This window comes from Kitasatospora sp. NPDC088742 (assembly GCF_055584905.1).
Genome location: NZ_JBVJLD010000022.1, coordinates 57,672 through 112,136 on the forward strand (window position 1 = coordinate 57,672; position 54,465 = coordinate 112,136).

A 54,465-nucleotide genomic window follows, 5' to 3' on the forward strand; every position below is an offset into this window, starting at 1 on the left:
CCGAGATCGCCGACCAGGCGCTGGGCGAGCTGCTGGAGTCGATCCTGGTCGGGCGGACCGAGCGCCACCTGGCGATGGAGCTGGAGCGCCGGATGATCGACCACGGCGCGGACCGGGCCGCGTTCCCGGTCTCGGTCGGCACCGGCAGCCACTCCGGCCAGGAGGCCCACCTGCCCACCGACCGCCGGGTGGAGGAGGGCGACTTCCTCACCGTGGTGCTCGGCGCCCAGTACCGGGGCTACCGCGTCTCCACCGCCCGCACCTTCGTGATCGGTGCCGCCCCCGCCCCCTGGCAGGTGGACCTGCACCGGCTGGTCTTCCGCGCCCAGCGGGCCGGCCGGGAGGCGCTCGGGCCGGGCGTTCTTCAGCACGCGCCGGACCTCGCGGCCCGCGAGATCCTCCGGTCCGGGGGCCACGTCGGCAACGCCGCGCACCCGCTCGGTCACGGCATCGGGCTCGAGATCAGGGAGGCGCCGCGTCTCGGGCCCGCGGACATGGGTAAACTGGACAATCGCGTGCCGGTCACCGTCGGCCCCGGGGTGCACATCCCCGGAAAGGGCGGAGTCCGGATCGAGGACACGCTCGTGGTGCGCCCCCTCGAAGAGGGCGGGCCCGAGCTGCTCACCATCACCACCAAGGAGCTCCTCGCGCTGTAGCCGCCCCGGCGGCCGCGGCACGCGCAATCCCTTGGTTCCTTGACAGCTATATCCAGGAGTTAGTGCGCCCGTGGCTTCCACGAACGATCTCAAGAACGGCATGGTCCTCAACATCGACGGCAAGCTGTGGTCCGTCGTCGAGTTCCAGCACGTGAAGCCCGGTAAGGGCCCGGCCTTCGTGCGCACCAAGCTCAAGGAGGTCCTGAGCGGCAAGGTCGTCGACAAGACCTTCAACGCCGGCGTGAAGGTGGAGACCGCCAACGTCGACAAGCGCACGATGCAGTTCTCGTACAAGGACGGGGACAACTTCGTGTTCATGGACATGGACACCTACGACCAGCTCACCATCGAGCCGTCGGTCGTCGGCGACGCCGCCAAGTACCTGCTCGAGGGCTTCGAGGCCCTGGTCGCGCAGAACAACGGCTCCCCGCTGTACGTCGAGCTCCCGACCTCCGTCGAGCTCGTGATCGCCGAGACCGAGCCGGGCCTGCAGGGCGACCGCTCGACCGGTGGCACCAAGCCGGCCACCCTGGAGACCGGCGCCGAGATCCAGGTGCCGCTCTTCGTCACCACCGGTGAGAAGGTCAAGGTCGACACCCGCGACGGCAGCTACCTGGGCCGGGTCAAGTAACCGTGTCCGCTGCGCGCACCAAGGCCCGCACCCGGGCTTTCCAGATCCTCTTCGAGGCCGACCACCGCGGGGTCGACCCCCAGCGGGTGCTCGCCGACTGGATCGCGCGGGCGCGCGACCCCAAGCCGGACGAGGGCATTCCGCAGGTCGCCGAGTACACCATGCAGTTGATCGAGGGGTACGTCCAGTACGCCCGCAAGATCGACGAGCTGATCTCGACCTACGCCGTGGGCTGGACCCTCGACCGGATGCCGATCGCGGACCGCAACGTCCTGCGCCTCGGTGCCTACGAGCTGATCTGGGAGGACGGCGTCCCGGACGCGGTCGTCCTGGACGAGGCCGTCGAGATCGCCAAGGAGTACTCCACGGACGACTCCCCGGCCTTCGTCAACGGCCTGCTCGCCCGCTTCCTGGAGCTCAAGCCGACCATCCGTCGCGACTGAGCCCGCACCGGAGCCGCCGGACCCCCTCGGGGGTCCGGCGGCTCTGTCGTTCCCCGGGGTGGCTGGCCTATGGTGGCTACTGACGGGTAACTGCTCTGTGAAGGCGGCTCCACCGATGACCACCGCGACCCTCAGCGAGTTCGACCAGGGCATCGCCCTCAGTTCCGACGGCCCGGGGGCGTACCGGGCGGAGCTCGGGGAGGGCTGGCAGATCGGCGGCGGGGTGAACGGCGGGCTGCTGCTGGCGGTGGCCGGGCACGCGCTCTCGCTGGAGCACCCCGAGCACCCGGATCCGGTGTCGATCAGCGGGTACTACCTGTCGGCCTCGGTGCCCGGGCCGGCCGAGGTGCGGACGGAGTCGGTGCGGCGGGGGCGTTCGCTCTCCACCGCGACGGCCTCGCTGAGCCAGGGCGGGGAGGAGCGGCTGCGGGTGCTCGCCACCTACGGGGACCTGAGCACCCATCAGGGGGAGGTGCGGACCACCGCGGTGGCGCCGCAGCTGCCGCCGGTGGAGCAGTGCGTCGGGGTGGAGCACGCGCCGCCGCAGCTGATCTCGCAGGCCGCGCTGCTGGAGCGGTTCGACCTGCGGCTGGACCCGGCGAGCGTCGGCTGGGCGCTCGGGCAGCCGTCGGGGCGGGGGCTGATCCAGGGCTGGTTCAAGCTGGCCGACGGGCGGGAGCCGGACCCGCTCTCGCTGCTGCTGGTGGCCGACGCGCTGCCGCCGGTCACCTTCGACCTCGGTATGCCCGGCTGGGCGCCGACCATCGAACTGACGGTCCATCTGCGGGCCCGGCCGGTGCCCGGCTGGCTGCGCGTGGTGCACTCCACCAAGAACCTGGCGGCGGGTCAGTTCGAGGAGGACTGCGAGATCTGGGACGCCTCGGGGCGGCTGGTCGCGCAGTCCCGGCAGCTGGCCCGGGCGCCGCGTCAGCCGAAGTAGGAGGCGTCGCGCACCGCGAGGCTGGCGGCCATCGCGGCCAGGGTGTCGTCGGTGACCTCGCGGCCCTCGCTGGTGAGGGTGACCACGGACCCGCCGGACCGGATGAAGTACACGACCGTGTCCGTCTGCGCGGTGGCCCGCCAGGTCGATGCGGTGAGCTGGTAACAGGCCAGGTCGAGGGCACCGGTGGGGAGGGCCACCCGCCAGGACGGGCGGACGCCGAGCAGGTGCAGGGCGGTCCAGCCGAGGGCGAAGACCACCGCCCCGGCGGCCAGCACGCCGAAGAAGAGCGATCCCAGGCAGTTCCAGCCCGTGCACGGGATCAGGGCGGCCAGATGGGCCGATCCGATCAGCAGCAGACCGCTCACCAGGCCTACCAGGGCCGCCCGCGGCACACGTGATCCCGGCATCCCGCTTCCCCCCGCAGAGCAGTGTGCGGGGGCGCGGGGGAGGGGCGCATGAGTACCCGTACTCATGCGCTCCCGGTGTCGGCTGTGTCACGGACGGTTACAGGCTTGTGACGTGCGGTGCGTGTGCGATGGCCGGGGAGGGGGAGGTAGGAGGTCAGCGGCACCCCGCCGCTGACGAACCATCAGGAGCCTCCGATGAGCCGTAACGGTCGCCCGGCCCGCCCCGCCCGCTGCACCTCCAACCAGGACCGCCACGAGGAGCAGGCGTTCGTGACGGGGATCCTGGCCGGCCCGGAGGACTTCGACCGGGTGCGGGAGTGGCGGCTGACGGACGCTCCGGACTACGACGCCTACCTGCTGGACACGGCGGTGCTGCTGGAGGAGGCCCGGCGCAGCTTCGGGACGGTGCAGGCGCGGGTGTTCCACCCGCAGGACTTCGCGGAGTTCTGCCTGCTGCACGGGCTGGACCCGGCCGAGCCGGTCTCCCGGGACCGCTACCTGGTCAACCCGCCGCTGCAGACCCAGCTGCTGCCGTACCAGGGTGAGGAGCTGAGCGGCGACTTCCTGCCGCGGCTGCTCCGGGCGCGGGAGAACGGGCTGACGCTGCGGCACGCGGACCTGCTGCTGGACGGGGGACTGTACGCGGCCGAGGGGGACGCCGACCCGGCGGTGCGGCGGGCCTACCAGGCGGGGGCGGAGGTGTTCCGCCGGATGCTGGTGGGGGCCGGGCCGGGGACGTACGAGTTCCGCTGCGTGGTGGAGGCGCCCGGCGGGCGGCTGACGGCGGAGGCCCGGATCCTGCACTGGGAGGACGGGGTGGTGCGGATCAACGACGAGGACCTGGACCTGGTCTGCGCGGTGCTCTGCGCCGGGCTGTACCGGGAGCTGCCGGGGGCGGCGCTGCTGCACGGCACCCAGGGCTCGGGCTGCGGGGAGTACCGGCCGGTGGCCTGGGCCTGGCAGGGCGGCGGGTACGGGTACGTGCCGGCGGCGGTGGAGCTGGACGGGGTGGTGGCCGCGCCGGGGTTCGCCCTGGGGACGGTGTGCTGACCGGGGCCGGTACGCGCGAACGGCGGAGCGGGCCCGTGAGGGCCTACTCCGCCGTGACGTTTCTGCATGTGACGTCAGGTCAGCTGACGTCCTCCTCCCGCACCGCGCGGCGCGCGTCCGGGTTGAGCACGCCCCAGCTGATCAGCTGCTCGGTGAGGATCGAGGGGGACTGGTCGTAGATCACGGCCAGGGTGCGCAGGTCGTCCTGACGGATCGACAGCACCTTCCCGTTGTAGTCGCCGCGTTGGCTCTGGATGGTGGCCGCGTAGCGCTGCAGCGGGCCGGCCTTCTCGGACGGCACCTGGGTCAGTCTCTCCAGGTCGAGCACCAGGCGCGGCGGCGGCTCGGCAGCGCCGCCCGGGGTGCCGCCGGGCAGCAGCTCCTGGACCGGGACGCCGTAGAACTCCGCCAGCTCCGCGAGACGCTGCACCGTGACCGCGCGGTCGCCACGCTCGTACGAGCCGACCACCACGGCCTTCCAGCGCCCCTGGGACTTCTCCTCGACGCCGTGCAGGGAGAGCCCCTGCTGAGTGCGGATCGCCCGGAGCTTGGCCCCGAGCTGCTTCGCGTAGTCGCTGGACATTGGTCTCCCCGGACGAGATTGCTTCGCGTTGAAGGGTGAGCACGAGCGGGCTGGTGGTTCGGCCGCCTGACCCGGCTGCGTTACCGGTGGGTTCGGCGGCCGTCTCGTAACTCACTGTGAGGTTACGTAGAGTGAGGTAGTTGCGTCAAGCCGAATGGTGCACTCGTGCGATTGGCAGCCCGGTGGGGCCCTGACCAGGCAGACATGATCGCCCTGTTACGATGGCCGCGGCTTCCGGCGCAGCCCGGAGTCGTTCCACGGACATCCTTTAAAGCCCGTCCTGTGAGGCGGGGAAGGAGGTCGGCTTCGGCATGACCGCACGTACTGACACAGCGCGTCCACCGCACCAGGTGCTGGACGCCACCGACGTGGCCCGGGTGATCACCCGGATCGCGCACGAGATCGTCGAGCGCGCCAAGGGCGCGGAGGACGTCGTGCTGCTCGGCATCCACACCCGCGGGGTGCACCTCGCCCGCCGGCTGCAGGCCAAGCTGGCCCAGATCACCGGCCGCGAGATACCCATGGGCACCCTGGACATCACCATGTACCGGGACGACCTGCGGCTGAAGCCCGCCCGGGCCGCCGAGCACACCGAGATCCCGGCCGACGGGATCGAGGGCAAGCTGGTCGTCCTGGTCGACGACGTCCTGTTCTCCGGCCGCACCATCCGCGCCGCGCTCGACGCGCTGAGCGACATCGGCCGCCCGCGCGCCGTGCAGCTCGCCGTGCTGGTCGACCGCGGCCACCGCGAACTGCCGATCCGGGCCGACTACGTGGGCAAGAACCTGCCGACCTCGCTGCGCGAGGCGGTCCAGGTCCGGCTCGCCGACGTGGACGGCCGGGACGCCGTGCTGGTCGGGGACCGCGACTACGCGGCCCGCTCCTCCCAGGCCTTCGCCGCCGACCCCTCCGGGGAGTAGCGGCCGGACGGTGCCCCGCGCCCGTCCCGCCGCGCTGCCTCGTACCCCCGTACCGACACACCCCCGGTCGAACACCCCCGGAGCCACAGCCATGACCACGTACCTGATCCGCAACGCCCAGATCCTGGGCGGCGCCCCGCAGGACCTGCACCTCGCCGAGGGCGTCATCCAGGCCATCGGCACCGACCTGGCCGTCGAGGCCGACGTCGAGATCGACGCCCGCGGCCTGCTGGTGCTGCCCGGCCTGGTGGACCTGCACACCCACCTGCGCCAGCCCGGCAAGGAGGAGGCCGAGACCGTCCTGACGGGCACTCAGGCCGCCGCCATGGGCGGCTTCACCGCCGTGCACGCGATGGCCAACACCACCCCGACCGCCGACACCGCCGAGGTGGTCGAGCAGGTCCACCGCCTCGCGCTGGAGGCCGGCTACTGCGACGTGCACCCCGTCGGCGCCGTCACCGTCGGCCTGGAGGGCAAGGAGGCGGCCGACTGGGACGGCATGCACCGCTCCGCCGCCGCCGTCCGGGTCTTCTCCGACGACGGCAAGTGCGTGGACGACGCCGTGATGATGCGCGCCGCGCTGGAGTACGCCAAGAGCGTCGACGGCGTGGTCGCCCAGCACGCCCAGGAGCCCCGCCTCACCGAGGGCGCCCAGATGAACGAGGGCAGCGTCTCGGCCGAGCTCGGCCTGCCGGGCTGGCCCGCCGTCGCGGAGGAGGCGGTCATCGCCCGCGACGTCGCGCTGGCCGCGGCCACCGGCGGCCGGCTGCACGTCTGCCACCTCTCCACCAAGGGCTCGGTGGAGATCGTCCGCTGGGCCAAGGCCCAGGGCTGGGACGTGACCGCCGAGGTGACGCCGCACCACCTGCTGCTCACCGACGAGCTGGTCCGCACCGGCGACGCGGTCTACAAGGTGAACCCGCCGCTGCGCACCGAGGAGGACGTGCTCGCGCTGCGCGCCGCGCTGGCCGACGGCACCATCGACGCGGTCGGCACCGACCACGCGCCGCACCCCGAGGCGGACAAGACCTGCGCCTGGGCGGTGGCCGCGATGGGCATGGTCGGCCTGGAGACCGCGCTCTCGGTGGTCCAGCAGACCATGGTGGACACCGGTCTGATGAACTGGCAGGGCGTCGCGGACCGGATGTCGCACCGCCCGGCCCGGATCGGCCGGCTCACCGGCCAGGGCCGCCCGGTCTCGGTCGGTGAGCCCGCCAACCTGGTGCTGTTCGATCCCGCGTACCGTGGGACCGTGACCCCCGACGCCTTCGCCACCCGCAGCCGCAACACCCCCTTCAAGGGGCTTGACCTGCCCGGGAAGGTGCACGCCACCTTCCTGCGCGGCACCGCCACGGTGCTGGCCGGGGCCCTGACCGAGCTGGGCGGTGCCTCGTGACGATCGTTCAACTCGCGCAGGAGAAGGCGAAGATCACCGACTGGACCCCGTACCTGGGGTGGATGGCCGGCCTGGCGATCCTGGTCGGCCTCGTCTACTGGCTGATGCGGCAGGGCTGGAACTGGCGCCGCACGCTCCAGTCCGACCTGCCCCCGCTGCCGGAGGTGCCCGCCGACCCGGGCAGCCCGCTGCTGGAGGCGAAGGGCCGCTACCACGGCTCGACCACCGCCGGGAACTGGCTGGACCGGGTCGTCGCGCACGGCCTCGGCACCCGCAGCCTGGCCGAACTCACGCTCACCGAGCGGGGCCTGCTGGTCCGCCGGCCCGGTGACGTGGACCTCTGGATCCCGGCCGGCAGCCTGACGGCCGCCCGGACGGACTCCGGGATCGCGGGCAAGGTCGTGCCCGCCGGACTCCTCGTCGTCACCTGGGACAACCAGGGTGTCGCGCTGGATTCCGGCTTCCGGGCCGACCACCCTGAGGAGCACACCGCCTGGGTCGAGGCGGTCGAGGCTCTGGTGACACGACGTACGACGAAGAAGACGGAAGAAGAGGCCGCCAAATGACCGCACCTGCCCCCACCACCACGCGCCACAGGCGGGAGCGCATCCCCGCCGTGCTCGTCCTGGAGGACGGCCGGGTGTTCCGCGGCCAGGCCTACGGCGCGGTCGGCGAGACCTTCGGCGAGGCGGTCTTCAACACCGGCATGTCCGGCTACCAGGAGACCCTGACCGACCCGTCCTACCACCGCCAGGTGGTCGTCATGACGGCCCCTCAGATCGGCAACACCGGCTGGAACGACGAGGACGACGAGTCCTCGCAGATCTGGGTCTCCGGCTACGTGGTCCGCGACCCCTCCCGGGTCACCTCCAACTGGCGCTCCGAGCGCTCGCTGGACGAGGAGCTGGTCCGTCAGAACATCGTCGGCATCAGCGGAGTGGACACCCGCGCGCTCACCCGCCACCTGCGCGAGCGCGGTGCGATGCGGGTCGGCATCTTCTCCGGCGAGGCGCTGGCCGACGAGGCCGAGCTGCTGGCCCGGGTCGGCCGCGCGCCCGAGATGAAGGGCGCCGACCTGTGCGCCGAGGTCGCCACCAAGGAGACCTACGTCGTCCCGGCGATCGGTGAGAAGAAGTACACCGTCGCCGCGCTGGACCTCGGCATCAAGGGCATGACCCCGCACCGGATGGCCGAGCGCGGCATCGAGGTGCACGTCTTCCCGGCCAACTCCACCGCCGAGGAGCTGTACGCGGTGAACCCGGACGGCGTGTTCTTCTCGAACGGCCCCGGTGACCCGGCCACCGCCGACCACCAGGTCGCGGTCGCCCGCGAGGTGCTGGCCAAGAAGACCCCGTTCTTCGGCATCTGCTTCGGCAACCAGATCCTCGGCCGCGCGCTCGGCTTCGGCACCTACAAGCTGAAGTACGGTCACCGCGGCATCAACCAGCCGGTGCAGGACCGCACCACCGGCAAGGTCGAGGTCACCGCGCACAACCACGGCTTCGCCGTGGAGGCTCCGCTGGACCGGGTCTCCGACACCCCGTTCGGCCGCGCCGAGGTCTCCCACGTCTGCCTGAACGACGACGTGGTCGAGGGCCTCCAGTGCCTGGACACCCCCGCCTTCTCGGTCCAGTACCACCCCGAGGCCGCGGCCGGTCCCCACGACGCCGCGTACCTCTTCGACCGCTTTGTCGACCTGATGGCCGGCGCCCCGGCCCGCACCACCGCAGGGAGCTGACCCGTGCCGAAGCGCACTGACATCAAGTCCGTCCTGGTGATCGGCTCCGGCCCGATCGTCATCGGCCAGGCCGCCGAGTTCGACTACTCCGGCACCCAGGCCTGCCGCGTGCTGCGGGCCGAGGGCCTGCGGGTCGTCCTGGTGAACTCCAACCCGGCCACGATCATGACCGACCCGGAGATCGCCGACGCCACCTACGTCGAGCCGATCACCCCGGAGTTCGTCGAGAAGATCATCGCCAAGGAGCGCCCCGACGTGCTCCTGCCGACCCTCGGCGGGCAGACCGCGCTGAACACCGCGATCTCGCTGCACGAGAACGGCACCCTCGCCAAGTACGGCGTCGAGCTGATCGGCGCCAACGTCGAGGCGATCCACAAGGGCGAGGACCGCCAGCTCTTCAAGGGCGTGGTCGAGGCGGTCAACGCCAAGATCGGCCACGGCGAGTCGGCCCGCTCGGTGATCTGCCACTCGATGGACGACGTCCTCAAGGGCGTGGACACGCTGGGCGGTTACCCCGTCGTCGTGCGTCCCTCCTTCACCATGGGCGGCGCCGGCTCCGGCTTCGCCCACGACGAGGAGGACCTGCGCCGCATCGCCGGCCAGGGCCTGGCCCTCTCGCCGACCACCGAGGTGCTCCTGGAGGAGTCCATCCTCGGCTGGAAGGAGTACGAGCTCGAGCTGATGCGCGACAAGAACGACAACGTCGTGGTGGTCTGCTCGATCGAGAACTTCGACCCGATGGGCGTGCACACCGGTGACTCGATCACCGTCGCCCCGGCGATGACCCTGACGGACCGTGAGTACCAGACGCTCCGTGACATCGGCATCGCGATCATCCGCGAGGTCGGCGTCGACACCGGCGGCTGCAACATCCAGTTCGCGATCGACCCGGTCGACGGCCGGATCATCGTGATCGAGATGAACCCGCGGGTCTCCCGCTCCTCGGCGCTGGCCTCCAAGGCCACCGGCTTCCCGATCGCCAAGATCGCGGCCAAGCTGGCGGTCGGCTACACCCTGGACGAGATCCCCAACGACATCACCGAGAAGACCCCGGCCTCCTTCGAGCCCTCGCTCGACTACGTCGTGGTCAAGGTGCCCCGGTTCGCGTTCGAGAAGTTCCCGAGCGCCGACGCCACGCTGACCACGACCATGAAGTCGGTCGGCGAGGCGATGGCGATGGGCCGCAACTTCCCCGAGGCGCTGAACAAGGCGCTGCGCTCGCTGGAGAAGAAGGGCTCCCAGTTCAGCTGGGTCGGCGAGCTCGGCGACAAGGCCGCGCTGCTGACGAAGGCTCAGGTCCCGACCGACGGCCGGATCAACACCGTCATGGACGCGATCCGGGCCGGCGCCACCCCGGAGGAGGTCTTCGACAACACGAAGATCGACCCGTGGTTCGTCGACCAGCTCTTCCTGATCAACGAGATCGCCGAGGAGCTCGCCGAGGCCGAGAAGCTCGACCCCGAGCTGCTCCGCCACGCCAAGCGGCACGGCTTCTCCGACCAGCAGATCGGTGAGATCCGTGGGCTGCGCACCGACGTGGTCCGCGAGGTCCGGTACGCGCTGGGCATCCGCCCGGTCTTCAAGACCGTGGACACCTGCGCCGCCGAGTTCGCCGCCAAGACCCCGTACTTCTACTCGTCCTACGACGAGGAGAGCGAGGTCGCCCCGCGCTCCAAGCCCGCCGTGATCATCCTGGGCTCCGGCCCGAACCGGATCGGCCAGGGCATCGAGTTCGACTACTCCTGCGTGCACGCCTCCTTCGCGCTCGCCGCGGCCGGGTACGAGACCGTCATGGTCAACTGCAACCCGGAGACCGTCTCCACCGACTACGACACCTCCGACCGGCTCTACTTCGAGCCGCTCACCCTGGAGGACGTGCTGGAGATCGTCCACGCCGAGCAGCAGGCCGGCCCGGTGGCCGGTGTCCTGGTCCAGCTCGGCGGGCAGACCCCGCTCGGCCTGGCCCAGGCGCTCAAGGACAACGGCGTGCCGATCGTCGGCACCCAGCCCGAGGCCATCGACCTGGCCGAGGAGCGCGGCGCCTTCGGCCGGGTGCTGCGCGACGCGGGCCTGCCGGCCCCCAAGCACGGCACCGCCTTCTCCTTCGCGGAGGCCAAGGCGATCGCCGACGAGATCGGCTACCCGGTGCTGGCGCGTCCCTCGTACGTGCTCGGCGGCCGCGGCATGGAGATCGTCTACGACGAGGCCTCGCTCGCCTCCTACCTGGAGCGGCACGCCGGTCTGATCTCCGAGCACCCGGTGCTGATCGACCGCTTCCTGGACGACGCGGTCGAGATCGACGTGGACGCCCTCTACGACGGCGAGGAGCTCTACCTCGGCGGCGTGATGGAGCACATCGAGGAGGCCGGCATCCACTCCGGCGACTCGGCCTGCGCGCTGCCCCCGATCACCCTCGGCGGCTACGACATCAAGCGGCTGCGGACCTCGACCGAGGCCATCGCCAAGGGCGTCGGCGTGCGCGGTCTGATCAACATTCAGTTCGCCCTGGCCGGGGACATCCTGTACGTCCTGGAGGCCAACCCGCGCGCCTCGCGCACCGTGCCGTTCACCTCCAAGGCCACGGCGGTGCCGCTGGCCAAGGCGGCGGCCCGGGTCTCGCTCGGCGCCACCATCGCCGAGCTGCGCGCCGAGGGCCTGCTCCCGGCCGAGGGCGACGGCGGCACCCTGCCGGCCGACTGCCCGATCTCGGTCAAGGAGGCCGTGATGCCGTGGAGCCGCTTCCGCGACATCCACGGCCGCGGTGTGGACACCGTGCTCGGCCCGGAGATGCGCTCGACCGGTGAGGTCATGGGCATCGACAAGGTGTTCGGCACCGCCTACGCCAAGGCCCAGGCCGGCGCGTACGGCGCCCTGCCGACCAAGGGCAAGGTCTTCGTCTCGGTCGCCAACCGCGACAAGCGCAACCTGGTCTTCCCGGCCCGCGCGCTGGTCGACCTCGGCTTCGAGGTGCTCGCCACCTCCGGCACCGCCGAGGTGCTGCAGCGCGGCGGCATCCCGTCCACCGTGGTGCGCAAGCACAGCGAGGGCGAGGGCCCGAACGGTGAGAAGACCATCGTCCAGCTGATCCACGACGGCGAGGTGGACCTCATCATCAACACCCCGTACGGCAACAGCGGCCGCCTCGACGGCTACGAGATCCGTACGGCCGCGGTGGCGCGCGGCGTCCCGTGCCTGACGACCGTTCAGGCGATGGGCGCGGCGGTGCAGGGCACCGACGCACTGCTGCGGGGCGACGTCGGTGTGATGTCGCTCCAGGAGCACGCGGCCCTGATCAACGCCGGCCGCAAGTAGCTCGTCTCCGTGGGGGGCACACCGCAGGTTGGGGTGCCCCCCACACCCATGTCCGAATCCGGCTCCGAGGAAGGGTGCACCCCGTCGTGTACAAGCTGCTGTTCGATCTGGTCTTCAAGAAGATGGACCCGGAGAAGGCGCACCACCTGGCCTTCTTCTGGATCCGGCTGGCCGCCTCGGTGCCCGGGCTGCGGCAGCTGGTGAGGCTGGTGCTGGCGCCGCGTCACGCCTCGCTGCGCACCACGGCGTTGGGCCTCGACCTGCCGGGCCCGTTCGGGCTGGGCGCCGGCTTCGACAAGAACGGGATCGGGATCGACGGGCTGTCGATGCTGGGCTTCGACTACGTCGAGATCGGCACGGTGACCGGTGAGCCGCAGCCCGGGAACCCGGCGCCGCGGCTGTTCCGGCTGGTCGAGGACCGGGCGCTGATCAACCGGATGGGGTTCAACAACCAGGGCTCGGCACGGGTCGCCGCGCGGCTGGCGGGGCGGGCCCGGACGGGACTCACGCCGGTGGTCGGCGTCAACATCGGCAAGACCAAGCTGGTGGAGGAGGCCGACGCCACCGAGGACTACGTGAAGAGCACGCAGTGGCTGGCGGAGCACGCCGACTACCTGGTGGTGAACGTCTCGTCGCCGAACACGCCGGGGCTGCGGAACCTGCAGACGGTGTCGGCGCTGGCTCCGCTGCTGGTCGACGTGCGGCGGGCGGCGGACCGGTCGGTGCCGCACCACGTGCCGCTGCTGGTGAAGATCGCGCCCGACCTGGCGGACGAGGACATCGACGCGATCGCCGACATGGCGATGGAGATCGGGCTGGACGGGATCATCGCGACCAACACCACGATCGGGCGGGAGGGGCTCCGGGAGCCTGCCGCCCGGGTGGAGGAGATCGGGATGGGCGGGCTGTCGGGGGCTCCGCTCAAGGCGCGGTCGCTGGAGGTGCTGCAGCGGCTGCGGGCGCGGACCCAGGGGCGGCTGGTGCTGGTCGCCGTGGGCGGCATCGAGACGGCGGACGACGCGTGGGAGCGGATCACGCACGGGGCGGATCTGGTGCAGGGGTACAGCGCGTTCATCTACGAGGGGCCGTTCTGGATGCGGCGGATGCACCGGGGGTTGGCGGCGCGGTTGAAGGCGAGCGGGTACGCGAGCATCGCTGAGGCTGTGGGGACGGCCAAGGCCTGACCGGGAGCGGGGGTGGGGGGACTGTGCGATGCGGAGTGCGGCAAGTGCCGTTCCCCTGCGCGCAGTTCCTCGCGCCCCTGGTTGCCGAATGGTCCGGTGCTCGTTCTTGGTTCGTAGCGGGACGTTCTACGAAGGTGAGATCTGATGGCCCATCCAGTGGTGGCCGAGGCGGAGTTGGTGGAGTCCGTGGCGGCCGGGGTGTACCGGCGGTTGGTGCTGCGGGCGCCGGAGGTGGCGCGGCGGGTGGGGCCGGGGCACTTCGCGACGCTCGGGGTGGGTGGGGCGATGCTGCTGCGGCGGGCGTTCTGGATTCACCGGGCCGACGTCGGGGGCGGGACGGTCGAGCTGGTGGTGGCTGAACGTGGCGCGGGGACACGGGAGTTGGTGCGCAGCAGGGTGGGGGAGCGGTTGAGTCTGATCGCTCCGCTCGGGACGCCGTTCCCGGTGCCGGAGGGGCCGGTGAGCGCGCTGCTGGTGGCCGGCGGGTACGGGAGCGCGGCGCTGTTCGGGCTGGCGGAGGAGATCCGGCGGCGGGGCGGGCAGGTCGGGTTCATCCTCGGGGCGGCGACCGAGGGGCGGCTGTTCGGGGTGGCGGCGGCCCGGGAGCTGACGCAGGACGTGCTGGTGGTGACGGAGGACGGTTCGGCGGGGCTGACCGGGGTGGTCACCGAGGTGGTGGCCCAGGCGATGAAGGCGATCGACGCCACGGTGGTGTACGCCTGCGGGCCGACGCCGATGCTGGCGGAGGTCTCCGGGACGGCCGGGGAGCTGGGCGCGAGGTGCTGGACGGCGGTGGAGGAGACGATGGCCTGCGGGACGGGGCTCTGCACGACCTGCGTCCTGCCGGTGGTCGGGGCCGACGGGGTGAGCCGCTCGGTGCGGTCCTGCACGGACGGGCCGGTGTTCGACGGGGCGCGGGTGCGCTGGGCCTCGGTGGGGGCGGCGGTCTGATGGACCCTCAGGAAGTCGACCTCACCGCGCCGTTGGGGCACCGTACGGTGCCGAACCCCCTGACCACCGCCTCGGGCTGCGCCGGGTACGGGCGGGAGCTGGCCAAGTTCGTGCCGCTGGACGCGCTGGGCACGGTCACCACCAAGACGGTGATGGCGGCGCCGCGGCCGGGCGGGGCCGCCCCGCGGATGGCGGAGACCCCGTCGGGGATGCTGAACGCGGTCGGGCTGCAGGGCGCCGGCCTGGCCGGGTTCGTCCGGGACGAGCTGCCCTGGCTGGCGGAGCGCGGTGCCCGGGTGGTGGTCTCGGTCGCGGGGGAGCGGCTGGAGGAGTTCGCCGAGGTCACCGCCGGGCTGCGCGGGCGGCCCGGAGTGGTCGGCATCGAGGTCAACCTGTCCTGCCCGAACGCCGCCGACCGCGGCCAGGTCTTCGCCTGCAACCCCGCCACCTCCTACGACGTGGTCCGGGCGGTCCGGCGGGAGGCCGACGCGGAGCTGCCGGTCTACGCCAAGCTCTCCCCGGACGTCACCTCGGTCACCCAGATCGCCGCCGCCTGCGTGCAGGCCGGTGCCGACGGACTGTCACTCATCAACACCCCGCTCGGGATGGCCATCGACCCGGTCACCATGCGCCCCGCCCCGGGCGGCGCGGCCGGCGGGCTGTCCGGCCCGGCGATCCGGCCGCTGGCCGTGCGCTGCGTGCACCAGGTGCACGCGGAGATGCTGGCCGGGCGCATCCCGAGGGTGCCGATCCTCGCCATGGGCGGGCTCCGGACCGGGCTGGACGCCCTGGAGTTCACCCTGGCCGGTGCCGCCGGGGTCGCCGTCGGCACCACGCTGTTCCACGACCCGACCGCCCCGCTGCGCATCCTCGACGAGCTGCGCACCGAGCTGGCGGCCCGGGGTTTCGCGAAGTACACGGACGCGGTGGGGTACGCCCACCGCGCGGATTCCACCTGAAAGGCCGTCATGACGCTCGCTCCCTTCGGTACCCGCCTCGCCGCCGCCCTGGAGACCCGCGGCCGGCTCTGCGTGGGCATCGACCCGCACGCCTCGCTGCTCGCCGCCTGGGGCCTGAACGACGACATCGCGGGCCTGGAGGCCTTCAGCCGCACCGTGGTCGAGGCGCTGGCCGGTGAGGTGGCGGTGCTCAAGCCGCAGGCCGCGTTCTTCGAGCGGTTCGGCTCGCGGGGCATCGCGGTGCTGGAGCGGACCGTCACCGAGGCCCGCGAGGCGGGCGCGCTGGTGCTGATGGACGCCAAGCGCGGTGACATCGGCTCCACCATGGCCGCCTACGCGGAGACCTTCCTGTCACCGGACCGGGCGCTGTTCTCGGACGCGCTGACCGTCTCGCCGTACCTGGGCTTCGGGTCGCTGCAGCCGGCCGTGGACCTGGCGAAGGCCAACGGCTGCGGCCTGTTCGCGCTGGCGCTCACCTCCAACCCGGAGGGCCACGAGGTCCAGCGGGCCGTCGGCGCCGACGGCCTGACGGTGGCCCAGGGCGTGCTGAACCGGCTGAAGGCGGAGAACGAGGGTGCCGAGCCGCTCGGCTCCTTCGGCGCGGTGGTCGGTGCCACCCTGGCCGAGGCCGGGGCGGACCTCGCGATCAACGGCGCGCTGCTGGCCCCCGGGGTCGGCGCCCAGGGGGCCACGGCGGCCGACCTGCCCCGGGTGTTCGGCGACTCGGTCGGGAACGTCCTGCCCAGCGTGAGCCGGGACGTGCTCAAGCACGGGCCCTCGGTGGCGGCCCTGCGGGCGGCCTCGGAGCGCTTCGTCGAGGAGATCGCGGCGGTGGTGAAGTAACGGAGGATGTGACGGGCGTCCTGTGAGGCGCGTCACAGCGGCCCGGCCGATGAGTCGTCAGGGCGGCTGATTTGCCCGGAAAAGTCCTGGTCGACCTTGGCTGACCAGGACTTTTCGTGTTCTTTTCCTGACGCGCGGCCTCAAGTTGGGTAGTGTCCGGCGAGAGGTCACCGAGGGGCGGCGGAACCGTTGCTCTCGCAGGTCAGAGCCGTGAGGTTCTGCATTTCGGTGCGCTTCGAAGGCACCACCCAGTCATAGCTCATTTCCTTCCATCTACACCTGAGGTGAACGGCGTGGCTCTTCCGCCCCTTACCCCTGAACAGCGCACCGCCGCGCTCGCGAAGGCTGCCGAAGCCCGTCGGAAGCGCGCCGATGTGAAGAACAAGCTGAAGCACTCCGGTGCCTCGCTGCACGACGTGATCAAGGCGGGCAAGGCCGATGACGAGGTCATCGGCAAGATGAAGGTCTCCGCACTGCTGGAGTCCATGCCCGGCGTCGGCAAGGTCCGCGCCAAGCAGATCATGGAGCGCCTGGGGATCTCCGAGAGCCGCCGCGTGCGCGGGCTCGGGACGAACCAGATCGCTTCGCTGGAGCGGGAGTTCGGTTCCACGGCCTCCTGACCACGGCTCTCTCGGTATCGGGAGCCACAGCCGGGTGCCGACCCGGTGGTCCCCGGAACGTCCGCGATCCGGGATAATCGGTGCATGAGTGAACGTCCGCGGCTGACCGTGCTCTCCGGCCCTTCGGGGGTCGGCAAGAGCACGGTCGTCGCTCATCTGAGGAAGCAGCACCCCGAGCTCTGGCTCTCGGTGTCGGTCACCACCCGGCATCCGAGGCCCGGCGAGAAGAACGGGGTCCACTACTACTTCGTCGACAACGACGAGTTCGAGAAGCTGGTCGCCAACGGCGAGCTGCTGGAGTGGGCCGTGTTCGCCGGGAACCGTTACGGCACCCCGCGCGCGGCCGTGCTGGAGAAGCTGGCGAACGGGAAGCCGGTCCTGCTGGAGATCGACCTCCAGGGGGCCCGGCAGGTCCGGGAGTCGATGCCCGAGGCCCAGCTGGTCTTCCTCGGTCCGCCGAGCTGGGAGGAGCTGGTCCGCCGGCTCACCGGCCGGGGCACCGAGCCGCAGGACGTGATCGACCGTCGGCTGGAGGCCGCCAAGGTCGAGCTCGCGGCCGAGCCGGAGTTCGACACCACGCTGGTCAACCACTCCGTCGAGCAGGTGTCCGCCGAACTGCTAAGGTTGCTCGGTGTAGCCTGAGCAGTTCTTTCTGCTCAGGATTTGTTTCTTCTTTCGGAAGGTTTTCGCGTGTCCTCTTCCATGACCGCGCCCGAGGGCATCATCAACCCGCCGATCGACGAGCTGCTCGAGGCGACCGACTCGAAGTACAGCCTGGTCATCTACGCCGCCAAGCGCGCGCGTCAGATCAACGCGTACTACTCGCAGCTCGGTGAGGGCCTCCTGGAGTACGTCGGCCCGCTGGTCGACACCCACGTGCACGAGAAGCCGCTGTCGATCGCGCTGCGCGAGATCAACGCGGGCATGCTGACGGCCGAGGCCGTCGAGGCCGCCTGAGTCTCCCGGTACGTCGCGGAGGGCCCGTCGGAGCAACTGCTCCGGCGGGCCCTCTCGTGTTGCCGCGGGTGTGTCGCGGGCCATGGTGCGACGGGCTTCTGATGGGTCGTAGGGTGGGGCTCGTCCCCGCCCGCCCGGCAGAGAGAGCCACCGCGATGAACGCCAGCCCGCCCAATGTCGTCCTCGGCGTGAGCGGCGGCATCGCCGCGTACAAGGCGTGCGAGCTGCTGCGCCGGTTCACCGAGTCCGGCCACGCCGTGACCGTGGTGCCGACCGCCGCCGCGCTGCACTTCGTCGGCGAGGCCACCTGGGCCGCCCTCTCGGGCCGCCCGGCCGCGACCGAGACCTGGGAGCGGGTGCACGAGGTCCCGCACGTGCGGATCGGCCAGCAGGCGGACCTGGTGGTGGTGGCCCCGGCCACCGCCGACCTGATGGCCAAGGCCGCCCACGGCCTGGCCGACGACCTGCTCACCAACACCCTGCTGACCGCCCGCTGTCCGGTGGTGCTGGCACCCGCCATGCACACCGAGATGTGGGAGCACCCGGCCACCCAGGAGAACGTGGCCACCCTGCGCCGCCGGGGCGTGATCGTGCTGGAGCCCGCCGTCGGCCGGCTCACCGGCAAGGACACCGGCAAGGGCCGGCTGCCCGAGCCCTCCGCGATCTTCGAGGCCTGCCGCCGGGTGCTGGAGCGCGGCGGCCTGGACGCCGACCTGACGGGCCGTCACGTGGTGGTCTCGGCCGGCGGCACCCGGGAGCCGCTGGACCCGGTCCGCTACCTGGGCAACCTCTCCTCCGGCAAGCAGGGCTACGCGCTGGCCACCACCGCCGCCGCGCGCGGGGCCCGGGTCACCCTGCTCTCCGCCAACGCCACCCTGCCGGACCCGGCCGGGGTGGACGTGGTGCACGTCTCCACCGCGCTGGAGCTGCGGGAGGCCGCGCTGAAGGCGGTGGCCGACGCGGACGCCGTGGTGATGGCGGCCGCGGTGGCCGACTTCCGGCCGGCCGAGTACGCCACCGGGAAGATCAAGAAGGTGGACGGGCAGGACCCGGCGCCGGTCGCGCTGGTCCGCAACCCCGACATCCTGGCCGAGCTCTCCGCCCACCGGGCCCGCCCCGGCCAGGTGGTGGTCGGCTTCGCCGCCGAGACCGACGACGTGCTCGCCAACGGGCGGGCGAAGCTGGCGCGCAAGGGCTGCGACCTGTTGGTCGTCAACGAAGTGGGCGGCGGTAAGGCTTTCGGTCAGGACACCAATGCGGCGGTTCTGCTGAGCGCGGACGGAACCGAGGCCGAGATCGCCGACGGTCCCAAGGAATCGCTGGCAGACGCGGTCTGGGACGCCGTCGCGGGCCGCCTGGGCTGAGCTCGGAGCACGGTCGATTCCATCTCAATCCTTGAGGGGGGATGCCGCCGACTGGTAGCGGACCGTTACACTCGCGGAATCGAAGTCTTTCCGGATGTCCGGACCGCCGGGCATTCAGTCAGCAGCCGCTGCAACCCCAGGGAGCGCTGTGTCTCGCCGCCTGTTCACCTCGGAGTCCGTCACCGAGGGGCACCCCGACAAGATCGCTGACCAGATCAGCGACACCATCCTGGACGCGCTCCTCGCGGCCGACCCCACCTCGCGGGTCGCCGTCGAGACGCTGATCACCACCGGCCTCGTGCACATCGCCGGTGAGGTCACCACCAAGGCCTACGCTCCGATCGCCCAGCTCGTCCGGGAGAAGATCCTGGAGATCGGCTACGACTCCTCGAAGAAGGGCTTCGACGGCGCTTCCTGCGGCGTCTCGGTCTCCATCGGTGCGCAGTCCCCGGACATCGCGCAGGGCGTCGACACCGCGTACGAGGCCCGGGTCGAGGGCGACGAGGACGACCTCGACAAGCAGGGCGCCGGCGACCAGGGTCTGATGTTCGGCTACGCGAGCGACGAGACCCCCGAGCTGATGCCGCTGCCGATCACCCTGGCGCACCGGCTCTCCAAGCGTCTCTCCGAGGTGCGCAAGAACGGCCAGATCCCGTACCTGCGCCCCGACGGCAAGACCCAGGTCACCATCGAGTACGACGGCGACAAGGCCGTCCGCCTCGACACCGTGGTGGTCTCCTCGCAGCACGCGAGCGACATCGACCTGGACTCGCTGCTCACCCCGGACATCCGCGAGTTCGTCGTGGAGCCGGAGCTGCAGCGGCTGGCCGACGACGGCATCAAGCTGGTGACCGAGGGCTACCGCCTGCTGGTCAACCCGACCGGCCGCTTCGAGATCGGCGGCCCGATGGGCGACGCCGGCCTCACCGGCCGCAAGATCATCATCGACACCTACGGCGGCATGGCCCGCCACGGTGGCGGCGCCTTCTCGGGCAAGGACCCGTCCAAGGTGGATCGTTCGGCCGCCTACGCGATGCGCTGGGTCGCCAAGAACATCGTCGCCGCGGGCCTGGCCTCGCGCGCCGAGGTCCAGGTCGCGTACGCGATCGGCAAGGCCGAGCCGGTGGGCCTGTTCGTGGAGACCTTCGGCACCGAGACCGTCCCGGTGCTGAAGATCCAGGCCGCGGTCTCCGAGGTCTTCGACCTCCGCCCGGCCGCGATCATCCGCGACCTCGACCTGCTCCGCCCGATCTACGCGAAGACCGCCGCGTACGGCCACTTCGGCCGTGACGACGCGGACTTCACCTGGGAGCGGACCGACCGGGTCGAGCAGCTGAAGAAGGCCGTCCAGGCCTGACGCTCCTCGTCGTGAGCGGCGGTCACCCCTCGCGGGGTGGCCGCCGCTTCGTCGTGTCGTCGGTGCGGTCTGATAGATGTTGGGGCGATGAGCAGCACAGACGAGGGCGGTACGGCCGACACCGGGGAGCAGCTGGCCTTCATCCGGGACACGGTCCGCAGGGCCAAGCCCCGGACGTGGCGCGGCGCGCAGCTGGCCGAGCACCTGCCGGTGGCCCGGGTGGTGGTGGACAAGGGGCTGCTCAGCCTGGACAAGTTCTTCGACTACGCGGTGCCCGCCAACCTGGCGGACGAGGCCCAGCCCGGGGTCCGGGTCCGGGTCCGGTTCGGCGCCCGGGTCGGGACCAACGGGCGGCGCGAGGGCGGGGAGCTGCACGACGGCTTCGTGGTGGCCCGGCTGGAGCACTCCGACTTCCCCGGCGTACTGGCCCCGCTGGCCCAGGTGCTCTCCCCGGAGCGGGTGCTGACGCCCCCTCTGCTGCGACTGTGCCGCACCGTCGCCGACCGGTACGCGGGCTCGCTGGCCGACGTGCTCCAGCTCGCCGTGCCGCCGCGGCACGCCCAGGCCGAGGCGGAGCCCTCGCCCGAGCCGCTGCCCGACCCGCCGTTCCCCTCGGCCGAGAGCTGGTCGCGGTACGAGGAGGGCCCGGAGTACCTGACGGCCCTTCGGGACGGGGTGGCCCCGCGCGCGGTCTGGACGGCGCTGCCCGGCCCTGACTGGCCGTCGGAGATCGCCCGGGCGGTGGCCGCCACCCTGGCCGGGGGCCGGGGCGCACTGGTGGTGCTGCCCGAGGGGCGGTCGGTGGCCCGGGTGGACGAGGCGCTGACCGCGCTGCTCGGCGAGGGCCGGCACGTCGCGCTGGCCGCCGACCTCGGGCCGCGCGAGCGGTACCGGCGCTGGCTGTCGGTGAGCCGGGGCTCGGTGCGGGCGGTGATCGGGACGCGGGCCGCGATGTTCGCCCCGGTGCGCGACCTCGGGCTGGTGGTGGTCTGGAACGACGGGGACGGCAACCACAGCGACCAGCGCGCCCCGCACCCGCACGTGCGCGAGGTGGCGCTGCTGCGGGCGGCGGAGGAGAAGGCCGGGGTGCTGCTCGGCGGGCTCTCGATGACGGTGGAGGCGGCGCAGCTGCTGTCGACGGGGTGGGCCCGGCCGCTGGCCGCTCCCCGGGCCGTGGTGCGTTCGACCGCGCCGCGGGTGCGGACCGTGACCGACCAGGACCAGGGGCGGGACGAGGCCGCGCAGTACGCCCGGCTGCCCCGCCCGGCCTGGGAGGCGGCCCGGGACGCGCTGGCGCACGGGCCGGTGCTGATCCAGGTGCCCCGGCGTGGCTACGTGCCCCGGTTGGCGTGTGGCCGGTGCCGGACTCCCGCGCGCTGCCGGACATGTGAGGGACCGTTGGCCTCCGGCTCCGCCGGGGCGGTGCTGAGCTGTGCCTGGTGCGGGCGGGAGGAGCCGGACTGGCACTGCGTGGAGTGCGGCTCGTTCCGGCTGCGGGCGCAGGTGGTCGGGGCGGGGCGGACGGCGGAGGAGCTGGGCAAGGCCTTCCCCCGGGTGCCGGTGCGCACTTCGGGGAGGGATTCGGTGCTGTCGGTGGTGTCCGGGGAGCCGGCTCTGGTGATCTCCACGCCGGGGGCCGAGCCGGTGGCCGAGGGCGGCTACGCGGCGGCGCTGCTGCTGGACGGCTGGGCGCTGCTGGGCCGACCGGATCTGCGGGCCGGGGAGGAGGCGCTGCGGCTGTGGATGGCGGCGGCCGGGCTGGTGCGGCCGGCGTCGGACGGTGGCGCGGTGGTGGTGGTCGCCGAGCCGACCGCCCGGCCGGTGCAGGCGCTGGTGCGCTGGGACCCGGCCGGGCACGCGGGGTTGGAGCTGGCGGAGCGGGCCCAGCTGCACTTTCCGCCGGTCTCCCGGATGGCCTCGGTGACCGGCTCGGCGCAGGCGGTCGAGGACCTGCTCGGGCTGATCCGCCTGCCGGAGGGCGCCGACGTACTGGGGCCGGTGCCGGCCTCCGGCGGGCGGGGCGTCGAGCTGGAGCGGGCGCTGCTGCGGGTGGCGCCCGGTCAGGGGGCCGCGCTGGCGGCCGCGCTGAAGGCGGCTCAGATCGCGCGGGTGGCGCTGCGGCCGCCGGACTCGGTGAAGATCCGGGTGGATCCGCTCGACATCGGCTGAGGGCTCTCGAACCCGCGGCTCAGCAGGCGGACCGCGAGGGTGACCTCCCAGGCGAAGACCGGGAGGGCGGCGAGTGCGCCTGCCGTTGAGACCTGCTCGTACGCGCCGAACAGGACGGCGACGGCGGAGGCGAGGATCAGCGGGCCGCCGAGCAGGCCGAGGGCGGTGACCGGGCGGGGGAGCAGGCGGGCCCGGTGGAGCGCGTACGCCAGGACGGTGGTGTTGAGGCCGAGGGCGACGTTCGGGCCGAGGAGGAACGTCTGCTGGTGGAGGGCGACGAGGAGCTCCCGGCCGCTCGCCTCCTGAGGGATCGTCACCAGGGTGAGGACGCTGAGGATGCCGACGGCGATCACCGCGCCCTCGAGCAGGCGGCCGGCCAGGTAGGAGTGGGCGGCGGCTGCGCTGCGCCGGCTGAGGACCGGGTGGAGCACGGCGCCGGTGCCGACCACGGCGGTGACCAGGACGATCTCGGCGAGCACGCCGAGCAGGGCGCGGGTGCCCGAGCCCGGTTGGCCGTCGAGCAGCGGTCGGTAGAGCGACATCCCGGCGACGGCGGCGACTTCGGTGAGCAGGAACAGCGCGCCGGTGATGACGGCGGTCTTGCGGTCCGGATGCATGACGGTCCTCCCCTGGTGTACGGCGTACACCTTCTGATAGGGCATCACCGTAGGCGTACGCCGTACACTCGGTCAAGTGTCCGAGCTGAGAGGGGTTGTGGGATGGCTGGTGGGATGGCTGGTGGGGTGTCCGGTGGGGCGGTGCGGCGGGAGCCGTTGAACCGGGGGCGGGTGCTGGCGGCGGCGGTGGAGCTGGCGGACGGCATCGGGATCGAGGCGCTGAGCATGCGGCGGCTGGCCCAGGAGCTGGGCGTGGTGCCGATGGCGCTCTACAAGCACGTCGCCAACAAGGAGCAGCTGCTCGACGGCATGGTGGACGCGGTGCTCGCCGAGATCGCCCCGGTGGGGGAGGGGCCCTGGCGGGAGGTGGTGCGGGCGCGGGTGCTCTCGGCGCGGGCGGCGCTGCTGCTCCACCCGTGGGCGGCGCGGGTGATCGAGGGCCGGCCGGTGCCGACGGCGGCCGTGCTGGCGTACCTCGACTCGATGGCGGAGGCATTCCGGGGCGGGGGGCTGTCGGTGCAGCTGACGCACCACGTGATGCACGCGATGGGGAGCCGGCTGCTGGGCTTCAGCCAGGAGCTGTTCCAGGCCTCGGGTGGGTCCGGGCCGCCGCCGGCTCCGTTCGTGGCGGCCTTCCCGCGGCTGGCGGAGCTGGCGGGGGCGGGGCATGACGAGGCGTCGGTCGTGGTCGGTGGCGGGTGTGACGACCAGTTCGAGTTCGAGTTCGCGCTGGACCTGCTGCTGGACGGCTTCGCCCGGCTGCACGAGGCGGGTTGGGCGCCGCCGGTGCGGGGGTAGGGTCGGTGGTCGTGGAGCTGCGCAGGCGTGAGGCGTCGAGGGTGCTGCTGGTCGACGAGACCGGGCGGGTGCTGCTGCTGTGCGGGGGCGATCCGCGCCGGGTGGGCCACCGGTGGTGGTTCACCGTGGGTGGTGGGGTGGACCAGGGGGAGGACCATCTCGGTGCCGCGGTAAGGGAGTTGCGGGAGGAGACCGCGCTGGTGCTGCCCGCCGAGCGGTTCGGCCCGGTGGTCTGGACCCGGCGGGCGTTCTTCAGCTACGACGGTCAGGGCTACGACCAGCACGAGGAGTACCGGCTGCTGCGGCTCACCGCGGCGGAGGCGGCGCGGGTCCGCGTCGACCCGGCGGAGGCTACCCACGGCCACCACTGGTGGACCCTGGACGAGCTCGCGGCCACGGAGGAGACCGTCTACCCCGAGCGGATGGCGGTCCTGCTCGGCGACCTGCTGCGCGCGGGGCCGCCCGGACCGGCCCTGCACCTGGGGGAGTTCACCGAGGGGGGCGATCCGGGGTGAGCGCGGTCGTGCGGTGGACCGACGCCGCCTCGGCCTTCGCGCGGATCCTCCGGGCGCACGGGCTGGACCCGGACGCGGTGGTGGACGTGGGGCGGGCGTGGGAGGCGTTCCGCGAGTTCGCGCAGCTGCCGCTGGGCGGGATCGCGTCGGCGGAGGAGGACGGCGACGGGTTCATCGTGCAGTGGGGGCGGTGGAGTTGGCACGGCGGGCGGCCCTCGTTGGGGTTCGCGCGCCAGGTGGGGGTGTGGGAGAACGGGGAGTTGGAGCTGCGGAGCGTGGAGCTCACGCTGCTCTTCGGTGACGACGTGGGGTGGGCGGGGCCCGGTCGGTCGCCGACCCGGGGTGGCGGGACGGACTTCCGCTTCGAACCCCTCGGCCCCGAGCGGGCGGTGGCGCTGGACGGGATCGTGGCGTTCGTCGAGACGCTCCCGGAGGTCCGGGCGCTAGGGCGGGCGGCTCCGGTGGGGAGTGCGCTCGGGATGGAGCGTGTCTGCTGAGGCGGGGGTGTCGAGGGGCGCGGCAGTGGTCACAGGCATGGTTCCTACGCACCACCCTTTGGGGTCGGTCGACGGACCACGGGGCCTGGTCGAAGCACTGCTGTGCGATCTCGACAACGTGATCCGGTTCCACGAGCAGGACGAGGTGGATCGGCTGGAGCGGCGTAGGCGCAGGACGTCCCGGGTGCTGCTGGTCGACGAGGCGGAGCGGCTGTTGCTGCTCCGCGCGCGCGATCCGCGGCGGCTGGGCGCCGGTTGGTGGTTCACCGTGGGTGGGGGAGTGGAGCGGGGTGAGGACCAACTCGCGGCCGCCGTGCGGGAGGTGCGGGAGGAGACCGCGCTAGACCTGCCTGCCGACCGGTTCGGCCCGCAGATCTGGACCCGGCAGGCGCTGTTCAGCGTCGACGGGCAGGGCTACGACCAGTACGAGGAGTACCGGCTGCTGCGGGTCACAGCCGCCGAGGCTGAGCAGGTCCGGGTCGACACGGCGGAGGCGGGCCACGGTCACCGGTGGTGGCGGCTGGACGAGTTGGCCACCACCCGCGAGACCGTCCGGCCGAAGGGGATGGCCGGGCTGCTCACCGACCTGCTCCACGGCGGGCCGCCGGTGGTCCCGCTCCACCTGGGCGACTTCGACGAGGACACCGATCCGGAGTGACCGCGACGGCCTTGTCAGGACACTGCCGCCGGGGAGTTCGGGCCGGACCCGCCGTCGGTACGGGCCTCGCCTTCGGCCGGGCGTGCTGGTTGGACCGCGGGTGGGCCGGGGCCCGGGCGGCGGTGGGGTGCTGACGTGGTGACAGGATCGGCGGTATGAGCGCTCTCGGGTTCGACGCCCTGCTGTGTGACCTGGACAACGTGATCCGGTTCTACGAGTACGACGAGGTGGACCGGCTGGAGCGGCTGGCCGGGCTGGAACCCGGGACCACGGCGGCGATCGGGTTCGCGCCGGAGCGGGACCTGCCGCTGCTGCTGGGACGGATCGGGCGGGCGGAGTGGGCCGCCTCGATCGCGGCTGCGCTGGTGGAGCTGGTGCCGGGTCAGCCGGCGGGGGAACTGGCGGAGGAGCTGGCGGCGGCGTTCGCGCACGCGCCGTCGCGGGTGGACGGGGAGGCGGCGGAGCTCGTCCGGCGGGTGCGGCGGGTGGTGCCGGTGGTGCTGGTGACCAACGCGACGACCTGGCTGGAGGAGGACTTGGAGCGGCTCGGGATCGACGACCTGGCCGACCACGTGGTCAGCAGCGCGCGGCTGGGCATCGCCAAGCCCGACCCGGCGGTCTACCGGATCGCGGCCGAGCTGGTGGGGGTCCCGGCCGGCCGCTGCGTGTTCGTGGATGACAGTCGGACGAACGTGGAGGCGGCGCGGCGGGAGGGGATGACGGCGGTGCTCTACCGCGGGCCTGCGGACCTGCGGGGGCTCGCCGGTGCGGTGGCCGGAGTCTGAGGCACTGTTCAGGGCGTCAGGTCGATGACCCGGACGGGTTCGCCTTTCCAGCGGGACGGGTCGACGGTGGCGACCACCGCGCCGTCCGGCCGGTCGGGGGTGGGGGCTGCGGCGTAGCGGGTGTGAGCCTGGGCCCAGGTGGTGTCGGCGGCGAGGGCCAGGGCGGCGGGGAGGTCGAGCTCGAGGACAGTGACGCCGGGGAGGGCAGCGAGGTGCTCGGCGGTACCGGGGCGTTCGCGGTCGGCCTCGACCAGCGCGCAGGCGGGGGCGTAGAGGTACCAGCCGGGTTCGGAGTGCGCGCGGTGGATCAGGCGGGAAGCGAGGAGGTTCCCGCGTCCGGCGGCGACCATGGCGGAGTCGTCGAGGACCACGTGCAGGCCGGTCACCGGATCTCGGCCTGGGCCAGGCGGCGGTCGAGCTCGGCGTCCAGGAGCGTGGTGTCGGTGGTGTCGGGGTCGTAGCCGTTCCAGGCCTGGAGCTGACGTCTGGCCTGTTCGGCACGCTCGGCACGTTCGGCGGGGGTCAGGATGGTCTCGGCGAGACGGGCGAGGTAGGCGCGGAGGGAGAGGTGCTCGGCGGCGGCGACCTCGGCTAGGCGGTCACGGGCCTCGGCGGGGATCCGGACGTTGGCATCGGCCACGGGGGCTCCTCGTGGTGGGAGGCGGCACGGGGATCCGTGCCTCTACCTGGAGGCAGTCTAGCGGGTACGGACGCGTACCCGTACCCGCTGTGAGGTGTTCCGGTGGGTGGTCAGGCGGCGAGGCCGAGGGCGAGGGTGATGGCGACCGGGGTGAGGTAGAGGAGGGGGAAGGGGACGGTCTTGTAGGAGCGGGCGCGGAGGTTGGCGACGACCGCGCCGAGGAAGTAGAGGATCAGGCCGGTGGCGGCGGCCACGCCGAGGGCCGGGACGGCGAGGCCGAGGAGGAGGCCGGCCGCTCCGGCGAGCTTGGCGAGGGCGAGCGGGGTCCACCAGGAGCGCGGCACGCCGTAGTCGACGAGCGGCTGGGTGACGAACTCCGCGCGGCGGGCGAGGGAGACGCCGGAGAAGCCGACCCAGAGGGCGCTGGCGACGGTGAGGACGACATGGGCGACGGACATGGCGGTGCTCCTGATTCCGGGCGTGGGAGATGGGCGGCGTGACGGGCCGTCAGCTGCGCAGAGGAATCATGGCACAGATCTGAACGCGTTCAACAGTGGGTTCAGGTGAGGGTGTGGGCCGTGTAGCGGACGGCGTCCGGGGTGCGGGTGGCGGTGGCGACGGCGAGGGTGTGGGCCAGCCACCGGTAGCGCGGGTCGCCCGACTCGAAGCGGCAGAAGAGGCGGAAGTAGCAGGCGGTGGGCGGGACTTGGTGGCCGGCGGCGAGGGCTTCGAGGACCTCGGGCGGGCCGGTGCGCAGGCCGGTGGTGGTGAGGTGGAGGTGGGCGCCGTCGTCGGTGCGGAGGGTGTAGCGGGTGTCGATGGCGATGGTGCCGTCGGGGTGGAGGAGCTGCCAGTCGGCGCCGCCGGGGAGGACGGTGCCGGTCAGGCGGGGGCCGGTGAAGCGGCCGCCGGTGATCGGGACGATGCGGCGGTGGCCCTGGGGGGAGGGGCCGAGGTCGAGGGGGGTGGCGACCTCGATGGTGAAGTCGGCGAGGGGTTCGAGGTGCACGGTGGAGGGCTCCGGGTCGGGGGTCAGATGGAAACGGTCCAGGAGGGGCGGGAGTTGAGGGCGGCCGGGTCGAAGCCGGCGGTGCGCTTGTAGGCGTCGGCGATGGCCGTGCGCTCGGCGAGGGGGACGACGGTCTCGATGTCGGTGAAGCCGAGCGGGGCGCGTTCGTGGGCGAGCCGCATCACCACCTCGGGGCCCTGCTGCCGGTTGGCCAGCTGGAGGGCGGTGGTGGCCGGGCGGCGGGACTCCTCGTACGCGGCGGGGGAGCCGGTGGTGGCGAGGGAGTGGGCGAGGGCGCGGGCGTCCAGGATGGCCTGGGAGGCGCCGTTGGACCCGACCGGGTACATCGCGTGGGCGGCGTCACCGAGCAGGACGACGCCCTCGGCGCTCCAGGAGGGCAGGGGGTCGCGGTCCACCATCGGGTACTCGTAGACGGCCTCGGCACCGGTGATCAGGGCGGGGACGTCCAGCCAGTCGAAGCGCCAGTCGGCGAAGTGGGCGGCGACGGCGGCCGGTTCGGCAGGGCGGTTCCAGTTGCCGCGGTCGGGGGCCTCGCCCGGGAGCGGCTGTTCGGCGATCCAGTTGATCCGGCTGCCGTCGCCGATCGGGTACGCGACGAACTTCTGGGTGCCGTCGCCCGCCATGATCATCGAACGGCCCGTCAGGAAGGGCGGGGCGACGGTGGTGCCGCGCCAGAGCACGAGTCCGTTCCACGGGGGTGCGCCCTCGGTGGGGTTGAGCGCGGCGCGGACGGCGGAGTGGATGCCGTCGGCGCCGATCAGGAGGTCGGAGTCGGGGGCGTCGTCGAGGCCGGTGATGCGGCTGTCCGTGCGGACGGCGTCGGCGCCGAGGCGTTCGCGGACGGCGTCGAGGAGGAGCAGCTGGAGCTCGCCGCGGTGGACGGAGTACTGCGGCCAGCGGTAGCCGGCGGCGAGGCCGCGCGGTTCGGACCAGATGGGCTGGCCGAAGCGGTTGAAGTAGGCGAGTTCGGCGGTGGGGACGGCCAGGGCGGCGAGGCGGTCGGCGAGGCCGAGTTCGGTCAACTCGCGGACGGCGTGCGGGAGGAGGTTGATGCCGACGCCGAGTGGGCGGATCTCGGGGGCGGCCTCGTGGACGGTGAGGTCGGTGAGGCCGGCGGCGTGCAGGCTGAGGGCGGTGGCGAGGCCGCCGATGCCGGCGCCGGCGATGGTGATGCGCACGCGCTTCGCTCCTTCGGAGATGGGAGAATGTTATGGCCGTAACAATCTCCTGTCGGGGCGTCGCGCGCAAGACCCTTTGAGGGGGAGAGGGAGGAGGGGGAGGGGGCGAGGGCGTTTGGGGAGGGAGTGGAGGGGGCGGCGGGGGTGGGGCGGTGGGATGCGCGAGACTCGGAGGGTGGAGAGCACTGATCGTCCGGACCTCAGGTATGCCGAGTACGCGCGGGAGCGGTTGGCGGGGATGCCGCCGCCGGCGGATCCGGAGGCGTTCGCGTTGGCGCACCACCTGCTGCACCTGTCGTACCTGGTGGTGGCCGATCTGGAGAGCCGGATCCACCGGCCGCGGGGGTGGACGTTGCCGGGGTTCCGGTTGATGTTCAAGCTGTGGCTGCTCGGGCCGACGCAGCCGGCCCGGCTGGCGGAGCTGTCGGCGATGTCGCGGTCGGCGGTGACCAATGCCGTCAACACCCTGGAGCGGGACGGGTTGGTGGAGCGGCGGCCGCTGCCGGACGACCGGCGGGCGGTCACGGTGGCGCTGACGGGTGCGGGGCAGGTGGCGGTGCGGGAGGCCTTCGGCGAGCAGACCCGGCGGGAGCAGGAGTGGTTCGCGGGGTTGGACGCGGAGGAACGGGCCGTGCTGACGGGGTTGTTGGGGCGGATCCTGGCGGCCCGGCCGGAGGGGGCCTGAGAGTGGCGGGGGCGGCCGGAGGCCGAGGGGTTCCTCGCGGTCGACGGTGCCGCCGATGAAGTGCGCCCGTTCGTCGAGGGAGTTGGAGGCGCGGCCGATCTCCTCGGCCTCCCGGTGCGCTGCGGGCAGGCGGGTTCGCGGTCAGGGTCGGGCGGCTGCCGGGGTGCCGAGCTCTTGGATGAGGCGGCGGTAGGTGGTGAAGGCGGGCTTGGGGGAGTAGTCGTCGCGCAGCAGGCCGAAGTGGTGGAACAGGCCGTCAGCGCTGCTGTCGGCGTCCCGGAGGGCGAAGAACGAGTAGCCCTGGATGGTGAGTTCGGCGGCGTGTGCCGCCACGGTGCGGACCACGGTGTCGAGGACGGCGGCCTGGCGCTGCTCGCTGCGGCCGGGGGCGGTGGGCCAGCCGTTCTCGCAGATCCGGATCGGGAGGGTGGCGGGGAGGCCGGCCTGCGGGAGGCTGGTCCGGCGGAAGGCGGTGAGCACGGCGGTCACGGCGTCGGCCAACTGGTCCTCGGGGAGCGGCCGGAAGACGTCCGGGAAGAAGTCCAGGCCGACGTGGTCCAGGCTCTCCCGGAAGCGGGGGCCGGCCAGGGCGCCGAGGTCGGCCCAGAAGGTGTCGGCCGGGTCGAAGGTCGGCACGGCGTTGAAGCCGACCGCCACGGGGTGGCCGAGGGAGTCGGCTGCCTCCCGGGCGGCGAGGACGCCCTGGACGAGGGCGTTCAGGACGTTCGGCATGCTGCCGTCGACGGTCGGGAGGGCGAGGTTCGGCTCCTCGCAGATCTGAACCGACGTCAGGTGCGGGCCCCCGGTCCGGACGGCCTCCCGGACGAACTCCGGCCAGCCGTCCAACTCGCCGGAGGGTTCGCGGTACTGGAGGACCAGGTCCAGGGTGCGGCCGTAGCCGAGGAGGCGGTGCGGCTCGGCCGGGGTGGGGACGGTCTCGGGTGTCGCGGTCCGCGCGAAGGAGCGGTAGGCCCGGACGGACAGCGGGGTGCGGGCGTCGCCCTGGAGAGCGGTCAGGGCGGCGGTGACGCGCTCGGGGGCGTCCGGGCTGACCGGGTGGACGACGCCCCGGTCGTCGCCGAGCAGCCCGCCGGGGTAGATGCCGAAGCTCAGGGTCATGAGGGCCTCCATAATTTTGGTGTCACACCAAATTTGTGGTGACACTAGCATGTGCGTCATGGGCCTTCGAGAGACCAAGAAGCAGCAGACCCGCACGGCCATCGCCGACACCGCCCTCGGGCTGTTCCTGGAGCGCGGCTTCGACCGGGTCACGGTCGCCGAGGTGGCCCGGCTGGCCGGGGTGTCCACCAACACGGTGTTCAACTACTTCCCGGCGAAGGAGGACCTCTTCTTCGACCGGCAGACCGAGGTGGAGCAGCACCTCGCCGCGCTGGTCCGCGACCGGGCACCGGGCGACTGCCCGGTGGCCGCCGTCCGGGACGACCTGCTCGCCGCGCTGCGGCGGGACGATCCGGCCCTCGGGCTCGGCGCCGGTGCGCCCGCGTTCTGGCGGGTGATCCGGGAGAGCCCGGCGCTGCGCGCCCGGGAGCGGGAGATCGGCGAGCACGTCGAGGCCGCCCTGACGGCCGCCCTGACGGAGCGTCCGCAGGAGGTGGTGCCGGCCGACGGAGTGCCGCCGGCCGTCCTGGCGGGGGCCGTCGCCGGGGTGCACCGGGCGGTGCTGGGCGAGCTCCGACGGCTGGTCACCGCGGGGGAGCCGCCCGCGCGGGCCCGGGAGGCGGCCGTCGAGGCGGCGCTCCGGGGGTTCGGGATGTTGTGCGCCGGGCTGCACAGTGGTGACCCGGCGTCAGATGCCTAGTGCCGTGCCCGGCACGGCACTAGCCGAGGAGTTCGGTGCGGCGGGTGAGGGTCCAGGTGCGTTCTTCCTCGATGTCGGGGACGAAGTCGCGCCGGAGGAAGGTGGACCAGGGGTCGGCGCCGGTGGGGCCGAGGCGGGTGATGCGGGTGGTCTCCTCGCGTTGGAGGCGGGCGAGGGCGTCGAGGACGGCGGCCGGGTCGGTGGTGGGGGCGTAGGCGGTGCAGAGGAGGCGGAGGCGGCGGGCGAGGGGTGCGCCGGAGGGGCCGAAGCCGGCGCGGGTCTGGCGTTCGGGGGAGCGCAGGGGGACGGTGTACCAGGCGAGTTGGGCGAAGTCCTGGAGGGGGTCGCCGGGGAGGGCGAGGTCCCAGTCGATGACGCCGGCGAGGCGGTCGTCGGACCAGACGGTGTTCCAGGGGGTGAGGTCGCCGTGACGGATGATCAGGCCCGGGCGCCAGTGGGCGTTCGGGTCGCACCAGACGGCGTCGGCCGGGGGCCGGAAGTCGCGGACGGCCTCGTGGTAGTCGCGCAGCCAGTGGCCGAGGGCGGTGATGCCCTCGTCGCTGCGGAGGGCCTCCGGCCAGGGTGTGAGGCCGACTTCGCCGGGGATCAGGGAGAGGACCTCCTCGCCGGAGGCGGCGCTGCCGCCGAGGACGCGCGGGGCGGTGGTGAAGCCGGAGCGCTCCAGGTGGCGGAGCAGCTCGTGGACGGCCGGGGTCCAGGCCCGCCAGGGGCGGCGGATGGTGTCGCCCTCGCGCCGTACGAGGGAGAGGCCGCCCTGCATCGATTCGCCGTCCTGGATCATGGTGCGATCGTACGGGGGGACGTTGCGCGGGAGAACTGCCGCCTCCTCGTGGGCCGGTGGGGGCGGCCGGACGAGGACGGGTGCTGGAACCGTGAGGAGCGGCGGGGGCGTCTCCGGCGGGACGTGGTGATCAAGGAGTGGGGTGTGCCGTGGCGGGTGTGGTGACGGAGAGGGTGGTCGGGGGCGGGGTGCGGGCTCCCGCGAGGCGGCGCGGGGTGTGGTGGCGGCTGGGGTACGGGCTGTGCGGGCTGGCGGTGGTGCCGGCGGTGGTCCTCGGGGCGGTGCGGGTCGGGGGGTTCGACGACGGGACGTTCTGGGCGGTGCCGATGGCCACGCTGCCGTACGCCGCGTTGGGGGCGCTGCTGGCGGCGGCGGGGCTGCTGGGGCTGCGGGCGTGGCGGACGGCGGTGCCGGCGGTGCTGCTGGTGGTGGTCCAAGTGGCTTGGTTCGCGCCGCGGTTGGTGGCGGACGCCGGTGCGGTGCCGGTGGATGCGCCGCGGCTGCGGGTGGCGTCGAGCAACGTCTACCAGGGGCGGGTGGACCCGGCGGCGCTGGTGGCGTTGGTGCGGGAGCAGCGGGTGGACGTGCTGGCGGCGGAGGAGTTGAACCCGGTGGCGGCGAGGCGGCTGGACGTTGCCGGGCTGGCCGAGTTGATGCCCCATCGGATCACCAGCGGGGACACCGTGCTGTACTCGCGGACGCCGCTCACGGCGGTGGGGGCCGGCACCACGGCCGGAGCCGCCGCGGCGGGTGAGGTGACGGTGGGCGGGAAGGCCGTGCGGGTGGTCCCCGTGCACACCTTCTACCCGGTCGGGGATCCGGCCAAGTGGGCTGACGGAATGCGGGAGTTGAAGGCGGAGGCGGCGCGCTCGGCCCGCACCACGGTGATGCTCGGGGACTTCAACGCCACCCTCGACCACGCGCCGATGCGCGAGCTGCTGAGCGCCGGACTGGCCGACACGCACGAGGAGCTGGGCAAGGGGCTGGTGCCGACCTGGCCGGAGGACTACCACGACCTGCCGGGGCTGCCGCCGGTGATCCAGATCGACCACGTGCTGCACGGGGAGGCGCTGCGGCCGGTGGAGGTGTCGGAACACACACTGGCGGGGACGGATCACCGGGCGCTGGTGGCGGAGCTGGCCCTGACGGGCTGAGAGGGTGGGGAGCGGCGGCGGGAAGAGGGAGAAAGCACTCTTCTGGCCACTACCAACTTATAGCGTGAGGGGGGCCTTGTGGCAAGGCCCCCCTGATGCCCCACAATCGCAGGTCGAAGCCAGAACCTGCACAAATGGGAGATTCGCGAGTTGTACACCTCTATGTCGGCATCAGGTTCGCGCACCACCGAGAGCGCCTTCGACCTGCCGGACCGTCTGGCCGCCAAGGCCGACCCGGCTCTGACCACGGCCGACGAGCGGCACTTCACCGCCATCGCGACCAGCCTGGAGGAGACCGTCGCCGAGCTGACCGAGCAGCTCGACACCGCCCGCAAGGCCCCCGGAGGGGCGGGCCGGGCCGCCATGGACCGCGACATCGAGGTGCACCGGCTGGCCGGGCGCCTGCGCGCGCTGGGCCGCTTCGGGCTCGACCTCTGCCTCGGGCACGTGGTGGAGGAGGGCAGCGGCGAGACGGTGTACATCGGCCGGCTCGGGCTGACCGACGCCGCCGGCCGCCGGCTGCTGGTGGACTGGCGCTCCCCGGCCGCCGAGCCGTTCTTCGCCGCCACCCACGCCACCCCGATGGGCCTGGCCAGCCGCCGCCGCTACCGCTGGACCCGGGGCCGGATCACCGACTACTGGGACGAGGTCTTCACCGCCGAGGGCCTGGAGGGCCGGGCCGCGCTGGACGACCAGTCGGCCTTCATCGCCAGCCTCGGCAGCACCCGGTCGCCGAAGATGCGCGACGTGCTGGCCACCATCCAGTCCGACCAGGACGCGGTGATCCGGGCCGGTTCGCGCGGCGCCCTGGTGGTCGACGGCGGCCCCGGCACCGGCAAGACCGTGGTCGCCCTGCACCGCTCGGCCTACCTGCTGTACGCCGACCCCAGGCTGGGCCACCGCCGCGGCGCGGTGCTCTTCGTCGGCCCGCACCAGCCGTACCTGAACTACGTCGCGGACGTGCTGCCCAGCCTCGGCGAGGAGGGCGTGCGGACCTGCACCCTGCGCGACCTGGTCGCCGAGGGCGCCGCCGCGCCGGCCGAGAGCGACCCCGAGGTGGCCCGGCTGAAGTCCACCGTGGAGATGGTCGGGGCGATCGAGTCGGCCGTCCGGATCTACGAGGAGGCGCCCACCGAGGGCACCAAGGTCACCACCGAGTGGGGCGAGTTCTGGCTGAACGCGCGGGACTGGGCGCAGGCCTTCGAGGCGGTGGAGCCCGGCACCCCGCACAACGAGGCGCGCGGACAGATCTGGGACGAGCTGGTCGCGCTGGTGCACGAGCAGCTGGACGAGGAGGCCGGGATCTCGGTCGAGCTGCTCTCCCGCTCGATGCGCCGGGACGCGGAACTGGTCGCCTCCTTCCGCAAGGCGTGGCCGCTGATCGAGGCCTCCGACCTGGTCGGCGACCTCTGGGAGGTGCCCGCGTACCTGCGGCTGTGCGCGCCGTGGCTGGCCCCCGAGGAGGTCCGGGCGCTGCGCCGGGCCGACCCCCGGGCCTGGACCACCGCCGACCTGCCGCTGCTCGACGCCGCCCGGTACCGGCTGGGCGACCCGCAGTTCGAGCGGCTGAAGCAGCGTCAGAAGGCCGCCGTGGCCGGCGAGCGGGCCCGGATGGACGACGTCATCCGGGAGATGGCCGGCGCCGACGACGACGGCGAGGGTGCCGTCACCATGCTGATGGGCCGTGACCTCCAGGACTCGCTGCTGGACGCGGGCGCGGTGCCCGAGGCGGCCGCCGAGCCCCTGGCCGGCCCGTTCGCCCACGTGGTGGTGGACGAGGCCCAGGAGCTCACCGACGCGGAGTGGCACATGCTGCTGCTGCGCTGCCCCTCCCGCAGCTTCACCGTGGTCGGCGACCGGGCGCAGGCCCGGCACGGCTTCACCGAGAGCTGGCAGGAGCGGCTGGACCGGATCGGCCTGGACCGCGTCACGGTCACCTCCCTGACCGTCAACTACCGCACCCCGGAAGAGGTGATGGCCGAGGCCGAGCCGCAGATCCGGGCCGCCCTGCCGGACGCCAACGTGCCGCTGTCGATCCGCAGCAGCGGGGTGCCGGTGCGGCACGGGGCCGTCGCGGAGCTGGACGCGGTGGTGGAGGAGTGGCTGGACGACAACACCGAGGGCACCGTCTGCGTGATCGGCGCACCGCGGTACCGGCCGGCCGACCCCCGGGTCCGGTCGCTCACCCCGACGCTCGCCAAGGGCCTGGAGTTCGACCTGGTCGTGGTGGTCGACCCGGCCTCGTTCGGCGAGGGCGTCGAGGGGGCGGTGGACCGGTACGTGGCGATGACCCGGACGACGCGGGAGTTGGTGGTGCTCGCCGGGTGACGGCCGGGCTGGCCGCCGGGCGGGCCGCCGTCAGCCGCGGAGCGGGACGCCCGGGTGCTCGGGGTGGCGGGCCGGCGGGATGGCGGGCGGCAGGCTGCGGGTGAGCGGGTGCTCCTCCGCCGGGCGGGCCTGGCGGCCGAGCGGGACGCCCTCGGCCGGCCGGGCGTGCGGGAGGCCGTCGGCGGGTCGGGCGTGCGGGAGGCCGTCGGCCGGCCGGGCGTGCGGCATCTCCTCGGGCGGGCGGCTGGGCGAGGGCACGGAGGTGGCGAGCAGCTCGCCGGTGGGCCGCCGCATCCCGTAACGGCGGTGCACCGCCTGCTTGGTGACCCCCAGGGCCGACCCCACCGAGTCCCAGGAGAAGCCCAGCGCGCGGTCGAACTCGACGGCCGCCGCCACCAGCGTCTCCACGCTCTCCCGCAGCTCCTGCGCCAGCCGGACGGTCGGCGCGGGAGCCCGGCCGTAGACCACGAACCCGGCGGAGGTGGAGGGCCGCCGGGGGCGGTAGACGTTGCCCAGCTGGGCGGTGAGGGTGCGCAGCGCGTCCACCTGGCGCCGCACCCGTTCGATGTCGCGCACCAGCAGGTGCAGGCTGGCCCGCGCTCGGGCGTCGTGGTTGATCTGCTCGGCCATGGCCTCTTCCCCTACGTGCTGCTTCCGGCTGCGTCCGGGTGCCGGTCCCGGCCCGGGCCTCGGCGGCCCGGTCAATCCCACTTGACCAACGCCCGAGTGCGCCGCTGGTCACGCGACCCGTGCAGACGGGATATGCCAGAAGTGCCGCCGAACGGGTGGCCCGGGATCGCACGGCGGGATTGCATAGACTGGCCGCTGCCCGTGCCAGATCGACCGTCAGGAGAGCCCCAGCATGGCGATTCAGCCGATCCGGCTGTTCGGCGACCCGGTCCTGCGGGCCACCGCGCGGCCCGTCACCACCTTCGACAAGGAGCTGCGCAGGCTGGTCAAGGACCTCACCGACACCATGGTCGACGCCCCCGGCGCGGGCCTCGCGGCCCCCCAACTCGGCGTCTCGCTCCGGGTGTTCACCTACCGGGTGGACGGCGTGCTGGGCCACCTGGTCAACCCCGACCTCTCGCTCAGCGAGGAGGAGCAGGACGGCCCCGAGGGCTGCCTCTCGCTCCCCGGCCTGCGCTTCGACACCAAGCGGGCGTACGGCGTGGTGGCCAAGGGCTTCACCATGTACGGCGACCCGGTGACGGTGGAGGGCACCCAGCTGCTGGCCCGCTGCATCCAGCACGAGACCGACCACCTCGACGGCATCATCTTCGTCGACCGGCTCGACCGCGAACGGCGCAAGGCCGCGCTCAAGGCCATCCGCGAGGCCGACTGGGGCGCCACGCCGCCGCAGGTCAGGCTCTCCCCGCACTCCACCTTCGGCTCCGCCCGCTGACGCCGCGCGAGCCCCGCCGACGTTCCCTGACGCCCGCTCAGAACCACCGCTAGGAAAGGCCCCCGCATGCGCCTCGTCTTCGCCGGCACCCCCGAGGTCGCCGTCCCCGCCCTGGACGCCCTGATCGCCTCCGACCGCCACGAGGTGGTCGCCGTGGTCACCCGTCCGGACGCGGTCGCCGGGCGCGGCCGCAAGCTGGTCGCCAGCCCCGTGGCCCAGCGGGCGGAAGAGGCCGGGATCGAGGTCCTCAAGCCGGTCAAGCCGAGCGACCCGGACTTCCTGGCCCGGCTGGCCGAACTCGCCCCGGACTGCTGCCCGGTGGTCGCCTACGGCGCCCTGATCCGGCCCGGCGCGCTGGAGATCCCCAAGCACGGCTGGGTCAACCTGCACTTCTCGCTGCTGCCGGCCTGGCGCGGGGCCGCGCCCGTGCAGCACGCGGTGCTGGCCGGTGACGAGGTCACCGGCGCCTCGACCTTCCTGATCGAGCAGGGGCTCGACTCCGGGCCGGTCTACGGCATCCTCACCGAGGAGATCCGCCCGAGCGACACCAGCGGCGAACTGCTCGGCCGCCTCGCCGTCTCCGGTGCCCGGCTGCTGACCGCCACCATGGACGGGCTGGAGGACGGCACCCTGCACGGCGTCCCGCAGCCGGCCGAGGGCGTCACCCTGGCCCCCAAGATCTCGGTCGAGGACGCCCGCATCGAGTGGACCCACCCCGCCCTGCGGGTCGACCGGGTGGTCCGCGGCTGCGCCCCCAACCCCGGCGCCTGGACCACCTTCCGCGGCGAGCGCCTCAAGCTCTCCGGCCCGGTCAAGCTCCTGACCGACAGCGCGGAGCTGGCCCCCGGCGAACTCGCCGTGGTCGGCAAGAACTCCGTCCGGGTCGGCACCGGCTCGCACGACGTGGAGCTCGGCGAGGTCCAGCCCCAGGGCAAGAAGCCGATGCGCGGCGCCGACTGGGCCCGAGGCGTCCGCCTCGAACCGGGCGAGCGCCTCGGCCTCTGAGGAGCCGTCATGTCGGACAAAGCTTCCCGGCCGGTGCTCGAACGCTGGCTCGGTGTCCGCACGGTGACCGTGCGGCGCTCCGCCTGGCAGCGGTTCGGCCACCCCGGGAGCGACTCGGGCTGGCCTCTGCTCGGGGCGCACCTCGCGCTCTTCGCCTTCCTGGCGCTGCGCTCCTTCGTGGGAGTGCTGCAGGGGTCGGCGCTGTTCGGCGCGCTCGCACTGGGCTTCGCCCTGGTGGCTGCCCGGACCGGGTGCGTGATGTGGTGGGTCGCCAGGCAGCGGGCCCGGGCCGCGTAAACTGGCCGTTCTGAGATCCGCAGCACCTTGTGAGAGGCCCCGCACGTGAGCACCCCCAGCGCCAAGCGTCCCCCGCGTCCGCACCGGCGTCCGAAGAAGGATCCGGCCCGGATCGTGGCGTTCAAGGCGTTGCGGGCGGTGGACGAGCGGGACGCGTACGCGAACCTGATCCTGCCCTCGCTGCTGCGGGAGGCGGAGCAGAAGGGGATGGACCGGCGGGACGCGGCGCTGGCCACGGAGCTGGTGTACGGGACGCTGCGGATGCAGGGGACGTACGACGCGGTGATCGCGGCGTGTGTGGACCGGCCGCTGCGGGAGGTGGACCCGCCGGTGCTGGACGTGCTGTCGCTGGGGGCGCACCAGCTGCTGACGACCCGTATCCCGAGCCACGCGGCGGTGTCGGCGACGGTGGAGCTGGCCCGGGTGGTGCTCGGGGACGGGCGGGCGAAGTTCGTCAACGCGGTGCTGCGCAAGATCAGCGCGCAGGACCTGGCGGCCTGGGTGGAGCAGATCGCGCCGCCGTACGAGCAGGACGCGGAGGACCACCTCGCGGTGGTGCACTCGCACCCGCGCTGGGTGGTGTCGGCGCTCTGGGACTCGCTCGGGCGCTGGCAGCCGCAGGCGAGCGGGCGGGCGGCGGTGGAGGAGCTGCTGGCGGCGGACAACGAGCGGCCCGCGGTCACCCTGGTGGCCCGGCCCGGGCGGTCCACGGTGGCCGAACTCCTGGACGCCAGGCCGGAGTCGGAGGCCGGCCGGTGGTCGCCGTTCGCGGTCCGGCTGGCCGAGGGCGGGGAGCCGGGCGGGATCGAGACGGTCCGCGAGGGCCGGGCCGGGGTGCAGGACGAGGGCAGCCAGCTGGTCGCGCTCGCGCTGGCGGCCGCGCCGGTCGAGGGCCGGGACGCGCTCTGGCTGGACGGCTGTGCCGGGCCGGGCGGCAAGGCGGCGCTGCTGGGCGCGCTGGCGGCCGAGCGCGGCGCCGCGCTGGTGGCCTCCGAGAAGCAGCCGCACCGGGCCCGCCTGGTGGCCCGCGCGCTCGACGGGAACCCGGGGCCGTACAGCGTGATCGTCGCGGACGGGACCCGGGCCGCCTGGGGCGAGGGCAGCTTCGACCGGGTGCTGGTGGACGTGCCCTGCTCGGGCCTGGGCGCGCTGCGCCGCCGCCCGGAGGCACGCTGGCGCCGCCGTCCCGAGGACATCGCGGGCTTCGGGCCGCTCCAGCGGGACCTGCTGCGCGGGGCGATCCGGGCCACCCGGCCCGGTGGTGTGGTCGGCTACGCGACCTGTTCCCCGCACCTGGCGGAGACCCGGGCGGTGGTCGACGACGTGCTGCGCGAGGGCCTGGGCGTGGAGTGGATCGACGCCCGGCCGCTGCTGCCGGAGATGCCGGGCCTGGGTGAGGGCCCGGACGTCCAGCTCTGGCCGCACCTGCACGGGACGGACGCGATGTACCTGGCGCTGTTCCGCCGGACCGCCTGAGCCACGCAGGGCCGGACGGAGAGTTGACGCTCCGTCGGAAACGGCCGGAAAGTGCTGGACAGCGGTGGCGGCCGGGCTGGAGGGTGGCCGGTATGGAGTACACCCAGCTCGGCCGCACCGGCCTGTCCGTCTCCCGCCTCTGCCTCGGCACGATGAACTTCGGCCCGCACACCACGGAGCCGGACTCGCACACCATCATGGACACCGCCCATGAGGTGGGCATCAACTTCTTCGACACCGCCAACGTCTACGGCGGCCCCGGCCACCGCGGCCGCACCGAGGAGATCCTCGGCAGCTGGTTCGCGCAGGGCGGCGGCCGCCGGGAGAAGACGGTGCTGGCCACCAAGCTCTACGGCCAGACCGGCGACTGGCCGAACGAGGGCCGGCTCTCCGCGCTGCACGTGCGGCGCGCGGTGGAGGACAGCCTGCGCCGGCTCGGCACCGACCACATCGACCTGTACCAGATGCACCACGTGGACCGGGCCACGCCGTGGGAGGAGATCTGGCAGGCGATGGAGGTGCTGGTCGCCCAGGGCAAGATCCTCTACGTGGGCTCCAGCAACTTCGGCGGCTGGCACCTGGCGCAGGCTCAGGAGGCCGCCAAGGCACGGCACTTCCTCGGCCTGGTCAGCGAGCAGTCCATCTACAACCTCGCGGTGCGCACCGTGGAGCTGGAGGTGGCCCCGGCCGCCGAGCACTACGGCATCGGCCTGATCCCGTGGTCCCCGCTGTTCAGCGGCATCCTCGGCGGGGTGCTGCGCAAGGAGCGCGAGGGTGTGCGGCGGCTGGCCGACGGCTGGGTGGCCGACGAGGTCGCCAAGCGGCGCGAGCAGCTGGAGGCGTACGAGGACTTCGCGGCCGAGCTGGGCGAGGAGCCGGGCGACATCGCGCTGGCCTGGCTGCTGAGCCGCCCGGCGGTCACCGCGCCGATCGTCGGCCCGCGCACCCTGGACCAGCTGCACGCGGCGGTGCGGGCGCTGGACCTGACGCTGGACCAGAAGTCGCTGGACCGGCTGGACGAGATCTTCCCGGGCTTCAAGCCCGCCCCGGAGGCCTACGCCTGGTAGGCGCCGGCTTCCGGGAAGGGGGCCGGGCCCCGGGGCGTGGTGCCCCGGGGCCCGGCCGGGTGACGGATGGTCAGCGGTGCGGCGCGGTCACTGGCGGCGCGGTCACTGCTTGGGGCAGTGGCCGGGGTCGGGCACGCAGGAGGTGTTCCTGCCGTGCGGTCGGCCCGGCAGCTTGCACCCGTTCTGGAGGTCGGCCGGGCCGCCCTTCCTGCTCCGCGCGTCCTGCTCGTCGTCGCCGGCCTGCCGGGCCGCGTCCTGCTGGGTCGGGTCGGGATTCATGACCGGGTCCTTCCTCCATGTGCCGGTCGATCAGCCGGTACTCCACAGACGCTACGGTCGGGGCGGTCCCGGCGCATGAGGCGGCGGTCCCGTCCCGGTCCCACGGGCCGTGCGCCGTTCAGGTGGTGACGGGTAGTGGCAGGACGGCCGTGGCCACCGTGCCGCCCGTGGCCGCCCTGGCCAGCGAGAAGCTGCCGCCCAGTTCCTCGGCCCGGTCGGCCATCGAGCGCAGGCCGATCCCGCGGCCCTCGGCCGGTGGGGTGAAGCCGCGGCCGTCGTCCGCCACCTCGGTCTCCAGGTGCCCGTTCCGGACGGTGACCGAGAGCCTGATCCGGGTGGCCCGGGCGTGCCGGACGGCGTTGTTGAGCGATTCGGCGCAGATCCGGTAGGCGGCCACCTCGACGGCGGCCGGCAGCGGCGGCAGCGGATCGGGCGTCAGCACGGTGGTGATCTGCGGCCCGGCCGCGGCGAGGCGGCCGACCAGGGTGGTGACGGCGCTGCCCAGCCCGTACCGGTCGAGCGCGGCGGGGGCGAGGCCGTCGGTGATGTGCCGCAGTTCGGTGATGGCCTGGCCGATGCCGGTCGAGACCTCGGCCAGCTGACGGTCGGCGGAGGTGCCGAGGCCGCCGCCGTCCGCCTGGTCCGCGTCCGCCTGGTCCGCGTCCGCCCGGGCCGCGTCCGCCCGGGCCGCGTCCGCGCGGATCGCGTCCACCCGCAGCCGCAGGCCGGAGAGCATCGGCCCCAGCCCGTCGTGCAGGTCGTGCCGCAGCCGGCGCCGGGCCTCCTCGCGGGCCAGTACGATCCGCTCCCGGCTGGCCTGGAGCTGCTCGTAGAGGCGGAGCGAGGCGACCGCCGGGGCGGCGTGCGCGGCGAGGGTGGCGAGGACGTCCGCGTCCTGCCGGTCGAGGGCGGCCTCGCCCGGCCGGGGCGGGACCAGCAGCTGTCCGATCACCTCGTTCTGATAGGTCATCGGGAAGGCCGTCGCGCCCGGCGGGTCGACGGTGCCCAGGGTGGCCAGCTCCGACTCGCCGTCCCTGGTCCGCACCACCACCTTGGCGCCGGGCAGCCGGAGCGTCCCCACCACGGTGGCGCAGACCAGCCCGGGCAGTTCGGCCGGGGAGACGGCCCGGCCCAGCTGGTCGGTCAGGCTGCGCACCACCTGGTAGGGCTCGGCCCGGTCGCCGTAGTAGTAGCGGTTCACCAGCCGGGTGGCCCAGCGCACGGTGGGGCGCAGCAGTATCCCGATCACCAGGGCGACCGGGGCGAGCAGCAGCCCGGTGGAGGCCGAGTCCGGCGGCAGCAGGCGGTAGGAGAGCAGCGCGGCGGCGCCGTAGCCGGTGATCAGCACGGTGGCGGTGAGCAGCCCCGTGAGCGCCCGCAGGGCGGGCCGGTCCAGGTGGAGCTCGCGGTCCCGGACGCAGGCCAGCGCGGTGGCGGCGGGCCAGGAGGCGGCGGTCAGGTACCAGAGCAGCTCGGTGACGGAGGAGCTCAGGCCCAGCAGCGAACCGAGCAGCACCACCACGATCCAGAGCAGGTACGGCAGCAGGATCGCCACCCCCGACACCCGGGCCCGCCCGCGCGAGCGGATCCAACGGACCGTCATCACCAGCAGGCTCACCCCGGCCACCGCGTCGCCCAGCCAGACGGCGTACGGCCAGTCGAGGGTCCACTCGTACGGGCGGGAGAACAGCTCGGCGTCGAGCGGCAGCGGCTGCCCGTACCAGGGGTCGAAGGCGCCGGTGCCGACGGTGGTCTGCACGGCGGCGAGCAGGGTCAGCAGCACCAGGTACGGCGGCCCCCAGTAGCGCGGCAGGCTGCCGCCGGGGAGGAAGAGCGGGAGGGCGAACAGGCCGAGCAGGAAGAGGCTCATGCCCGCGAGGGCGAGCACGCAGGCGAGGGTGAACAGGGGTGTCCCGGGCGTGAGTTCGGCGGTGGCGGCGGGCAGCGCCTCGGCCAGCACCGCGCCCGCGCCGCCGGCCAGCAGCAGCCGGCCCAGGCCGACCGCCGGGTGCTGGGTGGCGAACAGCACCCCGGCCAGCGCCATCCCGGTGCCGGTCACCACCTGCACCCCGCCGTAGCCGGAGGCGAACTCCAGCAGCTCCTCGTTGCTGCTGCCCAGCACCACCAGCACCCAGACCAGGGCACCGAGCAGGGTGACGGCGAAGACCGTGTAGGCGGGCAGCAGGCTCGGCCGTCCGCCGGCGTCGTCTCCTTGGATGCCGGACGGACGGAAGGGCGGTGGGCCGGGCGGGTGGGTGGCAGTGCCGGGGGTGGCCACTTCGGGTGTGGTCATGCGGGCCTCCTGCCCGGAGGGCGCCACCGCTCATGCGGCCCGGCCCGGGTTTCACTCTTCCGGTCCGTCCGCCCGGGCACCAGGGGCGGTCGTCCCGCCTCGGTCCTCCGTGTCCGCAGGAGGGATGGTCACCGGATGGCCTGGGGGAAGTCGAAGGCGCGGCCGGGGTCGTAGGCCGTCTTGGCGGCTTCGAGGCGGGGGAGGTGCTCGCCGTAGTAGGCGGTGGGCCAGTCGGGGAGGGTGGGGTCGCGGTAGTTCTGGTAGGCGTGGCCGTTGGCGTAGGGGGCGAGGGTGGTGCGGGCGTCGGTGACCCATTGGAGGTGGGGGGTGGGGTCGGTGTCGGGGGGCCATTCGGTGATGAGCTGGGTGAGCAGGACCGAGGTGCGGTGGCGGAAGGCGGTGGCGTCGGTGGGGACGCGGTTCACGGCTCCGCCGAGGGCGGTGAAGGTGAGGGAGGCGGGGACGGGGTCGCGTCGTTCGGCGAAGCGGCGCAGGGCGGTGAGGGCGGGGTCGGGGAGGTGGTCGTCGAAGAAGTGGGAGGCGGCGGCGAAGGCCCGGCTCTCCTCGCGCAGGCAGTCCTGTTCGCTGCGGCAGCCGGCGTAGGCGAGCACGGTGTCGAGGTACGGGCGGGTGACGACCTCCTCGGAGGTGGTGCGGCCGGTGCGGGCGAGGAGGGGGGCGGTGAGGCGGCGGAGTTCGTCGGCCGGGCCGAGGAGGATGCCGCCGGCGTCGACCGACGGGCCGTCAGGGCCGGTCCAGACGTGGAAGTTCGACCAGAGCCGGTCGGGTGCGGCGAAGGCCCAGCGCTGCCATTCGGCGAGGGCGTGCATGGCGTCGGGCCAGTCCCAGGAGTACTGGAAGTAGGTGCAGGCCGGGGCCGGGTGGGTGCGGAACCGGAGCGAGGTGACCACTCCGAAGTTGCCGTTGCCCGCGCCGCGCAGTGCCCAGAACAGTTCGGGCTCGCGGTCGAGGTCGCAGCGGAGGGTGGTGCCGTCGGCCAGGACCACCTCGGCCTCCAGCAGGCTGTCGCAGGTCAGCCCGTGGGCGCGGCTGGTGACGCCGTGTCCGCCGCCGAGGGCGAGGCCGGCCAGACCGACGGTGGGGCAGCTTCCGGCGGGGACGGTGACGCCGTGCCGGGCGAGTGCGCTGTAGACGGTGATCAGCGGGGTGCCGGGGCCGATCTCGGCCTCCGTTCCGGTCTGACCCTCCGTCACCCGGACGGAGTTCAGGCCCGCCAGGTCGATCACCAGGGGTGCGTCGCTGGACCAGCCGCCGTAGCAGTGGCCGCCGCTGCGGACGGCGAAGCGCAGGCCGTGGCGGCGGGAGAAGCGCAGGCATTCGGCGACGTCGGCGGTGTCGGCGCAGCGGGCGACGGCCTCGGGGCGGGCCCGGTCGGCGAAGCGGAGGTTGCGGGGGAGGCGGGCGGGGTCGTAGCGCGGGTCGCCGGGGCGGAGGAGCGAGCCGTGGAGGGCGGAGGCGAGACCGGTCCAGTCGGGGCCGGTGGCGGCGGTCGCGCGGGAGGGGGTGGGGGCCAGGACGGCGCCCAGGCCGAGGGTGAGGACGGTGCGACGGCTGGGGGCGGTCATGGGGACACGGTAGGCGGGCGGGTGCTTCGTGGGCAGAGGGCGCGCGGTGTGTGAGGGAGTTGCGGAAGCGCGACACCCGGTGTGACCAAGAGTGCCGCGCATGGTCGGCGCCGCCCCGGTGGATGGGTGAGGATTATCAGATGAAGCCGATCACTCATCAGGTCCCGTACCACGCGCAGTGGGAGTCGCCCGAGCTGGTGCCCGGGATCCTGGCCGGGACGGCGCTCGCGGTGGACGACCCGCTGTGGGCCAGATCGGGGGCGGCCGACGAGGAGGAGTACGAGTACTGGTCGTGGCGGCTGTGCGGGGTGGCCTGCCTGCGGATGGCGCTGGACTTCTGGTGGGGCGTCAGCCCGCCCGCCGTCCGGCTGGCCGAGGAGTGCCTGGCCGCCGGGGCGTACGTGCGGCATCCGGACGGGCGGCTGGACGGGCTGATCCACGCGCCGTTCGCGGAGTACGTCCGGACCAGGTGGGGGCTGTACGCCGAGGCGCGGTCGCCGCTCTCCGAGGCGGAGATCCGGGAGGAGTTGGCGGTGGGCCGGCTGGTGATGCTCTCGGTGCACCCCTCGATCCGCAGCCTGGACCCGGACCCGCCGCGGCAGGGCGGCCATCTGGTGCTCGCGGTCGGCGCCTCGGACGAGGAGCTGCTGATCCATAACCCCTCGGGCTTCCCGGACGGTTCGCAGAGCTTCGCCCGGGTGCCCTGGGACGCGCTGCCGCGCTACTACGCGGGGCGCGGCATCGTGCTCGGCGGTCCGTCCGCGTAGAGGATTCCGGTGATGTGGTCCTCCAGGCGGCTGGTCAGCAGGGACGGGGTGAGGTCGGTGCGGCCGAGGTCGCGCCAGGGGGTGGCGACCTTCTCGGCGTCGGGGGCGAAGGCGAGGGCGTCGAGCAGGCGCCAGTAGCGGCGGGCCTCGGGGGTGGGGGCGAGCCGGCCGCCGGCCGCGCGGTAGCGGTCGGGGAAGCGGAGGCCGGCCGGGGCGCCGTGCAGCAGGGCGAGGGCGGTGGAGCAGTGGGCGACGTCCAGGTCGGCCGGGCCCCAGGAGGTCTCGACCCAGTCCACCACCCCGCTGATCCGCAGGTCGGGGCCCTCGCCGGAGAAGAGCACATTGCCGGGGTGGTAGTCCCGGTGCAGGAAGCGGCCGGTGTACGGGGGCGGGGTCTGGCGGAGCACGTCGACCGCCTCCCGCCAGAGCTCGGGGCGGGTGGTGTGCTCCGGCACCCGGACGCGTTCGGGGGCGGTCCAGGCCTGGTAGGCGCGGGGGCGCTGACGGTCGGTCACCTCGGTGCGGTGGATCGCGGCCAGTTGACGGGCCAGCAGATCGGCGCGCTGCTCGGCGTCCTGGCTGTCCTGGCTGTCCTGGCCGTCCAGCCGGACGGTGCCCGGGAGCAGGGTCATCAGGAGGGAGGGGTGGTCGCAGTGCGCGCCGGTGGCGTCCACCGCCACCAGGGTGGCGGCCGGGATGTCGGTGGGGCCGAGCAGGCCCAGGATGTCGGCCTCGCGGGTGAGCAGGCCGTCCGCGTGCTCCAGGAAGAAGGGCTGCACGAAGGAGCGCAGGACGAGGGAGCGTCCGCCGTCCGGGCCTTCGGCGCGCAGCTTGCGCATCTCGGAGGTCCAGCCGCCGCGTAGCCGTTCGGCCGCCACGATCCTTGCGCCGGGCGGGAGTTGGGCCTCCACCCAGGCCCGGGTCCTCGCCCAGCCGTGGTCGTCGATCGTGGTCGTGGTGTGCGCTGCCTGGTCCATGGTCGGGAGCCTAGTGCCGTGCCCGGCAAGGTTTGCCCCGTCGCGCCGCCCGGCACGCACTCTCGCCGCACCGGCCAAAAGCCCGGGTAGCTCCGCTACGACGGGCCTTCGCCCGGCACGCCGATAGCACGCACCGAACGACGCGACGGGGCAAACCTTGCCGGGCACGGCACTAGGCACGGCGCGGTGGCCGGTGCGGTGGAATTACGGGTGGATGCTCACGGAAGGGGTGGCTGGTGCTGGACTACGACGACGAGGCCGGGAGTTACGACGAGACCCGGGGTGGGGCGCCGAGGGCGGCGGCCGCGGCGGGGGCGCTGGAGCGGTTGCTGCCGCAGGGGCCCGGCACCGCGGTGCTGGACCTCGCCTGCGGGACGGGCATCGTGACGGAGCGGCTGCTGCGGCCCGGGCGGCGGGTGGTGGGGGTGGACCTCTCCGCCGGGATGCTGGGGGTGGCGGCGCGGCGGGTGCCGGGCGGGGTGGTGTGCGCGGACGCGACGCGGCTGCCGCTGGCGGGCGGCAGCGTGGACGCCGTGGTGATGGTCTGGCTGCTGCACCTGGTGCCGGGGCCGGTGGCGGAGGCGGTGTTCGCGGAGGCGGCCAGGGTGGTGCGGCCCGGCGGGGTGGTGGTCACCACCGTGGACAAGGGCGGGGCGTCCTTCGCCGAGGACAGCGACGTGGCCCGGATCACGACGGGGCTGCGCGAGCGGTACGCGCCGCATGCCGCCGACGGGTTCGAGCGGGTGCGGGGCTGGGCGGCGGGGATGGGGCTGGGGGTCGTCGGGGAGACGGCGTTCCCCGGGGTCGGTCAGGGTCGCAGCCCGCGTCACTGGCGGGAGCAGGTCGCCGAGGGGCGGGTGGCGTGGGCGGCGGGTGCCCCGGAAGCGGTGGAGGTCGCGGAGGTGGGGCGTCGGCTGCGGGAGCTGCCCGGGCAGGACGTGCCGCGGCCGGACCCGCTGTACCGCGTGGTGGCCTTCGGGGGCTGAGGGAGCTCGCCCAGGGCCGGCTGGGGGTGGCCCTGGGCGAGCGGTTCGGGGGTGGTGGGACGCGGTGACGGGGGGTCAGATCGGGCGGAGGTTGCGGCGGAGTTCGGCGTAGCGGCGGGTCTCGGCGGAGGCGACGGCGGCCAGCAGGACCGCCACCCCGGCCAGTCCGGCGACCGGGGGGAGCTCGGCGGCGACCGGGGCCCAGCCGAGGAGGGGGAGTAGGGCGCCGAGGCGGACGGGGCTCCAGGTGTGGTGCAGGATCCGCCCGAACAGGACCAGGCCGGTGAGGTAGACGGCGGGCCCGCCGCACAGCGCGGCGGCGTAGAAGCCGCCGAGCGCCTCGCCGTCGGCGGCGTGGGCGACCACGCCCTCCACGCCGAGGGCGGTGATCACGACGCCGGCCACGATCGGGAAGTGCGCGTAGCCGTACGCCCGGATGGCCAGGCCGGGCCGTTCGGAGTCCTCCGCGCCGCGCAGCCGGTGCTCGCCGTGCAGGGCGGCCACGTCGAAGTAGAGCCACCAGAGGCCGAGGGCGACCGCGACGCCGAGCACGGCGGCGCCCAGCAGGGGGCCGGTGACGGGCTGGTCGGCGGCGCCCGCGCCCATCGCCAGCAGGGACTCGCCGATCGCGATGATCATGAAGAGCTCGTGCCGCTCGGCGAACCAACCCGCGTCGTGGATACGCCAGTTGCCGCGCCGGGAGGTCACGTACACGCCGCCCCAGTCCACCAGGATGGCCACCGCCACGAAGACGGTCTGCACCTCGCCGCCGATCAGCGCCCCGGCCACCAGCAGCCCGGCCCCGGCCAGCACCGGTGCCCAGGAGATCGCCACCTGCCGCACCAGGTCCTGGTCGCCCCGGGCCAGCACGCTGTAGAGCACCAGGTGCACGCAGCGCACCGAAAGGTAGGCCGCGGCCAGCACCACCGGTCCTGACAGTCCGTCGGGCGCGTCGTGCCAGGCCTCCGGGACGGCCAGGGCCACCACGAACATCCCGGCCATCGCCAGCGACATCCCGGCCCGCACCACGCCCGGGTCGGCCCGGGCCTGGTTGCCCAGCCAGGCGTACGCCGACCAGGAGAACCAGACCAGCGCGAGCAGCAGCAGTCCGCGCAGCACGCTGACGCCGTCGTGCTCGTGCGCCATCGCGCTGGTGACCTTGGTCAGCACGAAGACGTAGACCAGGTCGAAGAACAGCTCGAAGGTGGTCACCCGGTTCCCGGCCAGGACGGAGCCGACCCGGCTCGTCGGGCTGCTGTTCCCGGTCCGTTCCACCAAGGTCCGCACTGCTCGTCCTCCTCCGGTTCCGGGAGCGCCGGGGAGCGCTCGTGACGGGCAGCCTGGCACGCAGGGGGCCGCCGGGGGCCGTGCCGGGCTGTGGTGATGGGTGTGAACAGGATTGCCCGGTGGGGGAGTTGGCGGTACGCGGGGAAGCGGTGCGGTCCGTACTCCGTCCGGTCGGGACGGGTACTTCGGGGAGTGTGCGGTGTGGTGGTCGGGCGCGGCGGGGCGGTGGTGGGGAGGAGGGCGGCGCATGATGGGGAACCGGGGGCCGTCGAGGTCGGAGGAGTGGTCCGTGCTGCTGGAGCGGTTGGCGTCGACCTCGCGGGCGGTGGCCGGGGAGGCGGGGCGGAACGGGAAGGTGACGCTGATCGCGGACTGCCTGCGGGAGTTGGGGCCGTCCGAGATCCCGGCGGCGGTCGCGCTGCTGTCCGGCGAGGCGCGGCGGGCCGGGGTCGGATGGGCGGCGCTGCGGGAGCTGCCGGCGGCGGCCGGTACGGCGAGTCTCGGGGTGGCGGAGGCCGAGGCGCTGCTGGTGCGGCTCGGGGAGGTGCACGGCGCGGGGGCCCGGGCCGAGCGGGCCCGGCTGCTGGGGGAGCTGTTCGGGCGGGCCACCGAGGTCGAGCAGGAGTTCCTGCGGGCCGTGCTGGTGGGGGAGTTGAGACAGGGCGCGCTGGACGCGCTGATGGGTGACGCGGTGGCGAAGGCGGCCGGGGTGCCGGCGGCGGCGGTGCGGCGGGCGCTGATGCTGCGCGGTTCGGCACGGGCGGTGGCGGAGACGGCGCTGACCGGCGGGGTGACGGCGCTGCGGGCGTTCGGCCTGGAGCTGGGGCGGCCGGTGCGGCCGATGCTCGCCGCCTCCGCGCCGGACGTGGCGGCGGCGCTGGAGAAGGCGGGGAAGGGCGAGCCGGCCGGGGTGGAGTGGAAGCTGGACGGCATCCGGGTGCAGGTGCACCGGGAGGGCGGCCGGGTCTCGGTCTTCACCCGCGGCCTGGACGAGATCACCACGCGGGTGCCGGAGGTGGTCGAGGCCGCGCTCTCCCTGGACCTCGGCAGCGCCGTCCTCGACGGCGAGGCGATCGCGCTCGGGCCCGGCGGCCGCCCCCGGCCGTTCCAGGAGACCGCCGCCCGGACCGCCTCGCGCCAGGACCCGGCCGCGCTGCGCGCCGAGACCCCGCTGAGCGTCCTCTTCTTCGACCTGCTGCACCACGACGGCACCGACCTGCTCGACCGTCCGGCCGCCGAACGCTGGGCCGCGCTGGAGCGGCTCGTCCCCGAGGGCCTGCGGGTGCCACGGGTCGTCACGGCCGGGGCGGGCGAGGCGGAGGGGTTCTTCGCGGAGGCGCTGGCGCACGGTCACGAGGGCGTGGTGGTGAAGGAGTTGACGGCGCCGTACGCGGCGGGGCGGCGCGGGGCGGGCTGGATCAAGGTCAAGCCCCGGCACACCCTGGACCTGGTGGTGACCGCCGCCGAGTGGGGCAGCGGGCGGCGGCAGGGGTGGCTCAGCAACCTGCACCTGGCCGCCCGCAACCCCGAGGAGGCGGGGCGGGAGGTCGGGCCGGAGCCGGGGCTGGAGCCGTGGGTGATGCTCGGGAAGACGTTCAAGGGGCTGACCGACGAGCTGCTCCGGTGGCAGACCGAGCAGCTGCTCGCCCGGGAGACCCACCGGGACGCGTACACGGTGTACGTACGGCCCGAGTTGGTGGTGGAGATCGCCTTCGACGGGCTCCAGCGCAGCCCCCGCTACCCGGCCGGGCTGGCGCTGCGGTTCGCCCGGGTGCTGCGGTACCGGGAGGACAAGCGGGCGGAGGAGGCGGACACGATCGCCACCGTCCGGGCCCTGGCCGTCGCCCCGTAGGGCCTCGCTGAGGGGCGGGTCGGGGGCGGACCCCGATGACGGGTGGTCAGGGGGCGGACAGGATCGGGGCATGACCACTTCGCAGCGCGCATCCGGAGGACGGCTCCTGAGCCTCCTCGCCGGCACGGCCGTCGGCCTGGCCACCCTGTTCGGCGGCGGCTACCTGCCCTGGCCGGGCTGACGAGGAGGCGGGCCCCGGGGGTCAGCTGCTGACGGGCAGTCCGATCGGGTTGAGGGTGGGCAGCTCGGCGCGACACGCGGTGGCGATCGGGGTGAGCGCGTCGGCCAGCTGGTCCAGCTCGGCGCGGTGGAAGGTGCCGGACCAGACCCGGGAGGCGGCCAGGTCGGTGGCGGCCTCCAGGGCCTGGTGGCGGTGGCGGCCGTCGGGGGAGACGGTGCCGTCCGGGTTGAGCCAGCCCCGGGTGGTGAGGCGGGCGGCGGCCGCGTCCCACTCCTCGTCCGTCCAGCCGCGGAACGGCTGGAGCTGCTCGCGCCGGGTGTCCAGCGCGCAGCGCAGCACCAGCGCCTCGCAGCCGTCCAGGCCCTCGCTGACCAGGGCGGCCATGTGCCCGTCGCCCCGGTGCTCGCGCAGCACGGTGGTGGCGTGCCAGAGCCGGGCCAGCCTCCCCTCGGGCCGCGGCAGGGCCGCGTTGGCGGCGGCCAGCACCCGGCCGGAACAGTCCAGCCCGGCCACCCCGCGCTCCAGCAGCTCCACCGAACGGTCGATCAGATCCGGCTTCACCTCGGCCAGTACGCGCTCCAGCGCGGCGACCGACCCGTCCAGCCGGGCCGCCAGCGCCGCCTCCGGGGTGGCCCTGGTCCAGACGTCCGGCAGGGCCCGCTCCACCATCTGCGGCGCGAAGTTGAAGAAGGCGGCCACCACCGGCGGCGCGTCCACCGGCCCGAGCGGCGCGGCCCGGCCGGCGAAGTACCCGCGCCAACTGCCGCGCAGCCCGGCCGCCTCGAAGGCCGCCCGGCCCTCAGGAGTGAAGTAGGTGAGAGCGTGCACGGGCTCGAAGAGCCACCACAGTGCGCGGGCGGGGTGGACCGGCTGGGCCATCGGGGACCTCTCGGGTGGGGCGGCGGGCCGGTGCGGCCAGCTGCCACGACCCGGGGCGCCGCTGTGACGCGGGTCACCCGCCCCCCGGGCTCTCACCGCCCGCCTCGGGCAGGGGAGATGATGGTGCCGGACGGCTGCTCCGGCCGCTCCGCACCGAGTCTGAAGGTTCCCTCATATGGCCCAGATCAACCCCAGCATCCTGTCCTCGGACTTCGCCCGCCTGGCCGAGGAGGCGGAGGCCGTCCGAGGCGCGGACTGGCTGCACGTGGACGTGATGGACAATCACTTCGTCCCCAACCTCACGCTGGGCGTCCCGGTCGTGGAGTCGCTCGCCCGGGCCACCGACATCCCGCTCGACTGCCACCTGATGATCGAGCAGCCCGACCGCTGGGCCCCGCAGTACGTGGAGGCCGGCGCCGGTTCGGTGACGTTCCACGCCGAGGCCGCCGCCGCCCCCGTCCGGCTGGCCCGCGAGATCCGCGCCAAGGGCGCGCGGGCCTCGATGGCCCTCAGGCCGGCCACCCCCATCGAGCAGTACGAGGACCTGCTGCCCGAGCTGGACATGATCCTGATCATGACCGTGGAGCCCGGCTTCGGCGGGCAGGCCTTCCTCGACATCATGCTGCCGAAGATCCGCCGCACCCGTGAACTGATCGCCAAGCACGGCCTGGACCTCTGGCTCCAGGTCGACGGCGGCGTCGCGGCCTCCACCATCGAGCGCTGCGCCGAGGCCGGCGCGGACGTCTTCGTGGCCGGCTCGGCGGTGTACGGGGCGGGTGACCCGGCCGAGGCGGTCCGCGCGCTGCGGGCGCAGGCGGAGGCGGCCACGGCGGGGGCTGCCTGGGCCTGCGGGCACTGAGCCTTCTCGGAGTACCTCTCGGAGTACGTCTCGGCGGGCAACCTGACAGGGCGGGGACCGATCCCCGCCCTTCGGTTTGCTGCGGGCCCGAACTGACGGATGATCGGATGCGTTCCGTTGGTGTCCCGCCCCCGCCCCGCCGAGCCGGATGGAGTGCTCCCGCGATGAGCAACCTCGACCTCAAGCCCACCCCGACCCCCTGCGGCGGAGAGGCCGGCTCCGGCCCGGTCAAGCAGCTGATGACGGGTCGGCTGGTCCAGCTGGGAGAGTCCACCGAGGTCCGCCGCCTGCTGCCCAACCTCGGTCGGCGGATGGTCGGCGCCTGGTGCTTCGTCGACCACTACGGCCCGGACGACATCACCGACGAGCCCGGCATGCAGGTCCCGCCCCACCCGCACGCCGGCCTGCAGACCGTCAGCTGGCTGCACGAGGGCTCCGTCCTGCACCGCGACAGCCTCGGCAGCCTGCAGCAGGTCCGGGCCCGCGAGCTCGGCCTGATGACCTCTGGCCGGGGCATCACCCACTCCGAGGAGTCCCCCCAGCAGCACGCCCGCTACCTGCACGGCGCCCAGCTCTGGGTCGCCCTCCCGGACGCGCACCGGCAGACGGCCCCCACCTTCGAGCACCACCCCGCGCTCCCCACCGTCACCGCCACCGGCCTGGACGCCACTGTCATCCTCGGCACCCTGGACGGCGCCGCCTCCCCGGGCACCACGTACACCCCGCTGGTCGGCGCCGACCTGACGCTCCGTGAGGGCGCCTCCCACGGGCTCCCGTTGGAGCCCGAGTTCGAGTACGCCGTCCTCTCGATGTCCGGCTCCGTGGACGTGGACGGCGTCCGGGTCGAGCCCGGCTCGATCCTCTACCTCGGCACCGGCCGCCGCGAACTCCCGCTGCTGGCCCGCACCGACGCCTCGCTGCTGCTGCTCGGCGGGGTCCCGTTCGAGGAGCACCTGGTGATGTGGTGGAACTTCATCGCCCGATCCGGTGAGGAGATCGTACAAGCACGGACGGAGTGGATGGAAGGGTCGCTCTTCGGCGAGGTGCACGGCTACGACGGCGCCCGTCTGGCCGCCCCGGAGCTGCCGCCGGTGCCGCTCAAGCCGCGCGGACGGGTGCGCTGACCTGCTGAGATGCCACCTCGCATGCGGTATACAGCTCGCCGTTCGAAGACTTTGCCGTCAGGCCATGGGTAGGTTGTCGGCGGGACGCTGAGTCCTGCCGGTTGGCGTGCTGCTGCCGTCTGAGGCGGGGGCGACGTCCTGCAAGTAGCGCCGGGT

56 protein-coding genes (1 of these 56 cut by a window edge) are annotated in these 54,465 nt (G+C 73.6%); 39 read left to right on the top strand and 17 right to left on the bottom strand.

The genetic code is table 11. The features are described 5' to 3' along the window. From ACZ6ZR_RS18885 to ACZ6ZR_RS18900, 4 genes are all read left to right on the top strand, one after another. Window positions 1-656 carry the 3' portion of a M24 family metallopeptidase gene (locus ACZ6ZR_RS18885; protein ID WP_465643693.1) on the top strand. 457 nt of this gene lie to the left of the window's left edge, so only the last 656 of its 1,113 coding nucleotides appear in the window; its start codon lies beyond the left edge, outside the window; the stop codon is at window positions 654-656. 70 nt (window positions 657-726) lie between these two features. Beyond that, a complete protein-coding gene (gene efp, locus ACZ6ZR_RS18890) occupies window positions 727-1,287 on the top strand; it encodes an elongation factor P (protein ID WP_465643695.1) in 561 nt (186 codons plus the stop codon). A gap of 2 nt (window positions 1,288-1,289) precedes the next feature. Beyond that, window positions 1,290-1,730, top strand: a complete 441-nt coding sequence (gene nusB / locus ACZ6ZR_RS18895) for a transcription antitermination factor NusB (protein ID WP_465643697.1) — start codon at window positions 1,290-1,292, stop codon at window positions 1,728-1,730. A 115-nt stretch (window positions 1,731-1,845) separates the two neighbouring features. Next, the gene (locus ACZ6ZR_RS18900) at window positions 1,846-2,670 is read left to right on the top strand and encodes a thioesterase family protein (protein ID WP_465643699.1); all 825 of its coding nucleotides are present in this window, start codon (window positions 1,846-1,848) and stop codon (window positions 2,668-2,670) included. On the opposite strand, the gene ACZ6ZR_RS18905 is transcribed toward ACZ6ZR_RS18900, so the two are convergent. Further along, complete coding sequence (locus ACZ6ZR_RS18905; RefSeq protein ID WP_465643701.1) at window positions 2,658-3,080, bottom strand: hypothetical protein; 423 nt, start codon at window positions 3,078-3,080, stop codon at window positions 2,658-2,660. The genes ACZ6ZR_RS18900 and ACZ6ZR_RS18905 overlap by 13 nt on opposite strands. Before the next feature lie 195 nt (window positions 3,081-3,275). On the opposite strand from ACZ6ZR_RS18905, the gene ACZ6ZR_RS18910 reads away from it, so the two are divergent. After that, on the top strand, window positions 3,276-4,130 hold the full coding sequence (locus ACZ6ZR_RS18910; protein WP_465643703.1) for a hypothetical protein: 855 nt from the start codon (window positions 3,276-3,278) through the stop codon (window positions 4,128-4,130). A gap of 79 nt (window positions 4,131-4,209) precedes the next feature. On the opposite strand, the gene bldD is transcribed toward ACZ6ZR_RS18910, so the two are convergent. Next, complete coding sequence (gene bldD / locus ACZ6ZR_RS18915) at window positions 4,210-4,713, bottom strand: transcriptional regulator BldD (RefSeq protein ID WP_396295619.1); 504 nt, start codon at window positions 4,711-4,713, stop codon at window positions 4,210-4,212. A gap of 311 nt (window positions 4,714-5,024) precedes the next feature. Between bldD and pyrR the strand changes: the two genes are divergently transcribed. From pyrR to ACZ6ZR_RS18990, 15 genes are all read left to right on the top strand, one after another. After that, a complete protein-coding gene (pyrR, locus tag ACZ6ZR_RS18920) occupies window positions 5,025-5,633 on the top strand; it encodes a bifunctional pyr operon transcriptional regulator/uracil phosphoribosyltransferase PyrR (RefSeq protein ID WP_465643705.1) in 609 nt (202 codons plus the stop codon). 91 nt (window positions 5,634-5,724) lie between these two features. Then, complete coding sequence (locus ACZ6ZR_RS18925) at window positions 5,725-7,029, top strand: dihydroorotase (RefSeq protein WP_465643707.1); 1,305 nt, start codon at window positions 5,725-5,727, stop codon at window positions 7,027-7,029. 62 nt (window positions 7,030-7,091) lie between these two features. After that, complete coding sequence (locus ACZ6ZR_RS18930; RefSeq protein ID WP_465643803.1) at window positions 7,092-7,595, top strand: PH-like domain-containing protein; 504 nt, start codon at window positions 7,092-7,094, stop codon at window positions 7,593-7,595. Then, entirely contained in the window at window positions 7,592-8,767 is a 1,176-nt protein-coding gene (carA, locus tag ACZ6ZR_RS18935; protein ID WP_465643709.1) for a glutamine-hydrolyzing carbamoyl-phosphate synthase small subunit, read from the top strand. The genes ACZ6ZR_RS18930 and carA overlap by 4 nt, the downstream gene beginning before the upstream one ends. 3 nt (window positions 8,768-8,770) lie before the next feature. Then, the gene (gene carB, locus ACZ6ZR_RS18940) at window positions 8,771-12,079 is read left to right on the top strand and encodes a carbamoyl-phosphate synthase large subunit (protein ID WP_465643711.1); all 3,309 of its coding nucleotides are present in this window, start codon (window positions 8,771-8,773) and stop codon (window positions 12,077-12,079) included. A gap of 86 nt (window positions 12,080-12,165) precedes the next feature. Beyond that, window positions 12,166-13,263: a quinone-dependent dihydroorotate dehydrogenase gene (locus tag ACZ6ZR_RS18945; RefSeq protein WP_465643805.1), complete on the top strand. Its 1,098-nt coding sequence runs from the start codon at window positions 12,166-12,168 to the stop codon at window positions 13,261-13,263. Window positions 13,264-13,407: 144 nt separating this feature from the next. Next, entirely contained in the window at window positions 13,408-14,214 is an 807-nt protein-coding gene (locus ACZ6ZR_RS18950; protein WP_465643713.1) for a dihydroorotate dehydrogenase electron transfer subunit, read from the top strand. Beyond that, window positions 14,214-15,173 (top strand): dihydroorotate dehydrogenase, encoded by a 960-nt coding sequence (locus tag ACZ6ZR_RS18955; protein WP_465643715.1) that lies wholly within the window; start codon window positions 14,214-14,216, stop codon window positions 15,171-15,173. Before ACZ6ZR_RS18950 ends, ACZ6ZR_RS18955 begins: the two co-directional genes overlap by 1 nt. A gap of 9 nt (window positions 15,174-15,182) precedes the next feature. Further along, entirely contained in the window at window positions 15,183-16,016 is an 834-nt protein-coding gene (pyrF, locus tag ACZ6ZR_RS18960) for an orotidine-5'-phosphate decarboxylase (RefSeq protein WP_465643717.1), read from the top strand. 293 nt (window positions 16,017-16,309) lie between these two features. Next, the gene (gene mihF / locus ACZ6ZR_RS18965) at window positions 16,310-16,636 is read left to right on the top strand and encodes an integration host factor, actinobacterial type (protein ID WP_345283306.1); all 327 of its coding nucleotides are present in this window, start codon (window positions 16,310-16,312) and stop codon (window positions 16,634-16,636) included. 84 nt (window positions 16,637-16,720) lie between these two features. Next, complete coding sequence (gene gmk / locus ACZ6ZR_RS18970; protein ID WP_465643719.1) at window positions 16,721-17,278, top strand: guanylate kinase; 558 nt, start codon at window positions 16,721-16,723, stop codon at window positions 17,276-17,278. A 48-nt stretch (window positions 17,279-17,326) separates the two neighbouring features. Continuing rightward, window positions 17,327-17,593, top strand: a complete 267-nt coding sequence (rpoZ, locus tag ACZ6ZR_RS18975; protein ID WP_030056185.1) for a DNA-directed RNA polymerase subunit omega — start codon at window positions 17,327-17,329, stop codon at window positions 17,591-17,593. A 155-nt stretch (window positions 17,594-17,748) separates the two neighbouring features. Further along, window positions 17,749-18,957, top strand: coding sequence for a bifunctional phosphopantothenoylcysteine decarboxylase/phosphopantothenate--cysteine ligase CoaBC (coaBC, locus tag ACZ6ZR_RS18980; RefSeq protein ID WP_465643721.1), 1,209 nt, complete (start codon window positions 17,749-17,751; stop codon window positions 18,955-18,957). Between the two features lie 148 nt (window positions 18,958-19,105). Then, on the top strand, window positions 19,106-20,314 hold the full coding sequence (gene metK / locus ACZ6ZR_RS18985; protein WP_465643723.1) for a methionine adenosyltransferase: 1,209 nt from the start codon (window positions 19,106-19,108) through the stop codon (window positions 20,312-20,314). A gap of 87 nt (window positions 20,315-20,401) precedes the next feature. Next, entirely contained in the window at window positions 20,402-22,483 is a 2,082-nt protein-coding gene (locus ACZ6ZR_RS18990) for a primosomal protein N' (protein ID WP_465643725.1), read from the top strand. Here the strand turns inward: ACZ6ZR_RS18990 and ACZ6ZR_RS18995 are convergent. Next, the gene (locus ACZ6ZR_RS18995) at window positions 22,411-23,100 is read right to left on the bottom strand and encodes a DUF4386 domain-containing protein (protein WP_465643727.1); all 690 of its coding nucleotides are present in this window, start codon (window positions 23,098-23,100) and stop codon (window positions 22,411-22,413) included. The genes ACZ6ZR_RS18990 and ACZ6ZR_RS18995 overlap by 73 nt on opposite strands. Window positions 23,101-23,214: 114 nt before the next feature. Between ACZ6ZR_RS18995 and ACZ6ZR_RS19000 the strand changes: the two genes are divergently transcribed. The 5 genes from ACZ6ZR_RS19000 to ACZ6ZR_RS19020 all read left to right on the top strand — a co-directional run bounded on the left by ACZ6ZR_RS19000 (window position 23,215) and on the right by ACZ6ZR_RS19020 (window position 26,353). Further along, complete coding sequence (locus tag ACZ6ZR_RS19000) at window positions 23,215-23,898, top strand: TetR/AcrR family transcriptional regulator C-terminal domain-containing protein (RefSeq protein WP_465643729.1); 684 nt, start codon at window positions 23,215-23,217, stop codon at window positions 23,896-23,898. A gap of 11 nt (window positions 23,899-23,909) precedes the next feature. Continuing rightward, window positions 23,910-24,413, top strand: coding sequence for an NUDIX hydrolase (locus tag ACZ6ZR_RS19005; protein ID WP_465643731.1), 504 nt, complete (start codon window positions 23,910-23,912; stop codon window positions 24,411-24,413). Continuing rightward, entirely contained in the window at window positions 24,410-24,910 is a 501-nt protein-coding gene (locus tag ACZ6ZR_RS19010; protein ID WP_465643733.1) for a hypothetical protein, read from the top strand. The genes ACZ6ZR_RS19005 and ACZ6ZR_RS19010 overlap by 4 nt, the downstream gene beginning before the upstream one ends. Before the next feature lie 118 nt (window positions 24,911-25,028). After that, window positions 25,029-25,568 (top strand): NUDIX hydrolase, encoded by a 540-nt coding sequence (locus tag ACZ6ZR_RS19015; RefSeq protein ID WP_465643735.1) that lies wholly within the window; start codon window positions 25,029-25,031, stop codon window positions 25,566-25,568. Between the two features lie 155 nt (window positions 25,569-25,723). Further along, a complete protein-coding gene (locus ACZ6ZR_RS19020) occupies window positions 25,724-26,353 on the top strand; it encodes an HAD family hydrolase (RefSeq protein WP_465643737.1) in 630 nt (209 codons plus the stop codon). 8 nt (window positions 26,354-26,361) lie between these two features. Here ACZ6ZR_RS19020 and ACZ6ZR_RS19025 read toward each other — a convergent pair whose 3' ends face one another. The 5 genes from ACZ6ZR_RS19025 to ACZ6ZR_RS19045 all read right to left on the bottom strand — a co-directional run bounded on the left by ACZ6ZR_RS19025 (window position 26,362) and on the right by ACZ6ZR_RS19045 (window position 29,201). Beyond that, window positions 26,362-26,730 carry a PIN domain-containing protein gene (locus ACZ6ZR_RS19025; RefSeq protein ID WP_465643807.1) on the bottom strand — a complete coding sequence of 123 codons (369 nt, stop codon included), beginning with the start codon at window positions 26,728-26,730 and terminating at the stop codon, window positions 26,362-26,364. A gap of 5 nt (window positions 26,731-26,735) precedes the next feature. Continuing rightward, a complete protein-coding gene (locus ACZ6ZR_RS19030) occupies window positions 26,736-26,993 on the bottom strand; it encodes a hypothetical protein (RefSeq protein WP_465643739.1) in 258 nt (85 codons plus the stop codon). Window positions 26,994-27,103: 110 nt separating this feature from the next. Then, on the bottom strand, window positions 27,104-27,451 hold the full coding sequence (locus ACZ6ZR_RS19035) for a DoxX family protein (RefSeq protein WP_465643741.1): 348 nt from the start codon (window positions 27,449-27,451) through the stop codon (window positions 27,104-27,106). 101 nt (window positions 27,452-27,552) lie between these two features. After that, window positions 27,553-28,002: a DUF3237 domain-containing protein gene (locus ACZ6ZR_RS19040; protein WP_465643743.1), complete on the bottom strand. Its 450-nt coding sequence runs from the start codon at window positions 28,000-28,002 to the stop codon at window positions 27,553-27,555. Window positions 28,003-28,025: 23 nt separating this feature from the next. Next, a complete protein-coding gene (locus ACZ6ZR_RS19045; protein ID WP_465643745.1) occupies window positions 28,026-29,201 on the bottom strand; it encodes a flavin-dependent oxidoreductase in 1,176 nt (391 codons plus the stop codon). A gap of 175 nt (window positions 29,202-29,376) precedes the next feature. On the opposite strand from ACZ6ZR_RS19045, the gene ACZ6ZR_RS19050 reads away from it, so the two are divergent. Continuing rightward, the gene (locus ACZ6ZR_RS19050; RefSeq protein ID WP_465643747.1) at window positions 29,377-29,886 is read left to right on the top strand and encodes a MarR family winged helix-turn-helix transcriptional regulator; all 510 of its coding nucleotides are present in this window, start codon (window positions 29,377-29,379) and stop codon (window positions 29,884-29,886) included. 141 nt (window positions 29,887-30,027) lie between these two features. Here the strand turns inward: ACZ6ZR_RS19050 and ACZ6ZR_RS19055 are convergent, their stop codons facing one another. After that, window positions 30,028-31,005: a hypothetical protein gene (locus tag ACZ6ZR_RS19055; RefSeq protein ID WP_465643749.1), complete on the bottom strand. Its 978-nt coding sequence runs from the start codon at window positions 31,003-31,005 to the stop codon at window positions 30,028-30,030. Window positions 31,006-31,063: 58 nt separating this feature from the next. On the opposite strand from ACZ6ZR_RS19055, the gene ACZ6ZR_RS19060 reads away from it, so the two are divergent. Beyond that, window positions 31,064-31,705 (top strand): TetR/AcrR family transcriptional regulator, encoded by a 642-nt coding sequence (locus ACZ6ZR_RS19060; protein WP_465643751.1) that lies wholly within the window; start codon window positions 31,064-31,066, stop codon window positions 31,703-31,705. 19 nt (window positions 31,706-31,724) lie between these two features. On the opposite strand, the gene ACZ6ZR_RS19065 is transcribed toward ACZ6ZR_RS19060, so the two are convergent. After that, a complete protein-coding gene (locus ACZ6ZR_RS19065) occupies window positions 31,725-32,507 on the bottom strand; it encodes an aminoglycoside phosphotransferase family protein (protein ID WP_465643753.1) in 783 nt (260 codons plus the stop codon). 149 nt (window positions 32,508-32,656) lie between these two features. On the opposite strand from ACZ6ZR_RS19065, the gene ACZ6ZR_RS19070 reads away from it, so the two are divergent. Further along, complete coding sequence (locus tag ACZ6ZR_RS19070) at window positions 32,657-33,661, top strand: endonuclease/exonuclease/phosphatase family protein (RefSeq protein ID WP_465643755.1); 1,005 nt, start codon at window positions 32,657-32,659, stop codon at window positions 33,659-33,661. Window positions 33,662-33,823: 162 nt separating this feature from the next. After that, window positions 33,824-35,989: an RNA polymerase recycling motor ATPase HelR gene (gene helR / locus ACZ6ZR_RS19075; protein ID WP_465643757.1), complete on the top strand. Its 2,166-nt coding sequence runs from the start codon at window positions 33,824-33,826 to the stop codon at window positions 35,987-35,989. Between the two features lie 30 nt (window positions 35,990-36,019). Here helR and ACZ6ZR_RS19080 read toward each other — a convergent pair whose 3' ends face one another. Further along, the gene (locus tag ACZ6ZR_RS19080) at window positions 36,020-36,619 is read right to left on the bottom strand and encodes a hypothetical protein (RefSeq protein ID WP_465643758.1); all 600 of its coding nucleotides are present in this window, start codon (window positions 36,617-36,619) and stop codon (window positions 36,020-36,022) included. Between the two features lie 232 nt (window positions 36,620-36,851). Between ACZ6ZR_RS19080 and def the strand changes: the two genes are divergently transcribed. The 5 genes from def (at window position 36,852) to ACZ6ZR_RS19105 (ending at window position 41,239) form a co-directional block, all read left to right on the top strand. Next, a complete protein-coding gene (def, locus tag ACZ6ZR_RS19085; RefSeq protein ID WP_465643760.1) occupies window positions 36,852-37,394 on the top strand; it encodes a peptide deformylase in 543 nt (180 codons plus the stop codon). 66 nt (window positions 37,395-37,460) lie between these two features. Beyond that, the gene (gene fmt, locus ACZ6ZR_RS19090) at window positions 37,461-38,399 is read left to right on the top strand and encodes a methionyl-tRNA formyltransferase (RefSeq protein WP_465643762.1); all 939 of its coding nucleotides are present in this window, start codon (window positions 37,461-37,463) and stop codon (window positions 38,397-38,399) included. Between the two features lie 9 nt (window positions 38,400-38,408). Then, window positions 38,409-38,696, top strand: coding sequence for a hypothetical protein (locus ACZ6ZR_RS19095; RefSeq protein WP_465643764.1), 288 nt, complete (start codon window positions 38,409-38,411; stop codon window positions 38,694-38,696). Between the two features lie 45 nt (window positions 38,697-38,741). After that, window positions 38,742-40,172 carry an RsmB/NOP family class I SAM-dependent RNA methyltransferase gene (locus tag ACZ6ZR_RS19100; RefSeq protein ID WP_465643766.1) on the top strand — a complete coding sequence of 477 codons (1,431 nt, stop codon included), beginning with the start codon at window positions 38,742-38,744 and terminating at the stop codon, window positions 40,170-40,172. Window positions 40,173-40,264: 92 nt separating this feature from the next. Beyond that, entirely contained in the window at window positions 40,265-41,239 is a 975-nt protein-coding gene (locus tag ACZ6ZR_RS19105) for an aldo/keto reductase (RefSeq protein WP_452171798.1), read from the top strand. 102 nt (window positions 41,240-41,341) lie between these two features. Here the strand turns inward: ACZ6ZR_RS19105 and ACZ6ZR_RS19110 are convergent, their stop codons facing one another. The 3 genes from ACZ6ZR_RS19110 to ACZ6ZR_RS19120 all read right to left on the bottom strand — a co-directional run bounded on the left by ACZ6ZR_RS19110 (window position 41,342) and on the right by ACZ6ZR_RS19120 (window position 45,397). Continuing rightward, on the bottom strand, window positions 41,342-41,518 hold the full coding sequence (locus ACZ6ZR_RS19110) for a hypothetical protein (protein WP_465643768.1): 177 nt from the start codon (window positions 41,516-41,518) through the stop codon (window positions 41,342-41,344). Window positions 41,519-41,636: 118 nt separating this feature from the next. Next, on the bottom strand, window positions 41,637-43,811 hold the full coding sequence (locus tag ACZ6ZR_RS19115; RefSeq protein WP_465643770.1) for a sensor histidine kinase: 2,175 nt from the start codon (window positions 43,809-43,811) through the stop codon (window positions 41,637-41,639). A 128-nt stretch (window positions 43,812-43,939) separates the two neighbouring features. Further along, window positions 43,940-45,397: an FAD-binding oxidoreductase gene (locus tag ACZ6ZR_RS19120; RefSeq protein WP_465643772.1), complete on the bottom strand. Its 1,458-nt coding sequence runs from the start codon at window positions 45,395-45,397 to the stop codon at window positions 43,940-43,942. A 140-nt stretch (window positions 45,398-45,537) separates the two neighbouring features. Here ACZ6ZR_RS19120 and ACZ6ZR_RS19125 point away from each other — a divergent pair, with 140 nt between their 5' ends. After that, complete coding sequence (locus ACZ6ZR_RS19125; protein WP_465643774.1) at window positions 45,538-46,164, top strand: C39 family peptidase; 627 nt, start codon at window positions 45,538-45,540, stop codon at window positions 46,162-46,164. On the opposite strand, the gene ACZ6ZR_RS19130 is transcribed toward ACZ6ZR_RS19125, so the two are convergent. Beyond that, window positions 46,122-47,141, bottom strand: a complete 1,020-nt coding sequence (locus ACZ6ZR_RS19130) for a phosphotransferase family protein (protein WP_465643776.1) — start codon at window positions 47,139-47,141, stop codon at window positions 46,122-46,124. The genes ACZ6ZR_RS19125 and ACZ6ZR_RS19130 overlap by 43 nt on opposite strands. Before the next feature lie 236 nt (window positions 47,142-47,377). Here ACZ6ZR_RS19130 and ACZ6ZR_RS19135 point away from each other — a divergent pair, with 236 nt between their 5' ends. Next, entirely contained in the window at window positions 47,378-48,127 is a 750-nt protein-coding gene (locus tag ACZ6ZR_RS19135; protein ID WP_465643777.1) for a class I SAM-dependent methyltransferase, read from the top strand. A 75-nt stretch (window positions 48,128-48,202) separates the two neighbouring features. On the opposite strand, the gene ACZ6ZR_RS19140 is transcribed toward ACZ6ZR_RS19135, so the two are convergent. Beyond that, entirely contained in the window at window positions 48,203-49,414 is a 1,212-nt protein-coding gene (locus ACZ6ZR_RS19140) for a low temperature requirement protein A (RefSeq protein WP_465643779.1), read from the bottom strand. A 289-nt stretch (window positions 49,415-49,703) separates the two neighbouring features. Here ACZ6ZR_RS19140 and ACZ6ZR_RS19145 point away from each other — a divergent pair, with 289 nt between their 5' ends. Continuing rightward, a complete protein-coding gene (locus ACZ6ZR_RS19145) occupies window positions 49,704-51,266 on the top strand; it encodes an ATP-dependent DNA ligase (RefSeq protein WP_465643809.1) in 1,563 nt (520 codons plus the stop codon). A gap of 202 nt (window positions 51,267-51,468) precedes the next feature. Here the strand turns inward: ACZ6ZR_RS19145 and ACZ6ZR_RS19150 are convergent, their stop codons facing one another. Next, window positions 51,469-52,326: an SCO6745 family protein gene (locus tag ACZ6ZR_RS19150; RefSeq protein WP_465643781.1), complete on the bottom strand. Its 858-nt coding sequence runs from the start codon at window positions 52,324-52,326 to the stop codon at window positions 51,469-51,471. A 175-nt stretch (window positions 52,327-52,501) separates the two neighbouring features. On the opposite strand from ACZ6ZR_RS19150, the gene rpe reads away from it, so the two are divergent. Next, a complete protein-coding gene (rpe, locus tag ACZ6ZR_RS19155; protein ID WP_465643783.1) occupies window positions 52,502-53,185 on the top strand; it encodes a ribulose-phosphate 3-epimerase in 684 nt (227 codons plus the stop codon). A gap of 164 nt (window positions 53,186-53,349) precedes the next feature. Further along, the gene (locus ACZ6ZR_RS19160; protein ID WP_465643785.1) at window positions 53,350-54,309 is read left to right on the top strand and encodes a pirin family protein; all 960 of its coding nucleotides are present in this window, start codon (window positions 53,350-53,352) and stop codon (window positions 54,307-54,309) included. Window positions 54,310-54,465 lie beyond the last annotated feature (156 nt).

Excerpts from the sequence above, each read along its gene's own strand:
- ACZ6ZR_RS18950 (WP_465643713.1), top strand. The coding sequence starts at position 13,408 with ATGGCCCATCCAGTGGTGGCCGAGGCGGAGTTGGTGGAGTCCGTGGCG.
- ACZ6ZR_RS18990 (WP_465643725.1), top strand. The coding sequence starts at position 20,402 with ATGAGCAGCACAGACGAGGGCGGTACGGCCGACACCGGGGAGCAGCTG.
- pyrF (WP_465643717.1), top strand. The coding sequence starts at position 15,183 with ATGACGCTCGCTCCCTTCGGTACCCGCCTCGCCGCCGCCCTGGAGACC.
- ACZ6ZR_RS19110 (WP_465643768.1), bottom strand. The coding sequence starts at position 41,518 with ATGAATCCCGACCCGACCCAGCAGGACGCGGCCCGGCAGGCCGGCGAC.
- ACZ6ZR_RS19130 (WP_465643776.1), bottom strand. The coding sequence starts at position 47,141 with ATGGACCAGGCAGCGCACACCACGACCACGATCGACGACCACGGCTGG.
- def (WP_465643760.1), top strand. The coding sequence starts at position 36,852 with ATGGCGATTCAGCCGATCCGGCTGTTCGGCGACCCGGTCCTGCGGGCC.
- ACZ6ZR_RS19000 (WP_465643729.1), top strand. The coding sequence starts at position 23,215 with ATGGCTGGTGGGGTGTCCGGTGGGGCGGTGCGGCGGGAGCCGTTGAAC.
- ACZ6ZR_RS19055 (WP_465643749.1), bottom strand. The coding sequence starts at position 31,005 with ATGACCCTGAGCTTCGGCATCTACCCCGGCGGGCTGCTCGGCGACGAC.
- ACZ6ZR_RS19035 (WP_465643741.1), bottom strand. The coding sequence starts at position 27,451 with ATGTCCGTCGCCCATGTCGTCCTCACCGTCGCCAGCGCCCTCTGGGTC.
- gmk (WP_465643719.1), top strand. The coding sequence starts at position 16,721 with ATGAGTGAACGTCCGCGGCTGACCGTGCTCTCCGGCCCTTCGGGGGTC.
- ACZ6ZR_RS19160 (WP_465643785.1), top strand. The coding sequence starts at position 53,350 with ATGAGCAACCTCGACCTCAAGCCCACCCCGACCCCCTGCGGCGGAGAG.
- ACZ6ZR_RS19065 (WP_465643753.1), bottom strand. The coding sequence starts at position 32,507 with ATGATCCAGGACGGCGAATCGATGCAGGGCGGCCTCTCCCTCGTACGG.
- ACZ6ZR_RS19080 (WP_465643758.1), bottom strand. The coding sequence starts at position 36,619 with ATGGCCGAGCAGATCAACCACGACGCCCGAGCGCGGGCCAGCCTGCAC.
- coaBC (WP_465643721.1), top strand. The coding sequence starts at position 17,749 with ATGAACGCCAGCCCGCCCAATGTCGTCCTCGGCGTGAGCGGCGGCATC.
- ACZ6ZR_RS19095 (WP_465643764.1), top strand. The coding sequence starts at position 38,409 with ATGTCGGACAAAGCTTCCCGGCCGGTGCTCGAACGCTGGCTCGGTGTC.
- ACZ6ZR_RS19020 (WP_465643737.1), top strand. The coding sequence starts at position 25,724 with ATGAGCGCTCTCGGGTTCGACGCCCTGCTGTGTGACCTGGACAACGTG.
- ACZ6ZR_RS18900 (WP_465643699.1), top strand. The coding sequence starts at position 1,846 with ATGACCACCGCGACCCTCAGCGAGTTCGACCAGGGCATCGCCCTCAGT.
- ACZ6ZR_RS19060 (WP_465643751.1), top strand. The coding sequence starts at position 31,064 with ATGGGCCTTCGAGAGACCAAGAAGCAGCAGACCCGCACGGCCATCGCC.
- rpe (WP_465643783.1), top strand. The coding sequence starts at position 52,502 with ATGGCCCAGATCAACCCCAGCATCCTGTCCTCGGACTTCGCCCGCCTG.
- pyrR (WP_465643705.1), top strand. The coding sequence starts at position 5,025 with ATGACCGCACGTACTGACACAGCGCGTCCACCGCACCAGGTGCTGGAC.
- ACZ6ZR_RS18995 (WP_465643727.1), bottom strand. The coding sequence starts at position 23,100 with ATGCATCCGGACCGCAAGACCGCCGTCATCACCGGCGCGCTGTTCCTG.
- ACZ6ZR_RS18905 (WP_465643701.1), bottom strand. The coding sequence starts at position 3,080 with ATGCCGGGATCACGTGTGCCGCGGGCGGCCCTGGTAGGCCTGGTGAGC.
- ACZ6ZR_RS18910 (WP_465643703.1), top strand. The coding sequence starts at position 3,276 with ATGAGCCGTAACGGTCGCCCGGCCCGCCCCGCCCGCTGCACCTCCAAC.
- carA (WP_465643709.1), top strand. The coding sequence starts at position 7,592 with ATGACCGCACCTGCCCCCACCACCACGCGCCACAGGCGGGAGCGCATC.
- ACZ6ZR_RS18925 (WP_465643707.1), top strand. The coding sequence starts at position 5,725 with ATGACCACGTACCTGATCCGCAACGCCCAGATCCTGGGCGGCGCCCCG.
- bldD (WP_396295619.1), bottom strand. The coding sequence starts at position 4,713 with ATGTCCAGCGACTACGCGAAGCAGCTCGGGGCCAAGCTCCGGGCGATC.
- ACZ6ZR_RS19125 (WP_465643774.1), top strand. The coding sequence starts at position 45,538 with ATGAAGCCGATCACTCATCAGGTCCCGTACCACGCGCAGTGGGAGTCG.
- ACZ6ZR_RS18930 (WP_465643803.1), top strand. The coding sequence starts at position 7,092 with ATGGCCGGCCTGGCGATCCTGGTCGGCCTCGTCTACTGGCTGATGCGG.
- ACZ6ZR_RS18955 (WP_465643715.1), top strand. The coding sequence starts at position 14,214 with ATGGACCCTCAGGAAGTCGACCTCACCGCGCCGTTGGGGCACCGTACG.
- helR (WP_465643757.1), top strand. The coding sequence starts at position 33,824 with ATGTCGGCATCAGGTTCGCGCACCACCGAGAGCGCCTTCGACCTGCCG.
- ACZ6ZR_RS19105 (WP_452171798.1), top strand. The coding sequence starts at position 40,265 with ATGGAGTACACCCAGCTCGGCCGCACCGGCCTGTCCGTCTCCCGCCTC.
- fmt (WP_465643762.1), top strand. The coding sequence starts at position 37,461 with ATGCGCCTCGTCTTCGCCGGCACCCCCGAGGTCGCCGTCCCCGCCCTG.
- ACZ6ZR_RS19115 (WP_465643770.1), bottom strand. The coding sequence starts at position 43,811 with ATGACCACACCCGAAGTGGCCACCCCCGGCACTGCCACCCACCCGCCC.
- ACZ6ZR_RS19120 (WP_465643772.1), bottom strand. The coding sequence starts at position 45,397 with ATGACCGCCCCCAGCCGTCGCACCGTCCTCACCCTCGGCCTGGGCGCC.
- ACZ6ZR_RS19150 (WP_465643781.1), bottom strand. The coding sequence starts at position 52,326 with ATGGCCCAGCCGGTCCACCCCGCCCGCGCACTGTGGTGGCTCTTCGAG.